50 protein-coding genes and 2 pseudogenes (2 of these 52 running past the window's edge) are annotated in these 57671 nt (G+C 59.6%); 30 read left to right on the top strand and 22 right to left on the bottom strand.

The genetic code is table 11. The features are described 5' to 3' along the window. Nucleotides 1–963, top strand: partial view of a glutamine-hydrolyzing GMP synthase gene (gene guaA, locus CAQUA_RS09385; protein WP_196825360.1) — the 3' portion only. The gene continues 645 nt to the left of window position 1, outside the view; only the last 963 of its 1608 coding nucleotides appear in the window; the start codon falls outside the window, past its left edge; its stop codon occupies nucleotides 961–963. A gap of 130 nt (nucleotides 964–1093) precedes the next feature. On the opposite strand, the gene CAQUA_RS09380 is transcribed toward guaA, so the two are convergent. After that, nucleotides 1094–2212 (bottom strand): PspC domain-containing protein, encoded by a 1119-nt coding sequence (locus CAQUA_RS09380; RefSeq protein ID WP_196825361.1) that lies wholly within the window; start codon nucleotides 2210–2212, stop codon nucleotides 1094–1096. A gap of 112 nt (nucleotides 2213–2324) precedes the next feature. Here CAQUA_RS09380 and CAQUA_RS09375 point away from each other — a divergent pair, with 112 nt between their 5' ends. The 6 genes from CAQUA_RS09375 to CAQUA_RS09350 all read left to right on the top strand — a co-directional run bounded on the left by CAQUA_RS09375 (nucleotide 2325) and on the right by CAQUA_RS09350 (nucleotide 9248). Then, nucleotides 2325–3545: an ATP-binding protein gene (locus tag CAQUA_RS09375; RefSeq protein ID WP_196825362.1), complete on the top strand. Its 1221-nt coding sequence runs from the start codon at nucleotides 2325–2327 to the stop codon at nucleotides 3543–3545. Then, nucleotides 3542–4246, top strand: coding sequence for a response regulator transcription factor (locus CAQUA_RS09370; RefSeq protein ID WP_196825363.1), 705 nt, complete (start codon nucleotides 3542–3544; stop codon nucleotides 4244–4246). The genes CAQUA_RS09375 and CAQUA_RS09370 overlap by 4 nt, the downstream gene beginning before the upstream one ends. Before the next feature lie 121 nt (nucleotides 4247–4367). Beyond that, nucleotides 4368–5759 carry an ATP-binding protein gene (locus tag CAQUA_RS09365; RefSeq protein WP_290178278.1) on the top strand — a complete coding sequence of 464 codons (1392 nt, stop codon included), beginning with the start codon at nucleotides 4368–4370 and terminating at the stop codon, nucleotides 5757–5759. Nucleotides 5760–5969: 210 nt separating this feature from the next. Then, nucleotides 5970–6704 (top strand): DnaE2-dependent mutagenesis accessory factor ImuA', encoded by a 735-nt coding sequence (gene imuA', locus CAQUA_RS09360; RefSeq protein ID WP_290178277.1) that lies wholly within the window; start codon nucleotides 5970–5972, stop codon nucleotides 6702–6704. Nucleotides 6705–6715: 11 nt separating this feature from the next. Next, the gene (locus CAQUA_RS09355) at nucleotides 6716–8287 is read left to right on the top strand and encodes a DNA polymerase Y family protein (RefSeq protein WP_196825724.1); all 1572 of its coding nucleotides are present in this window, start codon (nucleotides 6716–6718) and stop codon (nucleotides 8285–8287) included. Nucleotides 8288–8333: 46 nt separating this feature from the next. After that, nucleotides 8334–9248 (top strand): ferredoxin family protein, encoded by a 915-nt coding sequence (locus tag CAQUA_RS09350; protein ID WP_196825365.1) that lies wholly within the window; start codon nucleotides 8334–8336, stop codon nucleotides 9246–9248. Here the strand turns inward: CAQUA_RS09350 and CAQUA_RS09345 are convergent. The 3 genes from CAQUA_RS09345 to CAQUA_RS09335 are packed head-to-tail and all read right to left on the bottom strand — an operon-like array spanning nucleotide 9235 to nucleotide 11849. After that, the gene (locus CAQUA_RS09345) at nucleotides 9235–9918 is read right to left on the bottom strand and encodes a methionine ABC transporter permease (RefSeq protein WP_196825366.1); all 684 of its coding nucleotides are present in this window, start codon (nucleotides 9916–9918) and stop codon (nucleotides 9235–9237) included. The two genes, CAQUA_RS09350 and CAQUA_RS09345, sit on opposite strands and share 14 nt — an antisense overlap. Further along, nucleotides 9915–10967 carry a methionine ABC transporter ATP-binding protein gene (locus CAQUA_RS09340; protein WP_196825367.1) on the bottom strand — a complete coding sequence of 351 codons (1053 nt, stop codon included), beginning with the start codon at nucleotides 10965–10967 and terminating at the stop codon, nucleotides 9915–9917. Before CAQUA_RS09340 ends, CAQUA_RS09345 begins: the two co-directional genes overlap by 4 nt. Further along, the gene (locus CAQUA_RS09335) at nucleotides 10968–11849 is read right to left on the bottom strand and encodes a MetQ/NlpA family ABC transporter substrate-binding protein (RefSeq protein ID WP_196825368.1); all 882 of its coding nucleotides are present in this window, start codon (nucleotides 11847–11849) and stop codon (nucleotides 10968–10970) included. It abuts the gene before it with no gap. A 140-nt stretch (nucleotides 11850–11989) separates the two neighbouring features. On the opposite strand from CAQUA_RS09335, the gene CAQUA_RS09330 reads away from it, so the two are divergent. From CAQUA_RS09330 to CAQUA_RS09320, 3 genes are all read left to right on the top strand, one after another. Continuing rightward, the gene (locus CAQUA_RS09330) at nucleotides 11990–15139 is read left to right on the top strand and encodes an error-prone DNA polymerase (protein ID WP_196825369.1); all 3150 of its coding nucleotides are present in this window, start codon (nucleotides 11990–11992) and stop codon (nucleotides 15137–15139) included. 161 nt (nucleotides 15140–15300) lie between these two features. Then, nucleotides 15301–15750, top strand: coding sequence for a PH domain-containing protein (locus CAQUA_RS09325; RefSeq protein ID WP_196825725.1), 450 nt, complete (start codon nucleotides 15301–15303; stop codon nucleotides 15748–15750). After that, nucleotides 15747–17075 (top strand): PH domain-containing protein, encoded by a 1329-nt coding sequence (locus tag CAQUA_RS09320; RefSeq protein ID WP_196825370.1) that lies wholly within the window; start codon nucleotides 15747–15749, stop codon nucleotides 17073–17075. The genes CAQUA_RS09325 and CAQUA_RS09320 overlap by 4 nt, the downstream gene beginning before the upstream one ends. Here CAQUA_RS09320 and CAQUA_RS09315 read toward each other — a convergent pair. Next, on the bottom strand, nucleotides 17048–17509 hold the full coding sequence (locus CAQUA_RS09315) for a tRNA (cytidine(34)-2'-O)-methyltransferase (RefSeq protein WP_196825371.1): 462 nt from the start codon (nucleotides 17507–17509) through the stop codon (nucleotides 17048–17050). The two genes, CAQUA_RS09320 and CAQUA_RS09315, sit on opposite strands and share 28 nt — an antisense overlap. Nucleotides 17510–17553: 44 nt before the next feature. Between CAQUA_RS09315 and CAQUA_RS09310 the strand changes: the two genes are divergently transcribed. Beyond that, entirely contained in the window at nucleotides 17554–18420 is an 867-nt protein-coding gene (locus tag CAQUA_RS09310; RefSeq protein ID WP_196825372.1) for a bifunctional methylenetetrahydrofolate dehydrogenase/methenyltetrahydrofolate cyclohydrolase, read from the top strand. Continuing rightward, nucleotides 18410–18751: a DUF3017 domain-containing protein gene (locus CAQUA_RS09305; protein WP_196825373.1), complete on the top strand. Its 342-nt coding sequence runs from the start codon at nucleotides 18410–18412 to the stop codon at nucleotides 18749–18751. Before CAQUA_RS09310 ends, CAQUA_RS09305 begins: the two co-directional genes overlap by 11 nt. A gap of 7 nt (nucleotides 18752–18758) precedes the next feature. Here CAQUA_RS09305 and metX read toward each other — a convergent pair whose 3' ends face one another. Then, nucleotides 18759–19913: a homoserine O-acetyltransferase MetX gene (gene metX / locus CAQUA_RS09300; protein ID WP_196825374.1), complete on the bottom strand. Its 1155-nt coding sequence runs from the start codon at nucleotides 19911–19913 to the stop codon at nucleotides 18759–18761. Nucleotides 19914–19943: 30 nt separating this feature from the next. Continuing rightward, entirely contained in the window at nucleotides 19944–21269 is a 1326-nt protein-coding gene (locus tag CAQUA_RS09295) for an O-acetylhomoserine/O-acetylserine sulfhydrylase (RefSeq protein WP_196825375.1), read from the bottom strand. 85 nt (nucleotides 21270–21354) lie between these two features. Here CAQUA_RS09295 and CAQUA_RS09290 point away from each other — a divergent pair, with 85 nt between their 5' ends. Continuing rightward, nucleotides 21355–22254 (top strand): endonuclease domain-containing protein, encoded by a 900-nt coding sequence (locus tag CAQUA_RS09290; RefSeq protein ID WP_196825376.1) that lies wholly within the window; start codon nucleotides 21355–21357, stop codon nucleotides 22252–22254. A gap of 370 nt (nucleotides 22255–22624) precedes the next feature. Here CAQUA_RS09290 and CAQUA_RS09285 read toward each other — a convergent pair whose 3' ends face one another. Beyond that, nucleotides 22625–24838 carry an NADP-dependent isocitrate dehydrogenase gene (locus CAQUA_RS09285; protein WP_196825377.1) on the bottom strand — a complete coding sequence of 738 codons (2214 nt, stop codon included), beginning with the start codon at nucleotides 24836–24838 and terminating at the stop codon, nucleotides 22625–22627. Between the two features lie 70 nt (nucleotides 24839–24908). On the opposite strand from CAQUA_RS09285, the gene CAQUA_RS09280 reads away from it, so the two are divergent. After that, nucleotides 24909–25814, top strand: coding sequence for an exodeoxyribonuclease III (locus tag CAQUA_RS09280; protein WP_196825378.1), 906 nt, complete (start codon nucleotides 24909–24911; stop codon nucleotides 25812–25814). A gap of 113 nt (nucleotides 25815–25927) precedes the next feature. Here the strand turns inward: CAQUA_RS09280 and CAQUA_RS11235 are convergent, their stop codons facing one another. Then, complete coding sequence (locus CAQUA_RS11235; RefSeq protein ID WP_196825379.1) at nucleotides 25928–26221, bottom strand: type II toxin-antitoxin system Phd/YefM family antitoxin; 294 nt, start codon at nucleotides 26219–26221, stop codon at nucleotides 25928–25930. Between the two features lie 77 nt (nucleotides 26222–26298). Between CAQUA_RS11235 and trpS the strand changes: the two genes are divergently transcribed. Both trpS and CAQUA_RS09270 read left to right on the top strand, forming a co-directional pair. Further along, nucleotides 26299–27303: a tryptophan--tRNA ligase gene (gene trpS / locus CAQUA_RS09275; RefSeq protein WP_196825380.1), complete on the top strand. Its 1005-nt coding sequence runs from the start codon at nucleotides 26299–26301 to the stop codon at nucleotides 27301–27303. A gap of 43 nt (nucleotides 27304–27346) precedes the next feature. Continuing rightward, entirely contained in the window at nucleotides 27347–28441 is a 1095-nt protein-coding gene (locus CAQUA_RS09270; protein WP_196825381.1) for a YhjD/YihY/BrkB family envelope integrity protein, read from the top strand. Here CAQUA_RS09270 and CAQUA_RS09265 read toward each other — a convergent pair. From CAQUA_RS09265 to CAQUA_RS09250, 4 genes are read right to left on the bottom strand one after another with little or no spacing between them, the layout of a single operon-like run. Next, entirely contained in the window at nucleotides 28401–29690 is a 1290-nt protein-coding gene (locus CAQUA_RS09265; RefSeq protein WP_196825382.1) for a D-alanyl-D-alanine carboxypeptidase, read from the bottom strand. The genes CAQUA_RS09270 and CAQUA_RS09265 overlap by 41 nt on opposite strands. Continuing rightward, the gene (locus tag CAQUA_RS09260) at nucleotides 29690–30928 is read right to left on the bottom strand and encodes a SatS C-terminal domain-containing protein (protein WP_196825383.1); all 1239 of its coding nucleotides are present in this window, start codon (nucleotides 30926–30928) and stop codon (nucleotides 29690–29692) included. Before CAQUA_RS09260 ends, CAQUA_RS09265 begins: the two co-directional genes overlap by 1 nt. Before the next feature lie 39 nt (nucleotides 30929–30967). Further along, nucleotides 30968–31840: a C40 family peptidase gene (locus tag CAQUA_RS09255; RefSeq protein WP_231375598.1), complete on the bottom strand. Its 873-nt coding sequence runs from the start codon at nucleotides 31838–31840 to the stop codon at nucleotides 30968–30970. Further along, entirely contained in the window at nucleotides 31837–32142 is a 306-nt protein-coding gene (locus CAQUA_RS09250; protein ID WP_196825384.1) for a hypothetical protein, read from the bottom strand. The genes CAQUA_RS09255 and CAQUA_RS09250 overlap by 4 nt, the downstream gene beginning before the upstream one ends. Nucleotides 32143–32275: 133 nt before the next feature. Here CAQUA_RS09250 and CAQUA_RS09245 point away from each other — a divergent pair. The 6 genes and pseudogenes from CAQUA_RS09245 to CAQUA_RS09220 all read left to right on the top strand — a co-directional run. Continuing rightward, nucleotides 32276–32551: pseudogene (locus CAQUA_RS09245) on the top strand (helix-turn-helix domain-containing protein); the annotation flags it as partial. 44 nt (nucleotides 32552–32595) lie between these two features. Next, the gene (locus tag CAQUA_RS09240) at nucleotides 32596–33804 is read left to right on the top strand and encodes an amidohydrolase (RefSeq protein ID WP_290178263.1); all 1209 of its coding nucleotides are present in this window, start codon (nucleotides 32596–32598) and stop codon (nucleotides 33802–33804) included. A gap of 47 nt (nucleotides 33805–33851) precedes the next feature. Further along, entirely contained in the window at nucleotides 33852–35381 is a 1530-nt protein-coding gene (prpD, locus tag CAQUA_RS09235; RefSeq protein ID WP_196825386.1) for a 2-methylcitrate dehydratase PrpD, read from the top strand. After that, nucleotides 35381–36331, top strand: a complete 951-nt coding sequence (gene prpB, locus CAQUA_RS09230; protein WP_196825387.1) for a methylisocitrate lyase — start codon at nucleotides 35381–35383, stop codon at nucleotides 36329–36331. Before prpD ends, prpB begins: the two co-directional genes overlap by 1 nt. Beyond that, nucleotides 36324–37472: a bifunctional 2-methylcitrate synthase/citrate synthase gene (locus CAQUA_RS09225; RefSeq protein ID WP_196825388.1), complete on the top strand. Its 1149-nt coding sequence runs from the start codon at nucleotides 36324–36326 to the stop codon at nucleotides 37470–37472. The genes prpB and CAQUA_RS09225 overlap by 8 nt, the downstream gene beginning before the upstream one ends. A gap of 99 nt (nucleotides 37473–37571) precedes the next feature. Then, a complete protein-coding gene (locus CAQUA_RS09220) occupies nucleotides 37572–40976 on the top strand; it encodes a pyruvate carboxylase (protein ID WP_196825389.1) in 3405 nt (1134 codons plus the stop codon). Here CAQUA_RS09220 and CAQUA_RS09215 read toward each other — a convergent pair. Beyond that, nucleotides 40973–41572 (bottom strand): response regulator, encoded by a 600-nt coding sequence (locus CAQUA_RS09215; RefSeq protein ID WP_196825390.1) that lies wholly within the window; start codon nucleotides 41570–41572, stop codon nucleotides 40973–40975. The genes CAQUA_RS09220 and CAQUA_RS09215 overlap by 4 nt on opposite strands. Before the next feature lie 13 nt (nucleotides 41573–41585). Further along, entirely contained in the window at nucleotides 41586–42719 is a 1134-nt protein-coding gene (locus CAQUA_RS09210) for a sensor histidine kinase (protein ID WP_196825391.1), read from the bottom strand. A gap of 100 nt (nucleotides 42720–42819) precedes the next feature. On the opposite strand from CAQUA_RS09210, the gene CAQUA_RS09205 reads away from it, so the two are divergent. Together CAQUA_RS09205 and CAQUA_RS09200 are read left to right on the top strand one after the other, a co-directional pair. Then, nucleotides 42820–43806, top strand: a complete 987-nt coding sequence (locus CAQUA_RS09205) for an ABC transporter permease (RefSeq protein WP_196825392.1) — start codon at nucleotides 42820–42822, stop codon at nucleotides 43804–43806. Continuing rightward, nucleotides 43806–44462, top strand: a complete 657-nt coding sequence (locus tag CAQUA_RS09200; RefSeq protein ID WP_196825393.1) for an ABC transporter ATP-binding protein — start codon at nucleotides 43806–43808, stop codon at nucleotides 44460–44462. Before CAQUA_RS09205 ends, CAQUA_RS09200 begins: the two co-directional genes overlap by 1 nt. On the opposite strand, the gene CAQUA_RS09195 is transcribed toward CAQUA_RS09200, so the two are convergent. From CAQUA_RS09195 to CAQUA_RS09185, 3 genes are read right to left on the bottom strand one after another with little or no spacing between them, the layout of a single operon-like run. Beyond that, nucleotides 44459–44938, bottom strand: a complete 480-nt coding sequence (locus tag CAQUA_RS09195) for a GNAT family N-acetyltransferase (RefSeq protein ID WP_196825394.1) — start codon at nucleotides 44936–44938, stop codon at nucleotides 44459–44461. The two genes, CAQUA_RS09200 and CAQUA_RS09195, sit on opposite strands and share 4 nt — an antisense overlap. Nucleotide 44939: 1 nt before the next feature. Next, nucleotides 44940–46673, bottom strand: coding sequence for an acetyl/propionyl/methylcrotonyl-CoA carboxylase subunit alpha (locus CAQUA_RS09190; protein ID WP_196825728.1), 1734 nt, complete (start codon nucleotides 46671–46673; stop codon nucleotides 44940–44942). Nucleotides 46674–46690: 17 nt separating this feature from the next. Then, the gene (locus tag CAQUA_RS09185; RefSeq protein ID WP_196825395.1) at nucleotides 46691–47551 is read right to left on the bottom strand and encodes a sulfurtransferase; all 861 of its coding nucleotides are present in this window, start codon (nucleotides 47549–47551) and stop codon (nucleotides 46691–46693) included. 160 nt (nucleotides 47552–47711) lie between these two features. Between CAQUA_RS09185 and CAQUA_RS09180 the strand changes: the two genes are divergently transcribed. Together CAQUA_RS09180 and CAQUA_RS09175 are read left to right on the top strand one after the other, a co-directional pair. Continuing rightward, nucleotides 47712–48773, top strand: coding sequence for a Cj0069 family protein (locus tag CAQUA_RS09180; RefSeq protein WP_196825396.1), 1062 nt, complete (start codon nucleotides 47712–47714; stop codon nucleotides 48771–48773). Nucleotides 48774–48891: 118 nt separating this feature from the next. Next, nucleotides 48892–49821, top strand: coding sequence for a MamI family restriction endonuclease (locus CAQUA_RS09175; RefSeq protein ID WP_196825397.1), 930 nt, complete (start codon nucleotides 48892–48894; stop codon nucleotides 49819–49821). Here the strand turns inward: CAQUA_RS09175 and CAQUA_RS09170 are convergent. Continuing rightward, a complete protein-coding gene (locus tag CAQUA_RS09170) occupies nucleotides 49808–51799 on the bottom strand; it encodes an HsdM family class I SAM-dependent methyltransferase (protein WP_196825398.1) in 1992 nt (663 codons plus the stop codon). The two genes, CAQUA_RS09175 and CAQUA_RS09170, sit on opposite strands and share 14 nt — an antisense overlap. A gap of 283 nt (nucleotides 51800–52082) precedes the next feature. On the opposite strand from CAQUA_RS09170, the pseudogene CAQUA_RS11290 reads away from it, so the two are divergent. The 3 genes and pseudogenes from CAQUA_RS11290 to CAQUA_RS09160 form a co-directional block, all read left to right on the top strand. Then, nucleotides 52083–52224, top strand: a pseudogene (locus tag CAQUA_RS11290) (Cj0069 family protein); the annotation flags it as partial. 228 nt (nucleotides 52225–52452) lie between these two features. Then, nucleotides 52453–54117: an AAA family ATPase gene (locus CAQUA_RS09165; RefSeq protein ID WP_196825399.1), complete on the top strand. Its 1665-nt coding sequence runs from the start codon at nucleotides 52453–52455 to the stop codon at nucleotides 54115–54117. Between the two features lie 16 nt (nucleotides 54118–54133). Next, complete coding sequence (locus CAQUA_RS09160; protein WP_196825400.1) at nucleotides 54134–55009, top strand: DNA adenine methylase; 876 nt, start codon at nucleotides 54134–54136, stop codon at nucleotides 55007–55009. Between the two features lie 38 nt (nucleotides 55010–55047). On the opposite strand, the gene CAQUA_RS09155 is transcribed toward CAQUA_RS09160, so the two are convergent. From CAQUA_RS09155 to CAQUA_RS09145, 3 genes are read right to left on the bottom strand one after another with little or no spacing between them, the layout of a single operon-like run. After that, nucleotides 55048–55656 (bottom strand): Maf family protein, encoded by a 609-nt coding sequence (locus CAQUA_RS09155; protein WP_196825401.1) that lies wholly within the window; start codon nucleotides 55654–55656, stop codon nucleotides 55048–55050. Next, on the bottom strand, nucleotides 55657–55854 hold the full coding sequence (locus tag CAQUA_RS09150; RefSeq protein ID WP_196825402.1) for an acyl-CoA carboxylase subunit epsilon: 198 nt from the start codon (nucleotides 55852–55854) through the stop codon (nucleotides 55657–55659). Between the two features lie 30 nt (nucleotides 55855–55884). Then, nucleotides 55885–57375: an acyl-CoA carboxylase subunit beta gene (locus tag CAQUA_RS09145; RefSeq protein WP_196825403.1), complete on the bottom strand. Its 1491-nt coding sequence runs from the start codon at nucleotides 57373–57375 to the stop codon at nucleotides 55885–55887. Nucleotides 57376–57616: 241 nt separating this feature from the next. Between CAQUA_RS09145 and CAQUA_RS09140 the strand changes: the two genes are divergently transcribed. Further along, nucleotides 57617–57671, top strand: partial view of an HNH endonuclease signature motif containing protein gene (locus CAQUA_RS09140; protein WP_196825404.1) — the 5' end (the start) only. The gene runs 1385 nt beyond the window's last position; the window shows 55 of its 1440 coding nt (coding positions 1–55); the start codon lies at nucleotides 57617–57619; its stop codon lies beyond the right edge, outside the window.

Below are 57671 nucleotides of genomic sequence, written 5' to 3'. Positions count from 1 at the left end.
GCGGACCAGCTTATCGACGCGATTTCGGAGCAAATCGGCCCTGACGGCCATGCCATTTGTGGTTTGTCCGGTGGCGTCGATTCCGCTGTTGCCGCGGCTCTTGTTCAGCGCGCCATCGGCGACCGCCTCACCTGCGTTTTCGTCGACCACGGTCTCCTGCGCCAAGGCGAGCGGGAGCAGGTCGAAACCGACTTCGTTGCCGCGACCGGCGCCAAGCTGGTCACCGTCGATGAGCGCGAAGCCTTCCTGAACAAACTCGCTGGCGTCACGGAGCCCGAAGCAAAGCGCAAGGCCATCGGTGCGGAGTTCATCCGTTCCTTTGAGCGCGCGGTTGCCGGAGTTCTCGCCGAATCCGGCAACGAAGGCCAAAGCGTGGACTTCCTTGTGCAGGGCACGCTGTACCCGGACGTGGTTGAGTCCGGCGGGGGATCGGGCACCGCGAACATCAAGAGCCACCACAACGTGGGCGGCTTGCCGGACGACGTCGAGTTTGAGCTGGTTGAACCACTTCGCCTTCTGTTTAAGGACGAAGTCCGCGCAGTTGGCCGTGAGCTTGGCTTGCCCGATGTCATCGTGAACCGCCAGCCCTTCCCGGGCCCGGGCCTGGGCATCCGCATCATCGGTGAGGTCACCGAAGAGCGCCTGGAAACGCTGCGCAAGGCCGACGCCATCGCGCGTGAGGAGCTCACCCGCGCGGGCCTGGATGACACGATCTGGCAGTGCCCGGTGATCCTGCTCGCTGACGTCCGTTCCGTCGGCGTCCAGGGCGACGGCCGCACCTACGGCCACCCGATCGTGCTGCGTCCTGTGGCCAGCGAGGACGCCATGACCGCCGACTGGGTCCGCGTCCCCTACGAGGTCTTGGAGACGATCTCCACCCGCATCACTAATGAGGTCGAAGACGTCAACCGTGTCGTGCTGGATGTGACCTCCAAGCCGCCCGGGACCATCGAGTGGGAGTAAGGATTGGCGCCGTAGCGCCAGTCCTCATAAAACTATACTTCGATGCCACATAAGTCCTTGCGCATATAGTTTGCGCAGTTCACGGCGGTGGGGATTGTGGCTGAAATCATCGAAGTATACTGCCTCCGCGCTATTCGATGGTGATCTCGCCGAGGAACTGGCGGGCGTCGATGGTGATGGTTTCGCCTTTGGCGTCTTTGTTCATGGTGCCGGCGGGGCAGTTGTTTTCCCCGATGCTTGAGGCGCACGTCACATCAACTGGCACGTCCTTGGGCAGGGTGATGTTGATGCTGCCGATGTAGTTGCCAACTTCCAATTTCTGGGCTTTTTCTTGAGTACCAATGTCGCTCAAGTCCAGGGTCACGCTGCCCACCCAGGAGTTGACGCGTTCCAGGTCGTCGCCTTCGTGGTAGGTGATGGTGGTGTCGCCGATGCGGCCGATCACACCGGAGTCGAAGGTGTAGAACCGTGCGGAGTCAGTGAACAGCAGGCCAAGGAAGATGAAGCCGGAACACACTAGCGCCACGGGGATCCACAGCCACAGGCGGCGGCTCTTTTGGGGTTGGGTGTTGGAGCCGGCGCCTGCACCCAGCGTTTCATCCGGATCGGGCAGGTGCCACAGTGCAGGGGCGGTCCCCAACGGGTCCCAGGCAGGCGGGGTTGTGCGGCCCGCGCCGGGGTGTGGATACCCAGGTGCAGGGCTGAAACCCGCGGTCACCAGTGGGTCGGCAGGCGAAGACGTGTCCGTTCGTTCGCCGTTACGCGGGCGCGGCTGCGCGATGAGCCCCGCGGGCGGTTCAGGCAAGCGCTGGTGGAGTGCCCACCATGCAAGGCCAGCCAGGGCCACTCCGCCGAGGCTGGAGAACACCCCGAACCCGGCGGTGCCGATGGAGATTGAGGGGAAGAAGACAATGAGCAAGATGATCAGCAGCCACGCGAGGTCACGCTCTTTGCGCTCCATATCATCGAGCTGTTGCTTCGGAAGTCCGATGGCCTGCGCCGGCGAGGTGGACATCCCGAATCGCGGCATACACAGCCAGCACAAAACGTAGATGAAAAGGCCACTGCCGAACACCAGGGAAAGCGCCACGAATGCGAGCCGCACCAGCGTCACGTCGATTTGGTAGCGCACGGCGATGCCTTCGCAGACGCCCGCGCCCACCGCGTTGCCGCCCTGGTCCTTGGGGATGCGGGGCGGGCGGGTTGCCCACATCTGGTCGAAAGTGCTTTGGTTGTTGTTCGTTTCCATGCTTCAAGTATGGGTTCGTGCAGCTCATAGCGGTATCGGGATTTGCCCTGATTTTTAAAGTTCAGGGTTTCCCCTGATGTGGGTGCCGCACCCCCATGAAATGATGGGGGACATGGCTATCCATGCTGCTGAAGCCCCGCGCGCCTATCCGCGCCTTACGCGGTCCACAAATGGCCGTGTTGTCGCGGGTGTCGCTGCGGGTCTGTCGGCTCACCTGCGCGTCGATGTTTTGTGGGTGCGCCTGGCCTTCACAGGCTTGTGTCTCGCCGGGGGCCTGGGGTTGCTTCTTTACGGTCTGGCGTGGGCATTCGTTCCGCAGGGCACAGCGTCGCCTATCGACGAAAGGAAGTGGGGCGAATCCGCCAACTACCTGTTGGTTGCGCTAGCGATGTTGCTCTCCGCCCTGCCACATCTTGGTGGTGGTGAAAGTGGCTCAGGGGCAGTGGGGGTTCTCGCCATCGTTGCGTTGGGCACAGTGCTGGCCTGGCGCGCGTATGACCGCGACATTCACTCGATAGGGACGATCGCATTGCTGGCCGTTGGCGGGTTGTTGGTTCTGGGCGGTGTCATTGCACTGGCCACGATGACGGACCGCACGTCGAAAGCCGGGCCGGTTGGTGGGATCATCCTGGCCGTTCTGATCGCGGTGTTCGGCATCGCGTTGCTGGTTGTGCCACTTATTGCCCGGCTTGTTCGTGATCTCGTGGCGCAGAAGGAAGCGAAAGCAGCATCGGATCAGCGCGCTGACATTGCGTCGCATCTACATGATTCGGTTCTTCAGACCCTCGCGCTTATTCAAAAACGGTCGGATGATCCAGGGGAGGTCGCCCGCTTAGCCCGCCGTCAGGAGCGGGAGCTTCGCGCGTGGCTTTTCGACGACACCCCGCCGACTACTCCGGATGAAATTGAAAGCCCAGTAAGCCCAGTAAGTCCAGCTCCAGCGACGGTTTTTTCCGCTATCAACACTGCCGCCGGTGAGGTGGAAGATATGTTTAACGTGCGGATTAGTCCCGTCACCGTGGGTGAGGATACCGCCTACACCGGTGCGGTTGAGCCGATCGTGCTTGCTGCGCGGGAAGCTATGGTCAACGCCGCGAAGCATTCTGGATGCACCAGTGTGGACGTGTACGTGGAGCATTTTCCGGCTGAGGCGGTTTCCGTCTACGTTCGTGACCGGGGAGCAGGGTTCGATCTTGAGCACATTCCGGCTGATCGCCACGGTGTGCGCGAGTCCATTACTGGCCGTATGGAGCGCGCCGGGGGCACGGCTACCATCACCACCGCGCCCGGTTCCGGCACTGAAGTCGCACTCGAACTACCCTCGACACCATGACCGAGCCGGTAAGCGTGCCCCAGATCAGGGTCTTTTTGGTAGATGATCATTCTGTGTTCCGATCTGGCGTGAAAGCAGAGCTCGCGGCTGTCCCCGCAATCAACATCGTGGGGGATGCTGGGACCGTTTCCGATGCCGTGGCGGGAATCCGTGATGCCCGCCCTGACGTGGTGCTCTTGGATGTCCATATGCCGGACGGCGGTGGTTTGGCGGTTATCCAGGCAGTGCTGGGGCAGTCGCATCCAATTGAGGCTCCGAAATTCCTTGCCTTAAGCGTTTCCGATGCCGCAGAAGACGTGATTGCATTGATTCGTGCGGGTGCTCGTGGGTATGTGACCAAGAGCATTGACGGCGCTGAGCTGGCCGAAGCGATCGCCTGCATTCACGGTGGAGACGCGTACTTTTCCCCGCGGCTGGCTGGTTTTGTCCTTGACGCTTTCGCATCGGGTGGAGTCGCTGAGGACCCGGCGGGGGAGCCGGAGCCTGTGAGCGACGATGATCCTGCGATCGACGTTCTCACCCGCCGCGAGCTGGAAGTTCTACGACTCCTTGCGCGGGGATATACCTACAAAGAAATCGCCGAGCAGCTGTTCATCTCAGTGAAGACGGTAGAAACCCACGCGTCGAACATTTTGCGCAAAACACAGACCTCCAACCGCCACCAACTCACCCGCTGGGCAGCCGATCACTCACTGGATTAGCTACTCGAAACGTACTCGAAAGCTACTTGAAACCTACTCGAAACGCGTCATTTCTAGTTTGACCTGGGTAAACGCTGCTACTCGAAATCTACTCGAAACGGTTTCGAGTAGAATGTGTAGCGTGAATGAGCCTTTCCGATACCGCGAGGATCCGACTCTGCTTCTCAGTGTTCCTGAAGACCAATGGTTTGAACGAAAATCGTTCCGGATCAAACCGAAGGACTTGGCTAAAACAATTGTGGGGATGGCCAATGCTGAAGGTGGCGTGATTGCGGTTGGTATTAGTGACCGCCGGTTTGATGGTAGACCGACTGCTGGGCAGGAAAATGATCTTCGACAAGTGACACTGGACCATACGGATCCGACCGTTCGGGTCACGATTGAAGCGTTTTCAGTAAACGAAGATGACCAAGTATTGCTTTTTCACGTTCTTCCAAGTGAACGGGTTCACTACTTGAAATCCGGTGAGTGTTTTCTTCGCGTGGGTGATGAATCACGGAATTTGGGTGCCGATGACATTCTTGAACTCCGGTATACCAAGGGCGAGCAACAGTATGATGCTTCCGTTCCGGCCATGGCGGCAAGCGAAGATCTTGACTGGGAGGCTGTTTGTGCCTATGCGGATGTGATCGGCTCATCTTCTGCCGTGGATGCCCTGAAGGCTCGGAACCTCCTTGATCGGGAAGGCCGTCCGCGTACGGCCGCGCTTCTTTTGTTTGGTGAGAACCCGCAGGAGTATTTCCCGAGCGCGCATGTTCGAGTTTTGCAGTTTGGGGAAGATGATCGATTGCCTGGTTATCAGCAACAGCTTATTGCTGATCTACGATTTGATGGGACCCTGCCACAGCAAATTGCTCAAGCGCAGGAAGCTATTCGCGCGATGTTGCCCAGTGTTCGTAGGCTGACGGGAAGCGGGCTCTTTGAAGACGAGAATCTAATCCCGCATGATGTGTGGCTTGAGGGTCTGGTCAATGCAGTTATTCACAGGTCCTACAGCATGGCCGGTGACCACATTCGTTTTGAGATCTACCCAAACCGGATAGAAGTCTCGAGCCCCGGCCGCTTTCCGGGGCTGGTGGACCCCAGTAAGCCGGAGAAGATTTCGCGCTTTGCCAGGAACCCATTGATTGCGCGCGTCACTTCGGAGCTTCACATTGGCCAGGAACTTGGTGAGGGGATTCGGCGTATGTTCGCCGGTATGCGTCGAGTTGGCTTCGCCGATCCCGTGTACAAGCAAACGAGCGGGAGCGTCATCCTGACGTTGAACGCTCTCCAGCGTTTGGGCGTAGATGTTGCTAATGACCTTCCGGGCAGTGCTGCAGATGTGCTCGCTGCGCTCCAAGCGAGCGGTAGGCCGATGTCTACTGGAGAGGTGGCAGAGGCGTTGTCTTTGTCAACGCCTCCTGTGCGTCGCGCTCTCCAAGCAATGCGGGAAAAGGGAATCGTTGATTGGCGCGGCAACAGCCCCCGTGACCCCCGCGCAGTGTGGTCTGTTCGAGGGCCGCTGGGCTAATTTCGGGCTACTCGAAATGTACTCGAAAGCTACTTGAAACCTACTTGAAACGCGTCGTTTCTAGTTTGACCTGCGTAAACGGTGATACTTGAAATCTACTCGAAACGGTTTCGAGTAGATTGTTGAGCCTGTGTAGATTCGGGCTCTTCCCGTACTTGCGTTCGAATTAACGGATTGACCGTGTCGCGGGGCGGGTGCATAATTGATCGCGTGGGTGGAACATCTGTTCGTAAGATTGATCTGCAACCCGGAGGGGATATTTCCCGGGCGGAGCAGATCGCGCAGCTGCGCCTACAGATGGATCGGATGAGCGGCGGTGCGGCGAATAAGCTGGAGAAAATCTCTGAGCATGTAGACGTTCTTCCTGTGGGCGGGGAATTAAACATGCTGCTTCCTGGTGGCGGTCTTGCGCGTCGGGCGGTTACGCACGTGAGTGAGACACCTGCGTTGATGGTGGAGATTCTTAGTCGGGTAACCGCCGCTGGTGGTTTCGTTGGGGTAGTGGGCTGGCCAGAGTTGTCCTATGCGGGCGTGGCAGTTGAGGGGCTCGAACGTATCATCGCTGTCCCCGAGCCAGGGATGGATCCGCTGGGGATTGCGGGAGTGCTGGCTGAAGGGCTGGATATGGTGGTGTATCGCTCACCAGTGCGGTTAGAGCTCTCCCCGGTGCGTGCGCGACCACTACTGGGCAAATTGCGCAAAGGTAAAGCCGCGCTGGTGCTGGTTGGGGCGACCGTGGCTTCGCCGGCGCTTACCGTCACCGCAAAAGTGGAGGGCTATTCCGGCATCGGCCGGGGCAGCGGCCGTATTACTGGCGTGGACTTACGGGTCCGGTGTCAGGCGAAAGGGATGTCACCGGCATCCGGGACTGTCACGCTGGGCCAGGGGGCGCGTCAGGCGAAAGACCACTCTGTGCTCAAGCCTGTGCTTAAGGCGGTGCTGTGATGCGTGAGAGTATGCGCGTGGCGGCGGTGTGGTTCCCGGATTGGCCGATTCACGCGGCGGTGTTAGATGCGGATGATGCGCTGGTGGAACCACTGGCTATTGGCGTGCAGCATCGCATCAAGGTTGTGTCAGCGCACGCGCGTAAGCGGGGTGTGCGTAGGGGGATGAAGGTCCGCCATGCGCAGTCGGTGTGCCCGGGGCTGAGAGTGATTGAGGACAACCCGGATCGGGATGGCCGGATGTTCGCGGCGCTGGCGGAAAGTTTTGATGATGTTGCCTCCTCCGTGGAAGTGCTGCGTCCGGGGTTGGTGGTCGTTGACCTCGCGGCGCCGGCGCGTTTCCACGGCGGTGAAGACGTAGCTACGGAGATGCTGATTGATGCGGCGTCACGGCGGGGAATTGATGCGCTCGCCGGGGCCGCAGATGAGTTGGCCACCGCGATGATCGCCGCGCGTTGTGGGCATGTAGTTCCACCGGGGGAATCGGCGCAGTTCTTGGCATCGCAGCCGTTGAGCATGCTGACCGCTGAGGTATCGCTTGGCGCTGATCCGGAGACGGTGGGGAGTTTGCGGCAGCTGGGGATTTCCACGTTGGGGGAGCTCGCGGCGCTGCCTGTCACGGCGGTGTCAACGCGTTTTGGGGCCGCTGGGTTGCACTGCCACCGCATTGCGCGGGCTGCGCCCGACCGCAGGGTTGCGCCGGAACTGCCCGTGGAGGACTTGGCGGTGGCGATCACGCCGGATGATCCGATTCAGCGCGTTGATGAGGCGGCGTTCGGTGCCCGCATGTTGGCGGCCCGCCTGCATGAGAAGCTGCGGGATGCGGGATGCGTGTGCATGCGGCTGAAGGTGATCGCCCAGCTTGTTGATGGCACGAGGGTGGAGCGGATATGGCGGACCCGTGATGCGCTCACCGAAGCGGCGACGGCGGACCGGGTGCGCTGGCAGCTGGATAGCTGGCTCACCGGCGGGGGAGCAGGGGCGATCGAGTCACTGATCCTTGATCCGGTTGAAGTCGCGCTGCCGGAATCCGTCGGTGAGCTGTGGGGGAGCACAGCAGGGCGTGCAGCCAAAATGGAAGCACAGAAGGTGGCGGAGCGCGTCCAGTCATCTCTGGGAATTGACGCTGTGGTGCAGCCGCATCTCGTGGGCGGCCGCGGGGTGGCGGAACGTATTGCGCTCGTCCCGTTTGGGGAACAGCCGCCCGTGGTACCGGATGCTGCTTGGCCGGGCGCGATCCCAGAGCCGTTACCCACCGAACTAGTTTCGCCGCGCACGCTGATCCGTGGCGGTGGAATCGATCACCCGGCGTCACGCATTGTGCTGATCGATGATGCAGCGAACAAGGTCGGTGTGACCGCTGAAGTGTTGCTCACCTCAACCCCGTACGCGTTGGCGTGGGGCAAAGACCGGTATGTAGTCACTGGGTGGGCAGGACCATGGCCTGTGGATGAAGGGTGGTGGACAGACACCCCGTTGAAAGTAGCTCGCATGCAGGTAACAGGCACGGGGGAGGCTGGGCCGATGGCCTGGTTGCTGATGTGGGTGGGCCAGCAGTGGAAGGTAGAGGCTATCTACCGCTAAGGAGGGACATTAAGTGATGGCAGCGACTTAGGTTAGGCTAATACGCATGGCAGGCATTCCTAGGCAGTTGTGCTCCGACGTGGAGGTGGAACCACTGCCCGGCACTGCGAAGAAGGCTCGCTTTTATGTTTTGTTTGAGTGGCCGGGCCCGTGGAGCCGTGACGTGCTGGATGGGGGGACGTTCGGTGAGGAGCTCTCCGCGAAGCTGAAAGCACACATGGATGCCCATGGCGCAGCGTTCCAGCTGATCCGCCACCCCACGCGCGAGGGGCGCGCTATTACCCGCCACCGTGTGTACTTGGTGTTCCCGGAATTGGGGATCACCGAAGGTCTCTTCGTCGATAAGCCAGAGGCTCTTTTGGACCTTGACTTGACTGGGCCCGGCAAGAATCGCGCGCAGACGCGCATGGCGCCGCTGGTGCTGGTGTGTACGCACGCGAAGCGGGATCGCTGTTGTGCGATCAAAGGCCGCCCCCTGGTCAAAGAGTTGGATAAACGCTACCCCTTTGCGTCGACGGGGGAGGTCGTGTGGGAGTCCTCGCACGTCAAAGGCCACCGTTTCGCGGCTGCGATGCTGCTCATGCCGTGGGGCTATAGCTTCGGGCGGATGAATTTAGAGGCAACTGAGGCGATGATTGCCGCGGCCATGCGCGGGCAGATGTTCGTGCCAGGAAACCGCGGTAATGGGTTGTTACCCGCGCCCGCGCAGGTTGCGGAACTCGCCGTGGCGCAGCACCTCCAGCTGGCTGGGGAAGATGTCGCCTACGGGCAGCTGTCGCTAGTCAGCTGCGAGCAGGGCGACGGAAAGGCGACCGTCGTCATGCGGTGCGGTGCCACGGGCCGGAAGTTCGAGCTTTTCTTATCGACGAAGCCGGCGCACGGCGTCATTTCTTCGTGCGGTGGTGTGCCGAAAGAGGCAACCTACTGGCAGGTCGACGATCTGCAGATTACCGGCGCATGATCTTGCGCGACAGGAGGTTGCCTAAAAGCTGCGCCAACTGAACGATCAGGACGATCACGATGACGGCCGCATAGGTGACCAGTGGTTCGTAGGCGCGGTAACCGTTGACGATGGCGAAGTCACCCAAACCGCCGCCGCCGATGTAACCGGCCATGGCGGACATATCAATGACGGCGATGAAGATGAAGGTGAAGCCCAGGATAAGCGGGCCTAGAGCCTCCGGAATGATCACCGTGCGGATGATTCTTAAGGGGCTCGCGCCCATCGCGCGGGCTGCCTCAATGACGCCGGGGTCAATGGCCACGAGGTTTTGTTCCACGATGCGGGCGACTGTAAAGGATGCTGCCACGCACATCACGAACGTTGCTGCGCCGCGGCCAATCGTCGTGCCCACCACTTGAAGCGTGATGGGGTAGAGCATCGCGATCATGATGATGAACGGGATGGGGCGGAAGAAGTTCACCGCGATGTTGATCGCCCAGTAGACGAAGGAGTTTTGCAAAACGCCGCCGCGGCGGGTGGTGTAGAGCAAAATACCCATGATCAGGCCGAAGAACCCGGAGACCACCATCGTCACCGCGACCATGTACATCGTGTCAATGAAAGCCTCAATGAACGGTTCGCGTAGTGATGCCCAATCAGGGCCACTGGCTAGGATCACGTCGGTCATCGGGTGACCTCCTTAATGTCGGTGGTCTGTTGCAAAGTGCGGTAGAAATCCTCGATGGCGCGCTGCCCGTTCGGATCAGTGCTGCTGAGACGAACGGTGAGCTTGCCAAAGGACTGTTGTTGCAAGGTGGTCACCGCGCCGTGGACCACGCGTAGGCTTACGCCTTGGTCCGCAAGGCGTGACGCCGCGGCGAAAAAGCCCGAATCTTCGGTGAGTTCTACCGTGAACAGTCGGGCGCTCGCGTCAGCATCAGCGAACAGCTCATCCACCTCATGGTCCATCGGCGTATTGCGCAATGACGTTGCCACGAAGCGTTGGGCAACGTGAGTTTGGGGATGAGCAAACACATCAGAGATGCGCCCGTACTCCACCACGCGGCCAGCTTCCATCACCGCGACTTTGTCCGCGATAGAGCGGATCACGTCCATCTCGTGAGTAATCACCACGATGGTAATGCCCGTGCTCTCGTTGATCTCACGCAAAAGGTCAAGGACCTCTTTGGTGGTCTCCGGGTCCAGGGCGGACGTTGCTTCGTCGGCAAGCAAAAGCGAAGGATTGTTGGCCAGCGCGCGGGCGATGCCGACGCGCTGTTTCTGCCCGCCGGAGAGCTGCTCCGGGTAGTTCGTGCCGCGCTCAGACAGGCCGACGAACTCCAGCAGCTCGGCGACGCGGGCTTTGCGCTCCGCTTTGCTCATGTCGGTGAGCTTCAGCGGGTACTCGATGTTGCCCGCCGCATTAAGCGAGTTCAGCAGGTTGAACTGCTGGAAGATCATGCCAATGTTGCGGCGAACATCGCGCAGCTTGGACTCGCTCAGCCCCACGATGTTCTTACCGTCGAGCAGGATCTCGCCGCTGGTGGGCGTGTCTAGCCCGTTGATCATGCGAACGAGCGTGGATTTACCAGCACCCGAATATCCGATGACGCCAAGGATCTCCCCAGGTTCGACGGTGAGAGTGACGTTGTCTAGCGCAACAATGTCGGTTCCACTTTTAGAGCGGAACGTCTTGTTCACGTCCCGGAATTCAATCCGGGTGCCGGCGGTACTCAATTACTTGCTCTCGTTCTGAAGGCGCTCGAGGATCTTGTTCAGCTCGGTCTTGTCCTTCTTGACCTGAACTGCGGTGCCCTTGGTCTGCTTCTCCAGTGCCTCGGTCACAGCGTCGGACTGCCAGATCTCGACCAACTTCTCGTACGTCGGGTTGTCAATGTCTTCTGCGCGGACGGAGAAGACGTTGATGTAGGGCTCCGCCAACTCAGAGTTCGGGTCGTCTGCGTAGACAGCGGACTTCGCGTCGATGTTCGCGCGTTCCAGCCAGTTGTTGTTGATCACAGCCGGGCGGCCTTCGTTGTACGCAGCCGGCGTCTGGGATGCGTCCACTGCAACGACTTTCACCTTGGACTCGTCCTTGACAATGTCGTTCGGGGTCGGGGTGAGCTTGCTAGCGCCGTCCTTGACCTTCACCAGGCCAGCCTGAACCAGCACGTTGATGGCGCGGCCCTGGTTAGAGTCATCGTTAGGGATGGCGATTTCCTGGCCCTCAATGCCGTCGAGGCTGTCGTGGTCCTTCCAGAACAGGCCCAAGGTGTTGATCTCACCGGAGCCGATGATCTTCGTGTCCTTACCAGCCGAGACGTTGTACTTTGCCTGGTAGTCAATGGTCTGGAACTTGGAGATGTCAATCTGCTTCTCGCTCAGAGCAGGGTTCACCGGGGTGTACTCGGTGAACTTCTTCACCTCAAGGTCGATGCCTTCCTTCTTTACCTCTTCTTCAAACACCTTCCAGGCGTCCTGGTCCGCGTCCGTGGTGCCGATGACGACCTTGTTGTCGTCCGTGCCCTTGCCTGCCTCCGTGGAGTCGGAGCATGCGGCCAGGCCGGCGAGGGCCAGTGCAGATGCCGCGGTTGCGGCAACAATCTTCTTAATGCGCATTATCTATGCCTTTCTATCGGTTCAACTGCACAGAACTTAACACCTGCTGCACCGCTTAGTCTACTTCTTTGAAACAAGACGTTTCGCGATGTTAGTACGCAAGTTCGAATAATGTCGCGGATGCTATTACCATGAAACGCATGGAGTTCAATGGAGGCGCGCGGATGCCGTGGTCGCGGATCGAGCGGATTTTGTCCGGTCGGCCCGGCCCGATTCCCGTGCCCGTGAATCACCTTCCCGCGCCGCCGCCCGTTGACCATAAACGTGCGCCCGGCGGCATTCCGTTCGCGGAGCTCCACGCCGTGTCGACCTACAGTTTTCTCAGTGAAACCGGCGGCGCGTCAGAACCTGAAGAGCTTGTTTCGAGGGCGTGTGAGCTTGGGATTGAGGCCCTTGGCCTGCTTGATCGTGATGGATTCTATGGCGCTGTGAAATTCGCGGATGCTGCGAAAGCGGCGGGTGTGGCGACGGTGTATGGGGCGGAGCTGACTATTGCGGATGGGGGGTGGGGCGCACCCCTGCCGTTGATTGCGCGGGGTCCGGAAGGGTATCGGCGCCTGTCGCATCTGATCACGCAAGCGCACATGGTCACGGGACAGAAAGACAAAGTGGCGTATCCACCCATGGAGCTCATCGCTGACGCTTTGAGGGGAAACTGCGTGGTGCTTGCTGGATGGTCCTGGGCGGAAGATATCGATTACCTGATCGAATGTTTTGGTCGGGACAATGTAGTGCGGGAGTTCGCCATCACCATGACTCCAGAAGATGCGGATCACCACGCTGCACTTCAGGCACATCCGGAGCTGCCAGCCATTGTCACGGCCTTGCCCGGTGCCGCCACCCGTGACCGGGCCCGGTTGGCTGCTGCAAAGCGCGCACTGGCTCGTCGTCAAGCATTAGGCGATGCCTGGGGGGACTTGCACCCGATGGGCGCGAACTGGCTGCGCTCCGGCGAACAGATCCTTGCTGCTGCCCCTGACTGTGCGGGAATGATTGATACGGCACTGCAACTAGCGAAGGACTGTGCTTTTGACTTGGACTTGGTGGCACCGAACTTGCCACCGTTTCCCACGCCTGATGGATATGACGAGATGGGGTGGTTGCGCCACCTGGTGCATGTTCGCGGGCAAGAACGGTACGCCACGCGGTCGCAGGACACGCGGGATCGCGCAGTGGCGCAAATTCGGCATGAACTGGGGGTGATCTCCAAGCTGGGGTTTCCTGGGTATTTCCTCATTGTCAATGACCTGGTGGATTTCTGCCGCCGGGAGAACATTTTGTGCCAAGGTCGCGGCTCTGCGGCGAACTCCGCGGTGTGTTTTGCCCTAGGAATCACCAACGTTGAACCGATAGAAGCCGGCCTGCTTTTTGAGCGCTTCCTTTCCCCGGATCGGGATGGGCCGCCGGATATTGACATAGATATTGAATCTGGTCGGCGTGAAGAGGTAATCCAGTACGCGTACGCGACCTATGGGCGCGACAACGCGGCGCAGGTAGCCAACGTGATCACGTACCGCCGCAAAGGGGCGGTACGAGACGCAGCGCGTGCCTTGGGCTACCCGCAAGGTGCCGCGGACGGATGGTCCAAGGGGATTGCGGACCCGCCGGGGCGGGTGTCCTCCCTGGCGGAGCAACTGAAAGGTCAGCCGCGGCACCTTGGCATTCACTCCGGGGGCATGGTCATCTGCGATCGGCCGATTGCGGATGTTGTGCCCACTGAGTGGGCGCGGATGGAAAACCGCTCCGTAGTGCAGTGGGATAAAGACGACTGTGCGGCGGCGGGACTGGTGAAGTTTGACCTGCTGGGCCTGGGGATGCTGGAAGCGCTGCACCACATGATTGATCTGGTGAAAGAAACAGAAGGCCGCACGGTGAACTTGTGGGAACTCGACCTCAAAGACCCTGCCGTGTATGACATGCTGTGCCGTGCTGATTCTGTGGGAGTTTTCCAGGTGGAATCTCGCGCGCAGATGGGCACCTTGCCGCGGCTGAAACCACGCGTGTTCTTTGACCTGGTGGTGGAGGTTGCTTTAATCCGCCCGGGCCCAATCCAAGGCGGTTCGGTGCACCCCTACCTGCGGCGGCGCGACGGCGTGGAAGAAGTCACCTACGAACATCCTGTGCTGGAACATTCGCTGGGCAAGACCCTGGGTGTGCCGCTGTTCCAGGAACAACTCATGCAGGTCGCGGTCGATGCTGCTGGTTTTTCCGGGGCGGAGGCGGACTCATTGCGGCGCGCGATGGGCTCAAAGCGGTCACCAGCAAAGATGGAGGCGTTGCGCCAGCGCTTTTTCGACGGATGCTTTGAGGCGAACCAGATAGAGGAAGAAACCGCGGCGCGTCTGTGGGCGAAGATCGTGGCGTTCGCTGCCTACGGGTTCCCAGAATCCCATTCCCAATCGTTTGCCTCACTGGTGTATTTCTCCGCCTGGTTCAAGCACTATTATCCAGCGCAGTTTTGCGTGGGATTATTACGTGCGCAACCGATGGGTTTTTATTCCCCGCAGTCCTTGATCCAAGACGCCCGCCGCCACGGCATCACGGTGCTGCCGGTGAGCGTGAATGATTCCGGTCTGGAGGCCCGTTGCCTTGATCACGGCACGATCCGGGTGGGGTTGAACCTGATTAAGGGGCTTGGGGATAAAGCTGCTGAACGGATTGAAACAGCCCAGCCGTTTAGCGGCATCCCCGATCTTTCCCGTCGCGCGGACCTTAGCCTCGAACACGTGGAGGCCCTGGCGAAGGCAGGCGCCCTGGATTGCTTCGGGGTGAATCGCAGGCAAGCCCTGTGGCAGGCCGGTGTCGCCGCTACGGAACGCGAAGGAATGTTAGAAGGCCTCTCTGCAATTGAGGCGCCGGCGTTGCCGGGGATGAGCAGCTTTGAACTCATAGCCGCGGATGTCGCGTCCACCGGGGTCACGCATGACAAACAACCGATGGAAATGCTGCGCGGACATCTCCGTTCCTCCGGGGTGCTCACCGCCGCGGACCTGAAAACCGTTGAGGACGGCACGCGCGTTTATGTCGCCGGGGTGGTCACGCACCGCCAGCGCCCCCAGACTGCCTCCGGCCTTACGTTTTTGGGCCTTGAGGATGAAACCGGTTTGATCAACGTGGTTGTGTCACCCGGTTTGTGGAACCGGGATCGCGTTACTTCCCGCACGGCGAAAGCGATGATCGTACGCGGCATAGTCCGCAACGCCACTGGGGCAGTGAGTATCACTGCGGACAGGTTGGAAAACCTCCAGCTTGGCGGATACCTCACCCGGGGGAGCCGCGACTTTCAGTAGAAATAGGGCGTGAACTCGTCGATTCTGCACGACATTCATGGTCCGGTTGGTCGGGCAGAGCAGCTTCAGTCGGTGCAACGTACGCCGAAGAAGGGGTAGGCGCTAGCGTTACAGCTATGCCCACCCCAGAGCCGCTACGCATGCCCACGGACGTGAGCGGGATGAACCCGGTTTCGCCGAAGCTTACGGTTGCGCGCTACATTTCGCAGATCATGTGGGTGCTGATCCTCCTCGCCTGCTTCCTTATTCCCCAGTACGTTTCGGGCGGTTGGTGGTGGATTGGCGCCGCCGTCACCGGCGCGTGGGGTGTGTTCCAGGCGATCATGATTCCGCTGCGCGTGCGCAACATTGGGTGGTTGGAAACGGATGATGAGCTGTTAATAACCACGGGCAAGATCAACCAAACGTTCACCATCATCCCGTACGGCCGCATTCAGTTCGTGGATGTCAACACCGGCCCGTTCACCCGCCCGCTTGGCTTGAAGTCGATCACGCTCAACACCGCCAGCGCGTCCACTGATGCGACGGTGCCTGGCCTGCCCGCGCGCGAGGCAGACGCGTTGCGCGAACGCTTAGCCGCCCACGCCCGTGAACGGATGAGTGGTCTGTGAGCAAGCACGCTTATCGACGAGTCCATAGACTGACCCCGCTGTTACGCGTATGGGCAGTCATCATTGCCCTGGCCACGGTGGTGCTGTTCAATTTTGCTACCTACATCGCGGACGCGGTGGGTGATCAACGCATCACCCGCGCGGATGTGTGTAGTTACGCCGCCATCGGTGTGGGGGCGCTGCTCATCGTGTTTGCGGTCTCACAGGTGTGGTGGTCCCAGATGGGGTTTCGTGTGGGGCCTGAAGAAGTCATCTTGCGCCAAGGAGTGATTTCAACCAAGCTGCGCAGCGCCCGCTACGACCGAATTCAAGCCGTGGATGTGGTGGAACCGTTGGCCGCACGGATCTGTGGCCTCGCCGCAGTTCGCGTTGAGGCGGCCGGGGGCGCCAATTCCGCCATTGAGATCGGATTTTTGAAACGCGCGGATGTCGAGGACGTGCGGGAAGAACTGCTCCGCAGAATCGCGGTGACAACCGGTGACATGGGTCTGTCTAATGATCACCATCACTACGTTGTCCCACCAATCCCCATTGCACGTTCTTTGATCGGGGCGTTTCTGCGCCTTACTACTTTGTTCACCCTCGTCTGGTCCTTCGTCCCGGCGCTGACCAGCGTGACGTTTGCTGTGATCATGCCCATTCTCATCGGGTTCATTCCGCAGATCTGGCGCCAGATCGATCAGTCATGGCGTTACCAGGCATTCCTGATTGATGACGTGGTGCACCTCTCGTATGGCCTAGCCAACAGGCGCAAGCAATCAGTGCCGCTGGACCGAATCCACGCGGTTGGGCTGAGCCAGCCAATCTTTTGGCGGATCTTCGGCTGGTGGACTGTATCCGTTAACATCGCTGGTTACGGCCGTGAATCCAGTAAAGTCTCCGGGACCTCACGGCTTCTACCCGTCGGGTCCTACCAGCAAGCACTGGAGCTTCTCAGCGCCATTGGCCCTTTTACAGTCGAGGAGCTTCACCGCACCGCATCACCCGATTTCTGGCAGTTCCGCTCCCCGCGCCGGGCTGCACTCCCGTCGCCTATTGATGCCGGACGGCAGGCGGTGAGTCTTCTCCCCACGCCATCCGGAACCGTGGCACTCACGCGTCACGGCCGGTTTTCACGCAAGCTCGAATTCATTGAAACCTCCCACATTCAAGAGCTCACGTATCGCCGGGGCCCGATCCAAAAAGCATTGAAGCTCGCCCACGTGCGCTTTAATCTCGTTCCGGGGCCCGTGAAGATGAAGGCACGGGACTTAGACGATTGCGATGCATGGGCCCTCGTCGATAAGCTGCGTGCTCGTCAGACGCCCGATGCAAACCCCAGCTGACGCCATGCTTCATAGCTCGCCACGGCAGCTGAGTTGGCAAGGTTCATAGACCGCCGCCCGGGCAGCATGGGGATGCGCAATTGGTCCGTGACGCGTGGGTGGTGGCTGTGCTGAATCGGCAGCCCATCTGGTTCCGTTCCAAACAACAGCGCGTCGGTTTCGCGGTAATCCACATCGGTGTACCACCGCGTAGCCTGCGTCGTGAAGGCGAAGATCCGCGCGTCACCAAGTGCTGCAAAACAGGCATCCAGATTCGGGTGAATCTGCACGTCGGCCAAGTCATGGTAGTCCAGCCCGGAGCGCTTTAAATGCTTGTCGTCGAGAAGAAAGCCCAGCGGTTCCACGAGGTGAAGGACAAATCCCGTGCCCGCGCAAAGACGGATGGTGTTACCGGTATTGCCCGGGATAACTGGGTTATCAAAGATAACGTGCATCTTCATAAGTTTAGGCCTTAGACCAACGGGATAAGATGGGACCCGTGACTGCGATCAAACTTGACGGAAAGCTTTACAGCAGCGAAATTTTCGCCGATCTCAAACAGCGTGTTGCGGCCTTGAAGGAGCAGCACGGAATAACCCCAGGACTGGCCACGGTGCTCGTGGGGGATGATCCTGCAAGCCACAACTACGTGCGGATGAAGCACAAGGATTGTGAGCAGCTGGGCATCGCCTCCATTCAAAAGCAGCTGCCGGCCGACGCGACGCAGGAGGAGCTCGAAGAGCTCATCGCCGAGCTGAATAACGACGACTCGGTGACGGGCTACATCGTCCAGCTGCCGTTGCCGAAGCACTTGGATGAGAACCGGGTGCTCAGCCTGATTGACCCAGACAAGGACGCAGACGGCCTGCACCCGGTGAACCTGGGCAAGTTGGTGCTCAATGAGCCCGCGCCGTTGCCGTGCACCCCGAACGGTTCGATTGCTCTTCTAGAGCGTTTTGGTGTGGATATGAACGGCGCGATCGTGTGCGTCGTCGGCCGCGGCGTGACCGTGGGGCGCCCGATTTCGCTGATGCTGACCACAAAGAAAGTGAATGCGACCACGGTGCTCTGCCACACCGGCACGAAGGACTTGGCCGCTGAAACCTCCCGCGCGGACGTGGTGATCGCCGCCGTTGGACGCCCACACATGATCACCGCGGACATGGTCAAAGAAGGTGCTGCGGTGCTGGACGTGGGCGTGTCGCGCGTGGATGGAAAGACCGTGGGTGACGTTCACCCGGACGTGTGGGAGAAGGCCGGCTGGGTCTCCCCGAACCCCGGTGGCGTGGGGCCGATGACGCGCACCTTCTTAGTGCGTAACATCGTCGAGACTGCTGAGCGCCAGGCGGAGAAGCTTGCCGGCTAACCTTAATCCCGCTCCGCCGAGCCTGGATAACCCGCATGATCTAGGCAACGCGCCCTCGCGGCTACCGCTGTGGGCGCAGCGCGCCGCGCTCGCCGTATTCGTCCTCGGGTTCGTCGCCGCCACAGTATTCGCTGCGACGGAGCACTGGCGCCGCGCAACGTTCGCTCTTGGGTGCACGATGTTGTGGCTCGCTGGCTGCCGCGCCTTCTGTGACTCCCACGTGTTAGGGCTGGTGGCTGTGCGCTCGCAACGGTTCGACATCGCCTTCTGCATTGCCACGGGGGCGATGCTCGTGTGGCTCGCGGCCTCCGTCGACTCGCTGGGCAGCTAACCCCCCGCTAAATGTCGTAGTTGCCGCGGTGCGTGGCCAATTCAGTAATAGAGGGGGTCTGGTCCGCTAGGGCAATGAAATTGCTCAAGATGTGGTGCATCTGACGGGCCTCCACCAAGAACGCGTCGTGACCGACGGGGGAAACGATCTTGTTCATCGCCAGCAGGTTGCCCAGGTTCCGGGAGATGTGTTCTTGCTGGTGGAAGGGGTACAAGATGTCGGTGTCTACGCCGACCACCATCGTTGGAACCTGCGACGAGTGCAACGCGCGGTTGAGCCCGCCGCGTCCGCGGCCGATGTCGTAGCGGTTGAGAGCCTCCGTAATCGCCACGTAGGAGCCAGCGTCAAAGCGTTCGACGAGTCGTTTGCCCTGGTGGTCAAGGTAGCCTTGGACCGCAAAGCGCTGGTCATTGCTGCGGAAGGAGCCCAACGGGTTTTCGCCCGGCTGAGCCATGGTGCCAAAGCGTTCGTCGATCTCTAGCTCGCCACGGTAGGTCAGATGCGCGAGCCGGCGTGCAGCGGCCAGCCCTTCATCCGGCGAGCGCCCGGTGCCGTAGTAGTCCCCGCCCTGCCAGTTCGAGTCGCGCAAAATCGCGTGGATTTGGGAGGTCTGGATCCCGATCTGCCAGGCACTCGCGCGGGCGGACACCGCGATCACGCAGGCATAATTCGCCCAGTCCGGGTACATGAGCGTCCACTCGAGTGCCCGGGCGCCGCCCATCGACCCGCCGATCACGGCGTGCATGGAGGAGATCCCCAGGGTTTCTAAGAATTGTTGTTCGGCCCGAACTTGATCGCGCACGGACGTGGCGGGGAAGCGCGACCCCCACTTCCCGCCGTCCGGGTGGTCGCTGCTTGGCCCGGTTGAACCCTGGCAGCCACCAAGAACGTTGGTACACAGCACGCAAAACTTGTCGGTGTCCAGGGCCATCCCGGGGCCGATCAGCCCCTCCCACCACAGCACCGCGTTGGAGTCGCCCGTGAGCGCGTGCTCCACCAGGATCAGGTTGTTTTTGCCGTGGGGGTTGCCGTAGAAATCGCCCCATCGTCGATAAGCAATGTGCACGTCTTCGATGACGGCGCCTGCTTCCGTTTCCACATCGCCGATGGCGACGGTAGCCAGTTGACCCTCAGCGGCGAGTTTGACGGACGGAAAATTCACTTGCTTGACACTACTCTATGCGCAGGTCAACTAGCTAATCGCGTCGAATCCACGTTGCAGGTCAGCGAGAATATCCTCAATATCCTCGATGCCCACGCTCAGACGCACCGTCGCCTGCGTGATGCCAGCGCGCGCCAGGCCAGCCTCATTCGACTGCGAGTGCGTTGTCGATGCCGGGTGAACCACCAGCGAGCGCACATCGCCGATGTTGGCCAGGTTGGAGTGCAGCTTCAGCGCGTTAATGAAGTCCCACGCGTTCTTGCGGTCGTTCGGATCCCCCGCGACGTCAAAGGATAGCACCGACCCTGTGTAGGTGAAGCCCAACTTTTCCTTGAGCGCGTAGTACGGGCTCGACGGCAATCCCGCGAAGTTCACGCTGGCCACCTTGTCGCTTGCGTCGAGGAATTCCGCCACCTTGAGGGCATTTTCATTATGCTTATCGACGCGAAGCCCCAGCGTATCGATTCCCTGCAGCGTTACCCAGGCGTTGAACGGCGAAATCGCAGCGCCCGTATCGCGCAGAATGCCTGCGCGGGCTTTGAGCGCAAAGGCCGGTGCGCCCAAGTCAGCGTACACAAGGCCGTGGTAGGCGGGGTCCGGAACAACGAAGCCCGGGAAGACCGGCTCGCCATCGCGTTGAACCTTCCAGTCGAACGACCCGCCGTCGATAATCGCGCCGCCCAGCACTGAACCGTTACCGGAATAAAACTTCGTCGTGGAGATAACTACGATATCGGCGCCGAGCTCCAGCGGGCGCACCAGCGCCGCGGTGGCCATCGTGTTATCCACGATCAAGGGAACCTGATTGCGGTGCGCAACTTCGGCGACGGCCGGGATATCCAAAATGTCGGCGATGGGGTTGCCGAATGTCTCGCCGTAGAACGCCTTCGTGTTGGGGCGCACGGCATCTTGCCAGGACTGCGGATCATCAGGGTTGTCTACGAAGGTGAACTCAATGCCCAGGCGGGGCAGAGTGACCTCGAACAGCGTTTCCGTTCCGCCGTAGAGGCGCGGGGACGTCACGATGTGGTCCCCGGTGTTAGCCAAAGTAATGATCGCCGCGGTCTCAGCTGCTTGACCAGACGCAAACGCCGTTGTGGCTACGCCACCTTCCAGCGACGTGAGGCGATCTTCCAGCGCCTGCTGCGTCGGGTTTGTAATTCGGGTGTAGATCGGGCCCGGGTTAGACAATGAGAAACGGTCAGCCGCGTGCTGGGTGTCATCGAACACGTACGACGTGGTCATGTAAATCGGCTGGTTCCGCGCCCCCGTGTCGGAATCCACCGTCTGGCCCGCGTGAATCGCGCGGGTGTTGAAGGACCAGTCGTTGACATTGCTGTTGTCGTAATTAGGCATGAAGCCAGGCTAACCCCACCGTGGTTCGCTTCGCTGAATTTAATTCGGCAGGGAACCTCGGCGACCAAAAATGAGTCTAAAGAGCATGGACTACCCACGCTTTCAACAGCTCACCGACTTAATCATCAACTACCGCGCACTCAACCCCGGCGTATCACCCGCCACCCACCAGCGCCTTTCCGGATACTACGGCTACCCGCGCTCCAACTACCAGGCGCTGGCCTACCACGAAAAGAAGCTGCTTCTGGCCTACACCGCAGGCCTCGCTTCTCGACGATCGATCTTAATCTGCCGCTCCGCCGCCCGAATCTGGAATATCTGGGTAGTAGCAACAACCCCGGAAACGATCGAAATCTCATTACCCCGGGGCAACACTTCTCCTTCTCGGGCGGCCGACCCCGCCTACACATACCGGTTCTCGCGGCTGCCCGACAGAGTCATCACTCGTGTGCGCGGCGTAGCGGTCACCAGCGCGATCCGAACATTCATCGACATCGCCCGCTACCACGGCTTCGCCGAAGGCCTCGTCGCCCTCGACTGCCTATTGGCAAACGGCGTCAACCTAGAGGACATTGAAGCCGAAGTGGCTGCTCAAGGCCGGTTCAAAGGGGTCGCAACCGTTCGCCGCTGCCTTCACCATTGCGTTCCAAACTCCGAATCACCCTACGAAAGCTACGCGCGCGCTCTGCTCATCGAAGCGGGGGTTGACGACATCGTGGCGCAATTTGTCATCGACGGTTTCCGAGCCGACCTGTGCCTCGGCGGGTGGCTCCTCGTTGAAATCGATGGCCGATCCAAGTACGAAGGCGACGACGCCCAAGCTCAGATCTACCGCGACCTGCAGCGCGAACGCCTCATCGGCAATCAGGGCTACGTCTTCCTTCGATTCACACCCGAATTCCTGCTGAAACACCCCGACGAATTCGTTCGCCAAGTCCTCGAGCGCTTCGCCGCCGGCAACCGCGGCTCCACCGCCGCCAACTAACCCCTCCCACGCCCCTCCTCAGGACCGCAAATGCTCGTTCCAGCCTCCCCAAACCGCAAATGCTCGTTCCAGCCGAGTCCGGGCAGCCCCAATTACTCGTATAACGAGCATTTGGCCCCAATGCCCACTCGTACAACGAGCATTTAAAGACGAGCATTTGGAAAATCGAAAGCTGAAACGAGCATTTGCGGGCTCTGACTGGGGTCAGCCGGGACCAGCTGGGGCCAGGCCAGGGCGTGGCGGGCTGGAACGAGCATTTGCGGGCTCTGACTGGGGCTTGGCGGGCTGGAACGAGCATTTGCGGGCTCTGACTGGGGCCCGGCCAGGGCATGCCGGGGCAGAGCCGCGGCGCGGGGCCGGGGCGAAGGGCTTAGCGCAGGGAGTCGATGATCTCGTTGAATTTCGCGGAGGGGCGCATGACCGCGGTGGTTTTCTCCTCGTCAGGCCAGTAGTAGCCACCGAGGTCGGCGGGGGAGCCCTGGACTTCCATCAGTTCGTCGGAGATTTGCTGGACATTGTCGTGCAGTTGGTTGTACACGTCGGTGAAGTGCGCGGCTAGGTCCGCGTCTTCTTCCTGGTTTGCCAGTTCTTCGGCCCAGTACAGGGCGATGTAGGCGTGGGATCCGCGGTCGTCGATTTCGCCGACCTTACGGGACGGGGACCGGCCCTTTTCAAGGTAGGACTCGATTGCGCGGTCCAGCGTGTTGCCCAGTATTGCAGCCTTGGGGTTGTCGTGGCGGTCGGCCACATGGCGGAAGGATTCGGTCAAAGCGAGGTACTCACCTAGGGAATCCCAGCGCAGGTGGTTTTCCTCCAATACCTGTTCCACGTGTTTCGGTGCGGACCCGCCGGCGCCGGTTTCGAAAAGGCCACCGCCAGCCATGAGCGGAACCACGGACAGCATCTTTGCAGAGGTTCCTAGCTCAAGAATGGGGAAGAGGTCCGTGTTGTAGTCGCGCAAAACGTTGCCGGTCACGGAGATGGTGTCTTCGCCGCGGCGGATGCGGTCGATGGACACTTGCGTCGCTTCTTCCGGGGACAGGATGTCCAGGTCAAGCCCATCGGTGTCCATCTCGGCCAGTTGTTCGCGCACCAGCGTGGCGATGTTGCGGTCGTGGGCACGCTCTGGGTCCAGCCAGAAGATTGCCTTCATCTCCATGCGGCGGGCGCGGTCCACGGCCAGCGTGATCCAGTCGCGGATCGCCGCGTCGCGGGTGCAGCAGCAGCGCCAGATGTCGCCTTCCTCAATCTCGTGGCTGATCAGCACGTCGCCGGAAGAAGAGAGGATCTGCATTTCGCCAGCAAATGGCGCCTTAAAGGTCTTGTTGTGGGAGCCGTATTCCTCGGCCTTTTGCGCCATGAGACCAATGTTGGGCACCGTCCCCATCGTGGACGGGTCAAACGCACCGTTTTTGCGGCAGTCATCGATGACTACCTGGTACACCCCAGCGTAGGAAGAATCCGGGATGACAGCCAAGGTGTCCTGCTCCTCACCCTTGGCGTTCCACATGTGGCCGGAGGTTCGGATCATCGCGGGCATGGATGCGTCCACGATGACATCGGAGGGAACGTGCAGGTTGGTGATGCCCTTGTCGGAGTTCACCATGGCCAGGTTCGCGCGGCGGGCAAGGGTTGCCTCCAGTTCCGCGCGAATCTCGTCGCCTTCTTCGCCCATTCCATCCAAACCGGAGAAGATCGCAGCAAGACCGTTCTCCCCATCAAGGCCCGCGGCGAACAGTGCCTCGCCGTGCTTGTCGTACACGTTCTTGAAGTACGCGCGCACCACGTGGCCGAAGATGATCGGGTCGGAGACCTTCATCATCGTGGCCTTGAGGTGTACGGAGAACAAAACACCGAGCTCTTTGGCTTTCACGATGGACTCTTGCAAGAACTCATCGAGCGCACGCACGGACATGTAGGCGCCATCGATCACGTCGCCAGCGCCAACGACGAGGTCATCGCGGAAAACTTCTTCGCGGCCGTCCCCAACGAGCTTGATCGTCAACGTGTCGTCGCGGTCAAGGATCACGGATTTTTCGGTGTGGCGGAAGTCCCCGTGCGTCATGGTGGCAACGTTCGTCTTTGACTCCGGCGACCATTCACCCATGGAATGGGGGTGCTTCTTCGCGTAGTTCTTCACCGATTTCGGCGCACGACGATCGGAGTTGCCCTGACGCAGCACCGGGTTCACAGCGGAGCCCTTCACGGCGTCGTACTTCGCCTGGATTTCCTTCTCCTCGTCAGAAGAGGGGTTCGACGGGTACTCGGGGACGTCAAAGCCCGCGTCTTGGAGCTCCTTGATCGCCTTTTTCAGCTGCACTAGGGACGCCGAAATGTTGGGGAGCTTAATGATGTTCGCGTCCGGCGACTTCGTCAGTTCGCCCAGCTTGGCCAGATAATCTGGCACCCTCTGATCGTCGTCAAGCCGCTCGGGGAACTGCGCGAGAATGCGCGCCGCGAGGGAGATGTCCCACGTTTCCACGGCGACATCCGCGCTAGCAGCGAATGCTTCGACGATCGGTTTGAACGAGTACGTTGCGAGCAGCGGAGCCTCGTCCGTGCGCGTCCAGATGATTGTGGCCATGGTTCACCAGACTACTCCTCAACCCCCTCCGGCGCTCAGGCAGCGTTAAGGGATCAGTAGGGTAGGCCCCATGAGCCTTACCGTCGCCTCCGTCAATGTCAATGGCATTCGCGCTGCCACCAAGGTCCGCAACGAAAACAACCTGGGCATGCTCGAGTGGTTCAAGGCCACCCCCGCGGACGTCGTTCTCATGCAGGAGGTGCGCGCGGACGAGAAGCAGGCGGCCGCCGCGCTCGCGCCCATCATCGACGCCGGCTGGCACCTTTACACCGCGCCGGCCGCCGCTAAGGGTCGCGCCGGGGTCGCCATCGCATCGCGCACGCCGCTTGCCGACGTCACCATCGGCATCCCTGGCTTCGAAGATTCTGGGCGTTTCATCGCGGGCACGCTTGACGACGGAACCCGTGTGGCATCGTTGTACCTTCCCTCTGGTTCAACCGGGACGGACAAACAGGATGAGAAGTACGCCTTCCTAGATTCCTTCGAGGAGCTTCTCTGCAGCTGGCCCTATGAGTACCGCGACATGCTGATTTGCGGCGACTGGAATATTTGTCACCGCCGTGAGGATCTCAAGAACTGGAAGACGAACCACAAGTCTTCTGGCTTTTTGCCAGCGGAACGTGCCTTCATGGATTCGCTGCTTGGCTGCTACCCGGATGAGGAAGCCCAGGACCTTGAGATGAAAGCGGAAAAAGGCTACTTCGGAGCCGTCGAGTACGCCAATGAGACTCTGCGAGTCTCGTGCGATGAGCCGCGGTGGTTCGACGTTGCCCGGCGCCTTCAACCCACCGACGCCCCCTACACGTGGTGGACGTTCCGCGGACAGGCCTTTAATAATGACGCGGGTTGGCGCATCGATTACCAGATCGCCACCGCGAACATGCTCGAGCGCGCGCTAAAGACGTGGGTGGAGAAGGCCGATGCAGTTGAGCTGCGTTGGTCGGACCACGCCCCGCTGCTCGTCGAATACGCTTAAGGATCGCCCGGCGTTAGAACCTCCATTCCCATTTCGCGGGCGATGGCTGCCGACGTATGCAAATACCACCGTTGCGAAATCGATGGTCCTAAGTTCGACCGCTGCATGGTGATCTAGAACCTGTCGTCCCTGTAATCCCGGTAAAATTCGCGGACTGAATCATCAGCAACATCCAATCCTTCCGTGCTGAAGGTCTGCGGCCTCGATGGAGGGGAATACGTTAGTTGGCTGTACGCAGGTAGGCCGATAGGGCTGAGTCGAGCAACAGGCGTCCCTCTTGTTGTGATGATGAATTCGGCTCCGTCCGCGACTTCGCGCAGCACACGACTGCTGTCGTTGCGTAGTTCTCGCTGGGGAATGTGGCGGACAGCGTCGGGCTGGCCCTGCGGTACAGGTATCGCGGTCATGTCTTCAACCTACCAGCGGGTGTAGCAGGTCTGTAGCAGATGTGTAGCAGATCTTCGCCACCGCTACAATCACCACCATGACCACTCAACGCGTCCTTTCTGGCATCCAGCCCACGGCAGATAGCTACCACCTTGGCAATTACTTGGGTGCGTTGAAGCAGTGGATTGATCTGCAGGATTCGTATGAGGCCTTCTACTTCATTCCGGATCTGCATGCGATCACGGTGGATCAGAACCCGGAGGAGTTGCGCCACCGCACCGTTGCGGGCTGCGCCCAGCTCATCGCGCTAGGAATTGATCCGGAGAAGTCGACGTTGTTCGTGCAATCGCACGTTCCGGAGCACGCGGAGCTGACGTGGATTTTGCAGTGCCTCACCGGTTTCGGTGAAGCGTCACGTATGACGCAGTTCAAAGACAAGTCGGCGAAGCAGGGCCAGGACCGTACGTCGGTGGGCCTGTTCACGTACCCGATGCTCATGGCGGCAGACATTTTGCTGTACTCGCCGCACCTCGTGCCGGTGGGGGAGGACCAGCGTCAGCACTTGGAGTTGACGCGCACGTTGGCGGAGCGCTTCAACTCCCGTTATGGGGAAACGTTCGTGGTGCCGGAAGGGTTCATTCCGGAAGGCTCGGCGAAGATTTATGATCTGCAGGATCCCACCAGCAAGATGAGTAAGTCGGGGTCGAATCCGAAGGGAATCATCAACCTCCTCGACGAGCCGAAGACCTCGGCGAAGCGCATCCGCTCGGCGGTCACCGATACTGATGGCGTGATCACCTTCGATCGCGAAGCAAAGCCGGGCGTGTCCAACCTTCTGGCGATTCAGTCGGCGCTGACAGGCGAATCCATTGACGCGCTGGTTGAGAAGTATGAGGGCCAGGGGTACGGCCACCTCAAGGTCGACACCGCGGACGCGCTGGAGGCATTCACCACGCCGCTTCGCGCGCGTTACGACGAGTTGATGGCGGACCGCGCAGAACTGGAATCGATCTTGGCCAAGGGCGCGGCCCGAGCCCGCGAAGTTGCCCACCCGCTGCTTAAGGCCGTGTACGAGAAGACGGGTTTCTTAATGCCCCGGTAGGGTAGTAGCGAAACGAATGCTGGCTTAGATAGTAAGGACCCCAATGGCCACCGCTACTTCCCCGCGCAAGGATCGCGTGGACTACCAAGGAATTGAACGCGCGAACGCTGACCAAAAGAGCAACGACGCGATGGAGAAGGTCAACGAGAAGGCCCCAGCGGTCGGCCACCTGATGCGCATGCAGGATCGGTTCGCAACGGAAGGTGGTAACCAGTTCGCCGCTGGTATTACGTACTTCTCTGTTCTGGCCCTCTTCCCGCTGGCGATGTTGCTGTTCGCTGGCCTTGGTTTCTTCCTGGCCGCGCGCCCGGACCTGATGGAGCAGATCACTCAGCAACTGCGTGACCAACTCGGCGGTGACGCAGGCGAGGCAGTCACGAAGGTGATTGACTCGGCGATTGCGCAGCGCGGTGCTGTCGCCGGTGTTGGTTTGCTGACCACGCTGTGGTCGGGTCTCGGCTGGATGAACAACCTGCGCATTGGTATCGGTGCGATGTGGTCGCTCGATGCCAATGAGGGCGGCAACTTCGTGACCAAGAAGCTGTGGGATCTGGTCGCGCTTATCGGCCTTATCGTGCTGTTCATTCTCGCGTTCGCTGTTACAGCGGTGGGCTCATCAAGCTTAACGACGGAGCTCATGGCGCGGTTTGACCTAGACACGTTCCCGGGGGCGCGTGCAATCGTGTGGGTGGTTGCCTTAGCGATTGGTATCTTTGCCAACTTCCTCGTCATGGCGTGGTTGATCATCTTCATGCCCCGCACGAAGGTCCCGATCAAGTCCGGTTTGAAGGGTGCTTTGCTCGGCGCGGTCGCGTTCGAGTTGATCAAGCAGTTTGCCTCCGTGATCATCGGCTCTGCCACCGGCAACCCAGCCGGTGCGATCTTCGGCCCGATCATCGCCCTGATGGTGGTGCTCTACCTGGTGTGGCGCGTGGTGCTCTACATCTCGGCATGGACAGCGACGACGGAAGAGTCACTGGCTGCGGCGCCGTCGAAGACGCCGGAACCGGCGATCATCAACATCCGTGAGGGCGTCGCCGCCAACTCCGGTCAGCCGGATGCGGGTAAGGCCCTCGGCATTGGTGCCGCGGTGGGTGCTACGGCTGTTGCCGTGATTTCCTTGCTCGCCCGGAAGTAGCAAAACTAATCACCGTACCGGCGAGGGCTGACAGCAGCACTCCCGTTACGGCCCAAATGCCAGCCCAACTGGTTCCACTTTCCCCAGCGGCACGGCTCCGGTCCGACCGAGTCGTGCCGTCGGCGTTTGTATCCGCGCCGACCGACTTCTCGGTATCAGTCGACAACGTGGCAACATGGGTGCCCTTCGGCATCCGGTAGGCCTCATGAATGAGCTTTTGCCCTTGCTCCCATGCGCGGCCACGGTCCACGGTCGTGTCCAGCAGAATCGCCATGATGCGGTGCCCGTTACGGTCCAGGGCACCCACGAAGGTGTGTCCGGCATCATCGGTAAAGCCCGTCTTGCCACCGATTCCGTCAGGATCCTCGGCCAACAGCTTGTTGTCATTCGCCATCACGTAGGGCTCATACTGCCCCCAACCAGGGAGCTCGTACTCCCTAGTTCTAATGATTTTGGTGAACGTATCGTTACCGTAGGCCCGTCGATAAGCAAGTCCCATGTCCCACGCGGAGCTGGACATCCCCGCGGAATCCAAGCCAGAGTAGGTCGCCGCACGGGTGTCCTTCATCCCCAGCTTTGCTGCCATGTCGTTGATCTTGCGCAGCGCTGCTTCATCGCCGCCAAGAGCCTGGGCTAATGCGTGAGCACAGTCATTGCCAGACACCATGAGCAGGCCGTGCAAGAGATCATTTACGGTGTACACGCCACCGGGCCCGATGCCCGCGGCGGAGCCTTCTTGCATCGCTGATTCTTCGCTCACCGTGATCTTCTTATCCAAAGGAAGTTCGTCGATGGTCACGAGCGCGAGCAATACCTTGATGATGGAAGCGGGGCGGTAGCGCCCGTGGGGATCCTTCATCGCGATGACCTCGCCCGAGTCAATGTCAGCAACCAGCCAGGACGACGCCAAGACAGACTCGTCGACCTTGTAGTTGTCCGGCGCGGTCACGCCGCACGGCCCGCTGTACGTAACCGGCAGGGGAGAGGGCGTGGGAGAACCGGGTGCAACTGCCTCAGACTCATCGACCGGCGGCGGCGGGAACGTCGCGTTCGGACACGAATCCGTATTCGGAACTTCGGTGCGTGCCGGGGGCATGGACTCCGTCGTCGGCGCCGGGGTGAACACCGGCAGAGACGGATTGTTCAATTGGTTCCCCAGCTGCTGGGCGCTCGCTGGCGCCGGCGTGATGCACAGTGCTGTGAGCGACGTCAGGGCCGCTAGAGCGAAGGTTTGGATGCGCCGTGTCATTAGAACTTAGAGAATCGTTTGATCAGCATGTTTTCCAGCTCAGCCCAGGCGTCCGCCTTGTCATTGAACGGGGCCGAAGGCACGTAGCCGGCTGCCTCCGTGGAACCGAGCATGTACGCGAGGTAATCCTGGAAACGCGGGTTGGCAAGCAGGAACGAGTTCAAGGAGTCATCCCCAGCCCAGTCTGCGGCATCTGCGAGCAGCTCATAGGCCTTGCCCATTTGCTTCGTGTCCACCGCATCCACGCTCTTGCGAATGTCCTCAGTGATCCCGGCAAACGAGTAGGAGTTGTCGGGGTGGACTTCCACGTCGAGCTCACCGGCGTTCGCCAACACCATTAGATCTTCCCAGGTCGAAGCGCGTGCTAGGTCGTGGTCATCGTGCTCAAGCAGCCAACGGACCAAGTGCTTTCCGGTGGGGAAGGTGAAGATTTCTCCGTATTTGCCCAAGAAGACCGGTTTGCCGTCGAGGTAGGTGCGCAGTGTGTACGCGCTCTTGCCTTGCGCGGTGACCTTCACTGGGTCAATACCCGCCTTTGCCCACACGGAAAGATCGTAGGGATCAGCTTCTGCTTTTGCCTTCTCGGCTTTTTCTTTTTCTGCGGCCAAGCGTGCGTCGCGCGCCTCGGTGGCTTCCGCGATGCGTTTCTCCGTGGAGGCAAGCGCTTCCTTATCCGCCGCGTCAGTCTCAACGATGCGCACGGCCGAATCCAGGGATTCCACGACTGACTTCCAGTTGGTCAAAACAGCGCGGCCGACACCGGACCATTCTTCGAGCCCGTCCGGCCCCGCGTAGTGCTCGTGCCCACGCTGCACGTTCTTCAAGACGGAGTGGGAGGCGAAGAAGATCGTCGCTTCCTGCGCAGAAGAGACCTCAGCCAAGGAGCGGGTGATCTGGAAGATCCGCGAGATCGTTGACACATTCTCGTGGCTCGGCCGTCCCGCCAAGAACGCGGGTGCGCCAATGATGTCGTAGTACTGCTTCTCACTCGGCACGACTCGGTCAGCGCCGCCTGAGTTGAACGCCTCCCATTGCGGGTGGTCGCTCAAATCGTGCGTGCGGTTGTTCTCAATGTAGTGGAGGAGCTCCGCTGGGCTTTCGAACCCGAGCACGTTCTGGTCGTCTCCGAGGAAGGCTTGCCATTGCGTGCCCCGTTCCTTCCAGGTCGGTGCCCACAGGGTGTAGAAGTCCCCGTCAGTCAATGAAATCTTGACGGGCAAAATAGCGCGCGTTGTCATGACTGCTTACCCTATCAGCCACCGGAGACACCATCAGTATCATCCGGTCGGCCGCCAGAAACCTTTAAATCCCATGCCCATGTTGGTCGTGCGCACCGGGCTCATTTGAACTGGGCTTCCCGCCTCAATCATCATTCCGTCGCCCGCGTACATGGCCACGTGCCCCGTCCACACAACAAGATCGCCCGGCTGGAGGTCTTCGTAGCGCACCTGAGTGCCGGTCGCTTGGCTCGCCGCAATGCGGGGAATTTCCATGCCCGCTTGGCGGTAGGCCCACGACGTCAACCCGGAACAATCAAATCCGCTGGGCGAGTTTCCGCCCCACACGTACGGCTTGCCCAACTGCGTTTTCGCCGCCTCCACCGCGGCTTTGCCCGTTGTGTTACCCGGGGCGTTACTGGCCGGTTGCGGTGCGGGCGACGGCGTGGTTTTCGCAGTCGGGGTGAATTTAGCAACCTTGTCGTGCGGTCTCGCGCGGATCTCGCCGGCCAATTTGTGTGCTCGCGCAACCAGGGGCTGCAGCTCTTTTTCAAGCTGGAGCAATCGCTTTTCGACGAGGGCGAGCGCCGCCCCGGCTGCTCCCGCAATGCTGGCCACGGCACCGATAGCGGTGAATGGATTGAGTAACCCTGCCGATGCTTGCGCTGCCTGGGTGGCGAAATCGCGACCGATCCCCACTATGTCTGCTCCGGCACGCGCGATGATGGGGCGCGCCTCGTTGAAAAGCCCTTCAATTCCACCGCGGTCGCTGGCTATATTGCGCGCAGCCGTTGTCACGCGGTGTGGGTCGGCTCCGACCATCCGCGCAAGATGAGGAGCGGCGGCGAATGCCGGAGTAGCTGGGAGGCCCAGTGCTGGGACTGCTGAGGGCGCGGCCGCCATGATGCACCCCAGAATCGCTAGTGGGTTCATGCCATGTGCCCCTTGCGGTCGAAGCGGTCAAGTTCCGCACCAAGGTCTTCATCGATCGCTTGGGCTTCGTGTGTGAATGACTCCATGGAGTCAGCGATGTCCAATACGGTTTCGCAGCACTGCTTCGCGTAGTCGTTGGCCGCAGCTGCTGCGTCGTCAAGCGCGAGCGCGAAGGCACCCGTCGGTCCAGTTGGGGCCATGAGGTGCAGCGGCAGTGGGCTGATGCTCACAGCGTCGGTGCGAAGTTGGTTGATCTTGTCGAGGGCTTGTTGGATATCCAGATTCAAATGTTGAGTGTTCATATCCATTGGACTCAAAAACAGGTGTCTAGGTTCCCTCGAACACGAAAATTTTTTATCTCTGGACAAGAAGTTCGGGCGGGGCTATTCTTTCCCTAGGCTTAGAAAAGAATGAGAGTAGAATAAGGGGAATCTGATGGGTGCTTTGAAAACGAACTCCAGCTGGGCAAGTTACGGCTTCAGCCTGTCGGAGCGCCTTCGATCCATCCGTCAGATGCGTGGATTGAGCCAGATGCGTCTAGCTGAGCTCACCGGGCTTTCGCGAACGTTGATCTCCAACCTGGAGCGGAACCAATACAACAGCGACAAGTCGGCTGATCCAACGCTCTCTACGCTTTTTCGTCTCGCTGAAGGCCTGCGCGTGCCCCCGGCGCTGCTCCTGCCCATGTCCAAGGAGGACGTGGGTGATCTGAAGCCATTCGTGGATGCCTAAAGCCGTGGTTGTAGACTAACTGCGTGCACGTTTTACCAGGACTTTCCTCCCAGATTGACCAATGGTTTCATGCTCACCGCGATGAGGTCATTGGGTGGCGGCGGCACATCCATTCCCACCCTGAGGTCTCGCACGAAGAGGTGGAAACCACGAAGTTCATCGCTGATGTCCTTCGTGACCGTGGGCTTGAGCCGCATCTGTTCCCGGAGACTGGCCTATACGTGGACATTGGCAAAAGCGAAGCTGAGACTGCCAACGGCCTGCTGGCCTTCCGCGCGGACATTGACGCACTGCGTGTATCGGAAACGTCCGGCGTGGAATTCGCCTCACTCAACCCTGGGGTGTCCCACGCGTGCGGGCATGACGTTCACACCACGATCTGCCTAGCGTTAGCGTGCGCGCTCGCGGAACTCGATGCGAACGGGGCGCTGCCGTACGGGATTCGGGTAATCTTCCAGCCGGCTGAGGAAGTCATGGACGGCGGGGCCCCGGATGTCATTCGCTGGGGCGGACTCGAGGGGGTCGCGGCGATCTATACCGCTCACGTCGAGCCGAAACTGCGCGTGGGGCAGATCGGTGTGCGCGCTGGTGCGATCACGTCCGCGGCTGACGTTTTTCACATCAACGTCACTGGCCCTGGCGGCCACACCGCGCGCCCTCACTTAAGCGCCGATGTTGTGTACGCACTCTCCAGCCTGGTCACCACCATGCCGGGTCTTCTCTCGCGCCGCCTTGACCCCAGGACGGGAACGGTGCTCGTCTTCGGACAGATCGAGGCAGGCTACGCACCAAACGCCATTCCGAAAGAAGGCCACGTTTCCGGGACGATTCGCACCGCGGACATGGCCACGTGGCGTACTCTCGAGCCGCTGATCACCCAGCTCGTCGGCAACATCATTGAACCCACGGGCTGTGAGTATGAGGTCACGTATTTGCGTGGGGTGCCGCCCGTGCTTAACGACGACATTACGACGGCGGAGTTGGTCCAAGCTGGGCATTCCATTGACCCGCACGCGATTGTGCAAGCGCCGCAGTCGTCGGGCGGCGAAGACTTCTCCTGGTACCTCGAGCACGTGCCGGGGACCATGGCGCGCCTCGGCTGCTGGTCTGGGGCAGGGGAGAAGTTTGACTTGCACCAAGGGGAGATCGTTGTAGACGAGCGCGCAATCGACGTCGGCGTCAGGCTCTACGGCGCCATCGTTGAGCGTTTCGCCAGCGCAGCTGAAAACTAACCCCAATTTCGGGACCTAAGTGATTCGCTTTTGGCATACTAAGTCCCATGATTGAGCACCAAGTACGCACGCATAAGTCCGCTGAAGATTTCCCCATCGAGGAGCACCTGGCATATAAGGTCGCACAGGTTGCCGCTGACCCGGTTGAGGTCCCCGAAGACACCAAAGAAATGATCATCAACCGCATCATCGACAACGCCTCCGTGGCCGTTGCTTCCGTGGTGCGCCGCCCGGTGACCTCCGCCCGCGTAATGGCGCAGGCCCACCCGGTTTCCGCTGACGAGGCAGCAGGAACCAAGGGTTCGACCGTCTTCGGCGTCGACGGTAGGTACTCCGCTGAGTGGGCAGCCCTTGCTAACGGCACCGCGGTGCGTGAGCTGGACTACCACGACACGTTCCTCGCCGCCGAGTACTCCCACCCGGGCGACAACATCCCGCCGATGATCGCGGTCGCTCAGCACAAGGGCCTCGACGGCAAGACCCTGATCCGCGGTATCGCCACCGGCTACGAGATCCAGGTGAACCTGGTCAAGGGCATCTCCCTGCACGAGTTCAAGATCGACCACGTTGCACACCTCGGCCCATCCGTCGCCGCAGGTATCGGCACCATGCTGAACCTGGACGTGGACACGATCTACCAGGCCGTTGGCCAGGCACTGCACACCACCACGGCGACGCGTCAGTCCCGCAAGGGCCTAATCTCCTCCTGGAAGGCCTACGCACCGGCGTTCGCGGGCAAGATGGCCATCGAGGCAGTGGACCGCGCGATGCGTGGTGAAGGCGCGCCGGCTCCGATCTGGGAAGGTGAAGACGGCGTTATCGCCTGGATGCTCCACTCCCCGGACCGCACGTACACCGTCCCGCTGCCCGAGCCGGGCGAGGGCAAGCGTGCGATCTTGGACACCTACACCAAGGAGCACTCCGCGGAGTACCAGTCCCAGGCGCCGATCGACCTGGCTCGCCGCATGCGCCAGACCATCGCAGATTCCGGCAAGTCCCTGGCCGACATCGAGTCCATCGTCCTGCACACCTCGCACCACACCCACTACGTGATCGGTACCGGCGCGAACGACCCGCAGAAGATGGACCCGACCGCGTCGCGTGAGACGCTCGACCACTCCATCATGTACATCTTCGCCGTCGCTCTCGAGGACGGCAGCTGGCACTACGTGGATTCCTACGCTCCGGAGCGCGCATCCCGCCCGGAGACCGTTGAGCTGTGGCACAAGATCTCCACCACCGAGGACCCGGAGTGGACCCGCCGCTACCACTCGACCGACCCGAACGAGAAGGCATTCGGCGCCAAGGCCGTCATCACCTTCAACGACGGCACGACTCTCGAGGACGAGCTGGCCATCGCGGACGCTCACCCGCTCGGTGCTCGCCCGTTCAAGCGCGAGGACTACATCAACAAGTTCCGCATGCTTGCCGACGGCCTGGTGAGCCCGGAAGAGCAGGACCGCTTCATCGCTGCGGCAGAGAACCTGGAGAACCTCACGGACCTCACCGAGCTCAACGTTCGCCTTACCGACGAAGCTCTGGCCACCGCCCCGGCAACGCCAGAGGGCATTTTCTAGTGTTCACCCCGGAAAAGACCCCAACCCAGCGTCGTCAGGCCCTGCGCGACGGCCTCACCAGCGGGAAAATCGTCACCCTGCCGGGTGCGTTTTCGCCACTGGTCGCGCGGTTGATTGAAACAATCAACATCGAGGACAATGCGAGCTTCGGCGGCGTGTACGTCTCCGGTGCGGTTGTGGCCAACGACCTTGGCTTGCCGGACATCGGTATGACCACGCTGACGGAGGTGGCGCACCGCGCCGGGCAGATCGCGCGCGTGACCAACCTGCCCGTTCTAGTCGACGCCGACACTGGCTTCGGCGAGCCGATGAGCGCGGCGCGTACGGTCGCGGAATTCGAGGCCGCAGGAGTCGCGGCTTTGCACCTGGAGGACCAAGTTAACCCGAAGCGCTGCGGTCACTTGGACGGTAAAGACGTCGTGCCCACCGAAGTCATGCTGCGTCGCATCCAGGCCGCGGTCAAAGAGCGTTACGACGACGCGTTTGTGATCTGCGCGCGCACCGATGCAGCCGGGATCGAAGGCATCGATGCTGCTATCGAGCGTGCGAAGGCGTATGCCGACGCTGGTGCTGACTTGATCTTCACCGAAGCCCTGCACACGCGGGAGGACTTTGAGAAGTTTAGGGCGGCCGTCGATACGCCACTGCTCGCAAACATGACTGAGTTTGGAAAGACCGAGCTGATCAGCGCCCACGAACTCGAGGAGATTGGCTTCAATGCCGTGATCTGGCCGGTGACCACGTTCCGTCTTGCGATGGGGCAGACCGAAACGATGCTGCGCGACATGGCGACATCGGGCACCCAGGCCGACTGGGTGGACAAAATGCAGCACCGCTCCCGCCTTTACGAGCTGGTGAAGTATGACGAATACAACCAGTTCGACTCTGACGTGTTCACCTACTCCGCGAATACGTATAAGCAAACGTTTGAAAGGACAACGAATGACTGAGCAGGATGTGAAAAAGGGCCTCGCCGGCGTCTACGCTGACTACACTGCGATCTCCAAGGTCAATCCGGAGACGAACTCGCTGCTGTACTGCGGCTACCCGGTTCACGAGCTGGCCGAGCACTGCAGCTTCGAGGAAGTCGCGATGCTGCTGTGGAACGGCGAACTGCCGACCGAAGAGGAACTCACGGAGTTTCAGGAATCCTCCAAGGCCCGCCGCGGCCTGGATGAGGACCTGATCAAGGTCATCGAGGCACTTCCGAAGGACTGCCACCCGATGGACGTCCTGCGCACCGCGGTGTCCTTCCTGGGCGCGAATGATCCGGAGAAGTTCACCCCGAACACCGATCACATCCGCGAGATCGCCCACGATCTGCTGGCCAAGCTGCCGACGATCGTGGCGCTGGACATCCGTCGCCGCCGCGGCGAGGGTTACATCGAGCCGGACGCAGACCGCGGCTACTCGGAGAACTTCCTCTGGATGGTCTTCGGTGATGGCGAGGGCAGCCCGGCGACGATCCCGAGTGACATCGAGGCGTTTGAGAAGTCCATGATTCTCTACGCTGAGCACTCTTTCAACGCGTCGACTTTCGCCGCTCGCGTGATCACCTCAACGCAGTCGGACGCGTGGTCCGCTATCGCCGGTGCCATCGGCGCACTCAAGGGCCCGCTGCACGGCGGCGCCAACGAGTTTGTCATGCACAACTTCGTCGAGGTTGGTGAACCCGAGAAGACCGAGGAATGGACCCTGAACAAGCTCAAGAACAAAGAGCTCGTCATGGGATTCGGTCACCGCGTGTACAAGAAGGGCGACTCCCGCGTGCCGACGATGGAGAAGGCCTTTAAGAAACTCGCTAGCGAGCACCCGGAAAAGGATGCGCAGAAGTGGGTTGAGATGTACGACATCATGGCGAAGACCATGTATGAGAACACCTCGATCAACATCATGCCGAACCTGGACTTCCCGGCAGGTCCGTCCTACTACATCCTGGGATTCGAGATTCCTTTCTTCACCCCGATCTTCGTGATGTCCCGCATCACTGGCTGGACCGCTCACATCATCGAGCAGTACGAAAACAACTCGATCATCCGCCCGCTGGCTGCCTACAACGGCCCAGCAGAGCGTCACGTTCCTGGCGCATAAGGCAGTAACCACGAAGAGGCTTGGGTTCGCCCAAGCCTCTTTTTCTTCTCCTGGATAAAACTCGGGACACGGGCTGAGATTGGAAATACAATCGCGAACATGAGCCTGCCTACATTCAGCAAAATCCTTGTGTGCAACCGCGGTGAGATCGCGGTGCGCGCTTTCCGTGCCGCGTACGAAACCGGCGCTTCCACAGTCGCCGTTTACCCCCGTGAAGACCGTAACTCCTTCCACCGTCCGTTCGCGGACGAAGCCGTGCAAATTGGTGTGGAGGGCCAGCCGGTCAAAGCATACCTCGACGTTGATGAGGTAATTCGCGCCGCGAAGCAAACCGGTGCGGACGCAATCTACCCCGGATATGGCTTCCTGTCTGAGCGCGCTGATCTGGCGCGCGCGTGCCGTGAAAATGGCATTACATTCATCGGCCCGTCCGCCGAAACTCTTGACCTCACGGGTGACAAGAACGCCGCCGTGCACGCGGCCAAGGAAGCTGGGTTGCCAATCCTTCAGGACTCGGAGGCAACGAAGGACATCGCGGAACTTGCTCAGTGGGCAGACGATTTCGAGTTCCCGGTCTTCGTCAAAGCTGTCTCCGGTGGTGGCGGTAGGGGAATGCGCTTCGTCGAGAAGCGAGAAGACTTGGAGGCGCTGGCCGCTGAAGCCTCCCGCGAAGCTGAGGCAGCGTTCGGCGATGCGAGCGTTTACCTCGAGCGTGCGGTGATCAAGCCGCAGCACATCGAGGTTCAGATCCTGGCTGACACGCACGGCAACGTCATGCACCTCTTCGAGCGCGACTGCTCAGTGCAGCGCCGTCACCAAAAGGTCGTGGAGATCGCGCCGGCGCAGCACATCACGGAAGAGCAGCGCCAGCGCATTTGCGACGACGCCGTCAACTTTGCCAAGCACATCAACTACTCCGGTGCGGGCACCGTGGAGTTCTTGGTTGATGAGCAGGGCAACCACGTGTTCATTGAAATGAACCCGCGCGTTCAGGTGGAGCACACGGTGACTGAGGAGGTCACCGGGGTGGACATTGTGAAATCCCAGATGCACATCGCCGCTGGTGCGAGCCTTGACCAGCTGGGTCTGCACCAAGAAGACATCCACATCAACGGCGCTGCGCTGCAATGCCGTATCACTACCGAAGACCCGGCGAACGGATTCCGCCCGGACTCCGGCGTGATCACCGGCTACCGTTCCCCGGGTGGTGCGGGTGTGCGCTTGGACGGCTCGATGTCCGTTGGTACGGAGATCACCCCGAACTTCGACTCTTTGCTGGTCAAGATGACCTGTCGCGGCAAAGACTTCCACAACGCCGTCGCGCGCGCGTTGCGTGCGCTCAATGAGTTCACGGTCAATGGCGTATCGACGAATATTGGGTTCCTGCGGGCATTGCTGGCCGAGCCTGAGTTCCAGAACGACCGCATTGACACGGGTTTCATCGCGGATCACCCGCACCTGCTTGAAGCACCCGCTGCCGCCGATGAGGCCGGTCGTATCCTGGATTACGTCGCGTCCGTCACGGTGAACAAGCCGAACGGGGCACGCCCAACGCAGATCAGCCCGAGTGAGAAGCTGCCGAAGTTCGACTACGGTGATCTGCCGCGCGGTTCCCGCGATGACCTCCTGGAGCTGGGGCCCGTCAAGTGGGCGGAGAAGATCCGTAACCAGACGGCACTCGGTGTCACGGAGACGACGTTCCGCGATGCCCACCAGTCGCTTCTGGCAACCCGCATTCGCACGAACACGCTCGTCGCAGCGGCACGCCACGTGGCGCACCTCACCCCGCAGCTCGCATCGGTGGAGGCCTGGGGTGGAGCTACCTACGACGTGGCGATGCGCTTCCTGCACGAGTCTCCGTGGATGCGCCTAGACGCAATCCGTGAGGCCATGCCGAACGTCAACATCCAAATGCTGCTGCGTGGACGCAACACCGTTGGCTACACCCCGTACCCCGACAACGTGACAAAGGCGTTCGTCAACGAGGCGGCACGATCCGGCATTGACATCTTCCGCATCTTCGACGCGCTTAACGACGTCTCCCAGATGCGCCCCGCAATCGATGCCGTGCTGGAAACCGGCACCACCGTCGCCGAGGTAGCGATGGCGTACTCGGGCAACCTGCTTGACCCGAATGAAGATCTCTACACCTTGGACTACTACCTCAACCTGGCAGAAGAGATCGTGAACACGGGTGCCCACGTCCTAGCTGTCAAGGACATGGCTGGCCTGCTGCGCCCGCAAGCCGCGATGAAGCTGGTCACGGCTCTGCGTGAGCGCTTTGATCTGCCCGTCCACGTGCACACGCACGACACGGCTGGTGGTCAGTTGGCCACCTACATGGCCGCTGCGTACGCGGGCGCGGACATCGTCGACGTTGCCTCCGCGCCGCTGGCCGGCACGACGTCGCAGCCGTCCATGTCGGCACTGGTCGCAGCCTATGCCAACACGGAACGCGACACGGGAATCTCGCTGCAGGCAGTATCCGATCTTGAGCCGTACTGGGAGGCCGTGCGCCAGGTCTACGCCCCGTTCGAGTCCGGTATTCCTGGCCCAACCGGCCGCGTGTACAAGCACGAGATCCCTGGTGGACAGCTGTCTAACCTGCGCACGCAGGCGAAGGCCCTGGGCCTCGAAGACCGCTTCGAGCTGGTGGAAGACTACTACGCCGGCGTGAACGAGATTCTGGGCCGCCCGACCAAGGTGACTCCGTCCTCGAAGGTTGTGGGTGACCTCGCGCTCCAGCTCGTCGGCCAGGGCGTGAGCCCGCAGGAGTTCGCCGAGAACCCGCGCAAGTACGACATCCCGGAGTCCGTGATCGGCTTCCTCCAAGGCGAGCTGGGCACCCCGCCGGGAGGCTGGCCTTTGCTGCGCGACAAGGCGCTGGAGAACCGCGGGGAGGTTGACCACACCGTCGAAGTCCCGGCCGATCTTGCCGCCGATCTCGCTGGCGATGACCCGCAGGCACGCCGCATTGCCCTGGACAAGCTGTTGTTCCCGAAGCAGTACGCAGAGTTCCAGGAGCACCGCCGCACCTACGGTGTCACCGATCAGCTGTCGGACAAGACCTTCTTCTACGGCCTCAAAGAGGGCGAGGAGACGGAGGTCTGGTACGGCGAGCACGATGAGGAAAAGACCCCGCTGGTGGTTCGCCTCGATGCGGTCGGCGAGCCCGACGAGAAGGGCCTGCGCCGCGTCATCGTCAACGTCAACGGCCAGATCCGCCCGATCACGGTCCGCGACGAGAACGCTGAATCCACGGTCGCTGAGGTAGAAAAGGCTGATTCCTCCAACCCGAACCACGTCGCCGCGCCGTTCGCCGGCGTAGTCACCCCGGTGGTACAGGCCGGGGACACGGTAAAGGAAGGCGATCAGATTGCCTCCATCGAGGCCATGAAGATGGAAGCGTCAATCTCCGCGCCGAAGGACGGCACCGTCGAGCGCGTCGCGTTCGCCCAGCCAACGAAGGTGGAAGGCGGCGACCTCGTCGCGGTTATCAGCTAAATAATCCGCCGCTCGCGGGCCTTCTCCACCGCGGCGGTGCGGTTATCCACCCCGAGCTTCGAATAGATATGAATCAGGTGGGTCTTCACCGTCGCCTGAGAGATGAAGAGTTTCTGCGCAATCTCCCTGTTAGACGCGCCGGTCTGTAGCGCCTGTAGCAGCTCAATCTCGCGGGCTGACAGCGCTACCTCTGGGCGCAACACGCGGTCCGCCAGAACGTTCGCCACTCTGGCGGAGAGCGCCCGCTCGCGTTGCGCCGCCCGCAGCACGGCCTCGTGCAGTTCTTCTTCCGGCGCGTCTTTCAGCAGGTAGCCCATCGCGCCGGCTTCCATCGCGGCGACCACGTCCGCCTGCGTGTCATACGTCGTCAGAATCAGAACGGGCGGCCCACCTGCAGCGACCAACCGCGCGGTCAGTTCAATCCCGTCCGCGCCGGGCATCTGAATGTCGCTGACCACCAGGTCCACGCCCTCAGGCACGTCCACGGTTCCATCGGCACCTTCGGCCACCACCTCGATATCGCCAAAAGAATCAAGGACAGCGCGCAGGCCTGCGCGGACCACCTGGTGGTCGTCGATAAGCATGATGCGCCACATGAGCTCTCCTCTTTTAATGTTCTTCCTTCGGGACGACGAGCGGCAGCGACGCAGCAAGGACGTTACCTTCCACAGTCAATTCCCCGCCGATTTCTTCGACTCGCGCACGCAGGCCCTTGAGCCCATAGCCCTCCGGCCCGCTGATTCCGCGCCCGTTGTCGTAGACATCAACGGTCGCTTCGAGCTCAAGCTTATCGACGGTCACCACCGCCAGCGTCGCCCCCGCGTGACGCACGACGTTACTAAGGCCTTCCCGGACGACGCGTTCTGCCACGGACGCGGCTGGTTCCTGCAGGTCAACCGCATTCACCCGCACCTCAAGGCCGACACCGAGCGCCTTTTGCCGGGACTGCGCAGCGCGCGCGAGCCGATCAATTCGCGCGGTCAGTGGCTCCTTGGACACGCCCGCAGCTACAAAGCGACGCGCTTCCGCCAGGTTATCGGATGCGGTCTGAGCGATCGTGGTGAGAATCTCACGCGCGCGCGGCGATTCCAGCTCTTTATCCAGCTCTTTATCTAGAGCCCGGCTGAGCAAGACAATTGAACTCAAACCTTGGGCCATAGTGTCATGGACCTCCCGGGACAACCTCTCCCGTTCTTCCGCGCGGCCAGCCGCGTGCTCTACCGCAGCGAGCTCCAACTGCGCCGCTTCCAAATCTGCGGCCACTTGCCGGTAGTGCTCCGCCTCACCGCGAAGCGCTTGGTAGGCGTGAACGATGCCGATAGCCAACACCGTGCCAATCACCGGCCCGATGAGCCCCCCGATACCGCTGTCGGGCACCGTGACCGACAGTGTGTACGCCAAGAGCCCGGCCGTCACCATCAGCCCTGACCAGGTGGGCAAGAGAAAACACGCGAGGATCACCAACGGGAACTCAAGCCACACGAAGGAAGCCGACAGCGCGCTGAGTGCCACCCACAGCGCGATAATGACTGCCAGCCAGCCCGCCGACACGCGGGGAGAATGCACTAGGCCGCGGTGGTGGCGTAACGTGCCAAACAGATACGCCCCCGCGAAAACTCCCGCTAACGCTACCGCGAGCCAATCGCGTTGCGCTACCACACCGGCGAGACCAATGGCCAGCAGCAGCGCCACGAGCACGTGAACACTCACGCGCAGGGTGGTCAGGATCCGGTGTGACGTCATGCGCGCCAGACTATCAACCCGCCAATCAACCGATCGGTCGATTCCAAATTCAACCGGTGGCCCGATGAATAGACCCGCAGGTCAGGGCGACAATAGACCCATGTTCGTAGGAATTAGGGAAATTTTCAAAGCCAAGGGGCGCTTCGGGCTCATCGTGGGCACCGTCGCGCTCATCACCCTCCTCGTTGTGGTTCTCACCGGGCTGACCTCCGGTTTAGGTAAGCAGAACACCTCGGCTTTAGAAGCGCTTGAACCTCAGTCAGTGATCTTTGATGACCAGGCCAAGCCGAGCTTTACCACCTCACGCATGAGCGTCTCCGATGCCAACGGAGCCGACGTGACCCCGCTGGGGACCGGCCAAACCCTGGTGCAGCGCACCGGCGGCGCGGATGAGTCCGTCGCCGTGCTGTCGCTGCCGCGCGGCACGCAGCTCCCCGGGGGCCACACGCTTGGCGACGGCGCGGTCGCGTCCGCATCGTTGAACTTGAGCCCCGACGAGGAAATTCGACTTGGCGGCGCCTCCACCAGGGTCGACGCCGTCACCGATGACCTTTATTTCGCCCACACCCCAGTCGTCTGGGTGCCCACTGAAACCTGGCAGCATGCATTCCACACCGAAGCGGATGGAACTGTCCTGCTCTCCAAAGATCCGAACGCAGGGATGAATCTGAAGGACTCCTTCAACGGCCTGCCGGCATACTCCTCGGAGCAGGGCTCGCTGCAGCTCATCCAGGGTTCTCTCTACGCCATCGCGGCCCTGGTCATCATCGCCTTCCTCACCGTGTGGACCATGCAGCGCACCCGCGACCTGGCGATTCTGAAAGCCATCGGCGCCTCTAACCGTTATCTGCTCAAAGACGCGCTCGGCCAGTCCGCGCTGCTCCTCGCAATCGGGGTCATCCTCGGTGGCCTCGCCGCCCTTGCCGCGGGCATGGCCATGGCTGGTGTCGCTCCGTTCACTCTCTCCGCCCGCGTCATCGCCGTACCACCCGCTGCGGTCTGGGCTCTCGGCATGATCGGCGCAGTACTGGCCACCCGCTCTATCACCAAAGTCAACCCGCAAAGCGCACTCGGAGGTGTCGCATAATGCACTCTGTACTTCAACTACGCAACGTCACCGTGTCCTTCCAGGACGGCCAAGAGCGCCGCACGGTGTTAGACAACATCAACTTCACCGCCAAACCCGGGCGACTCACTTTCATCGTCGGTGAATCCGGCTCCGGTAAGTCCACCCTGCTTTCCGTCGCCGCTGGCTTGATCACCCCGGACTCTGGCACCGCGACGCTGGGTGGAAAGACCATCACCAATGCCGTGCGCCGCGACCACATCGGCATGATCTTCCAGCAGCCGAACCTCATCTCCGCGCTCAACGTGCGCGATCAACTTTTGGTCACCGACCACATTCGCGGAATCAAGCCGCGCAAGGACAGGGCGGACGAACTCTTAGCAGCCGTCGGCCTCGACGGCCTCGGCGACCGCACCATGAACGCACTCTCCGGCGGTCAACGCCAGCGCGTTGGAATCGCCCGTGCCCTCATGGGGGAGCCAGAGCTCGTGCTTGCCGACGAACCTACGGCCGCCCTCGATTCCGCCCGCTCTCGCGACATCGTCGAACTACTGCGCACTCTCGTTGACCAACGCGGCATCGCCTGCGGATTCGTTACCCACGAACAGTCATTGATTGGGGATAATGACGACGTCTTTGCGATGGATAAATACGCAGCCGCGCCCGCCGTGGTTTAGCGCAGATCCATCTCCATCACCTCGGGGTGATGGTCGGATTGAATGAAACCGAACTGCTCATACACGTAGCGCGCGCGGTCGTTGCCGGGCTCGACGTGGAGCGCGATGGTGGTCGCGCCCTGCTCCCGAGCCAGGTCGCAGCCAGCTTTAAGCAGCGTTCTGCCCAACCGATGTCCGTGTGACCGGTTTTCCACTGCGATGCACAGCTCGGGGATCTGCGGGCCAAGGTTCGCTTTGGTGTAGGTATCGTGCGGCTCCCAGTAACGCAACCACACCCCGCCAGCGGGAACCAGCTCGTCGTCGTACGCAATGAACCCGCCATCGCGCCGCGGATCCCAACGAAGAACGTAAGCCTCCACGCTGTCTAGTTGCCCGATGCGCCGCCGGGACTCATCCCCAAAAACGTCCGCGAGGTAGTCCAGCCGGCGAAGGTACGTCCTGTCGGATTCCGTAGCTGGCACCAGGGTGAACTGCACGCTACTTCAGCTCCAGCAGTACCGCGCCCTTGTTCACCTGTTCACCCTCGACGGCGGCTAAGTCAGTAACGGTTCCGGACTTGTGGGCCTTGACCGGGTTTTCCATCTTCATTGCTTCGAGCACCAACAAAACGTCGCCTTCTTCGACGGCGTCCCCGTTGGACACGTTGACCTTGACCACGGTGCCTTGCATGGGGGAGGGCACTGCGTCACCCGATACCGCACCGCCGCCGCCACGGCGCTTCTTCGACTTGCGCTTGGAGCCGTTGCCGATCACCAAGGACGCCGGCAGGGCAACTTCAATGCGGCGACCATCAATTTCTACCGCGTAGGTGCGGTTTGCCAGGGGTTCCTCGGCATCATCAACGTCGTTGTACGGCTCGATCTGGTTATCAAACTCTTCCTCGATCCAGCGTGTGTAGACGTCAAACCCGTTCTCATCACCGATGAAGGCCGGGTCGTTGATGACCACCTTGTGGAATGGAATGACCGTCGGCAACCCACGCACAACAAATTCGTCGAGGGCGCGTCGCGCGCGCTGCAAAGCCTCGTTGCGGTCTTCGCCGGTGACAATCAACTTGGCCAGCATCGAATCGAACTGACCACCGATGACGTTGCCGGAGCGCACGCCGGAATCCACGCGGACACCCGTGCCCGATGGCTCAACGTATTCGCTGATCGTACCGGGCGCGGGCATGAAATTCGAACCGGGATCTTCACCGTTGATGCGGAACTCAATCGAGTGGCCCCGCGGTGCCGGATCCTCAGTCAAGCGCAGGGTCTCGCCGTTCGCGATGCGGAACTGCTCGCGCACAAGGTCGATTCCCGCGGTTTCCTCGCTCACGGGGTGCTCCACCTGAAGGCGGGTGTTGACCTCAAGGAAGGACACCAAACCATCCGAGCCCACGAGGTACTCCACCGTGCCGGCGCCGTAGTAGCCAGCTTCTTTGACGATGGCCTTCGCAGATTCATGGATGGACGCGCGTTGCTCATCGCTCAAGAAGGGAGCTGGGGCTTCTTCTACGAGCTTCTGGAAGCGGCGCTGCAGGGTGCAGTCGCGCGTGCCCACGACCACGACGTTGCCGTGCTGGTCCGCCAACACCTGGGCCTCGACGTGGCGGGCTCGGTCCAAGTAGCGCTCCACGAAGCATTCACCGCGGCCGAAAGCCGCCACGGCCTCGCGGGTCGCGGATTCAAACAGTTCCGGGATCTCCTCGCGCGTGTGTGCAACTTTCATACCGCGCCCGCCACCGCCGTACGCAGCCTTAATCGCAATCGGCAGGCCGTGCTCATCCGCAAACGCCACGACGTCGTCCGCGTTGTCCACCGGATCCGTGGTGCCCGGCGCCATCGGTGCGCCAACCTTGAGTGCAATCGCGCGGGCTTCCACCTTGTCACCCAGCTTCGCAATAGCCTCCGGGGGAGGGCCAATCCAGGTCAATCCCTCGTCGATAACGCGTTGCGCGAAGTCGGCGTTCTCACTCAAAAATCCGTAACCAGGGTGAATGGCATCAGCCTTGGAGGCCCTGGCAGCGCCGATAATCTTGTCGAAGTCGAGATAGCTCTCCGCCGCCGTCGTCCCGCCCAGGGCGAAAGCCTCGTCGGCAAGTTCCACGAAAGGCGAGTCACAATCCGGTTCTGCGTATACAGCTACGGACTTGTATCCGGCGTCTTTGGCCGCGCGGATGACGCGGACGGCAATTTCGCCGCGGTTTGCAATAAGGACTTTGGTGATCACAAGTCCCTACGTTATCAATTAGGACTCTTTTCAATGGGGACACGCACCATGTTTCCCCACTCGCACCAGGACCCGTCATACAACGCTGGCTGCTTAGCGCCCAACACGTAGCGCAGGGTGAACCACGTGTGCGCCGCAGATTGGCCAGCCCCGCAGTAAGTGATCAACCGGTTGTCCAGATCGATCCCTTCAAAAGCGGCCGCGATCGCGGCACGGTCCTTGAACCTGCCGTTTGGGTGAACCGCAGCTCCCCAGGGATAATTCACCGCCCCCGGGATGTGCCCAGACCGCAGCCCTCCGGAACTCTCGCCTAAGTCCCCCTCATGCCCGCTGAAAAACTCAGGGCCACGCACATCAATCAGCGTCGCCCCTCCCGCACGGACATCATCAACGTACGCGCGCAGCGGAGCCTCCGCACGCTTAACGACGGGGTACCCCTCCGTCACCTTCTCCGGCACCGCGTAGGACGTATCCCGCTCTTCCGCCATCCACGCGTCCCTACCGCCGTCTAACAGTCGGACATCGGGGTGGCCAAAGAGCTCAAAGACCCACGCCGTGTACGCAGCCCACCAGTTGTTTTGATCCCCGTAAAGAACCACGGTGTCGTCCCGGGTGATCCCCTTGGAATCCATCAGAGCGGCAAAGCCCTCACCGTCGATGAAATCCCTCACCGTGTCATCGTTGAGGTCCTTGTGCCAGTTGATCCGCACCGCCCCGGGGATGTGGCCGATGTCGTACAAAAACGAGTCCGCGTCAGACTCCACGACCGATAGGCCCGGTGTGCCCAGGCGTGCTGAAAGCCACGACGCGGAGACGAATTTCTCCGGGTGCGCGTACTCCTGAAACTGCGGGTAGGGGTCCAGCTCAATGCCCATGCTTTCAACGTTACCTGCGGTGATAGCACCCAAGGACAGTTATCTATTTGTGACCTTTATTACTAATGGTCATTTGGGCCTGCGCGGTCCTTTGAATCGCCTTAATCTCGGGAGTGCATAACTGAATTTTTCTTCATTTCTCTATCTGAAAGGGATACTCGTGCACAAGGCAATCGTCGTCTTCGAGGTCGAGGGCGGATCTGACAAGTACATCGACGGCCACCGCAAGGACACCATGCCGATCGTCAACGCGATCAAGGACAAGGGCTGGCACTCCGAGGTCGTCTACTTCCGCCCCGAGTGGACCGAGGACCTGTTCGAGTACGTGTCCAACAACTTCGATGCGTACATCTCCCGTGTGAACCCAGGCAACATCCCTGGCGGCGAGAAGGGCTACTTCGACCTGCTCACCCGCCTGTCCGAGGCTGGCCTGGTCGGCATGTCCACCCCGGAGGAGATGGTCTCCTACGGCGCAAAGGACGCCCTGGTGAAGCTGAACAAGACCGACCTGGTTCCGGAAGACACCGCCGCGTACTACGACGTCGAGTCCTTCCACGAGACCTTCCCGACCTCGCTGTCCTACGGCGAGCGCGTTCTGAAGCAGAACCGCGGCTCCACCGGTTCCGGCATCTGGCGCGTGCGCCTCGCTGACGAGGAGCTGGCCGCTTCCGTCGAGCCGGGCACCGCTCTGCCGCTGGACACCAAGCTCAAGTGCACCGAGGCCGTGGACAACCACACCGAGGACCGCGAGCTCGGCGAGTTCATGGACTTCTGTGACCAGTACATCATCGGCGACAACGGCATGCTCGTTGACATGCGCTTCATGCCGCGCATCGTCGAGGGTGAGATCCGCATCCTCCTGGTCGGCCCGCACCCGGTCTTCGTTGTTCACAAGAAGCCGGCCGCTGGCGGCGACGCATTCTCCGCAACCCTGTTCTCCGGTGCTCAGTACACCTACCAGAAGCCGGAAGAGTGGCAGGAGCTCGTCGACATGTTCGCCGAGGCACGCCCGGTTATCGCCGAGAACCTCGGTGGCGACAACATTCCGCTGATCTGGACCGCGGACTTCATGCTCGCTGACGACGACGAGACCGGCGAGGACACCTACGTCCTCGGCGAGATCAACTGCTCCTGCGTGGGCTTCACCTCCGAGCTCGACATGGGTATCCAGGAGCTCGTCGCTGAGGAAGCAACCAAGCGCGTCGAGGAGAAGAACGCGTAAGGAAGCTTTTCGTTCGCGTTTTACCGCCTCGGCAGCTGGAAATCGGCAGCCGAGGCGGTTTTGTTATAGCAACTTACTTGCAGTGAAGTGCGTTATTCGCTCCTGATACGATGTGGTGGTGAAAAAGGAAGTTGAAAAGGCGATTGCTGAGGGTAACGAATCAAGAGCGAAGGTTCTTGGCGACTTAACTACCGAGCAGCGTATTAAGCTATTGGAAGAGCTGTTTGACGATTTCTTTGTAGGCCAACATCGGCTTCTCCAAAAGTGGGCTTCATTAACGGGCCAAACGGCGCAAATTGACACTGGCTACATTGCCCAGTTTGTCGCTTCAATAATTACTGGCATCCCCGGCCAGGGGTTCAGGGGCAAAGGTGACGATCTAATTGACGGCAGTGAAGTTAAGTCGGCGGCGAATATTTCTGGTGTAGATACCCCACGGTGGAACCATAATATGGGCACCGCCGATGCGGACGCTAAAAACCGGAAACGCGGTGTGAAGACTAGCTCGGAGAAATATTTAGAGGCTCCGTATCTGATCTACCTATTGGCAGACCGTACCGCCTCAGCTGAAGCAGGGGCTCCACCAGAGATGCGAGTGCGTACCTGGTGCGTCGATGTTCAAAACGATCTGGCATGGCGTGACCTGGTATTCAAGTACAACAGGAACAAGAAAGGGGGAACTTATAACCTGCAGCTTCATCCACCGGTTGGTTATGATGATAATTTCGTTACGAACAAGACCGGTAATCTCGACTTCACCGACATTCTGGTATTCGATTACCGCATTGTGGTCGGAGTTGATGGTTCTCATTCACGTTACTGGAATGTGGGTTTGCCAGAGCGGCTCTTCCCCGTTCAAGGGCGTACGAAACCGGTGGCCTTCGTGAATCGGGGAAAAGGTACGAGAACTTACACGGCGGTCGGTGATCTCGTTGTTGATGTAGCAGTCCTGCCCGACAGGTTTCCTCTAGTTCTCAAGAAAGAAGCTGAAGACAAACTCGACCAGGTAACTCAGCGTGAAATTCTATCGGTAGCTAAAGCAGACTGATTTGGGCTAGATCGTGGAGCGCGAGTCTGGACTGCTCAACGTTGGTGATGTGTTCCCGCACCTCACCGTCAAGTTTTTCCATTTGATCTCGAGATTGCTTCGGCACCATGAGGTCAAGAACATCTTGTGGTGATATTCGGCGACGCGAGCTCGAGGTTCCGGCGCCCAGTGGTCGCAGCTGGATGGCGACTGCTGGGTCGTGAAGTAAAGCGAGAATTGCGTATGGAAACTCGAATCCTCGAAAAACGCCAAACTCAGAAGAGCACTCAATAGTCGCAATATGCGAAGGGACAACGGCGGCTCGAAGCTTGGAGGGGTTCAGGAGCGAGACTAGCAAATCGTTAGATTCAGCTAGTTGACCTGAAGTAACTGGATGGTAAGAATTGACCTGCGCCCAATCGACTGTGCCGTAGGTATCGACGTGTAGCACTGATACGAAAGGAAACTTGCCTGTGTCCTTTCTCGCGGAACGCTTTTTCACAGTGTTGCCAAAACTTCCTAAAGGTACTCCACCCTCTCGTACGATTATGTTGCGTGCCTCCAGCGCTGCTGAATCAAACCGGTTTGGGTCGATGGTCGATAGTCCGTTGCGGGGCACGGATGCCACAAGAGGTTGCTTGGAATACACGCGCAATGAATCCTTGGGATGAGTTTCGCGTAATATGCTTTTGATCTGCGACGTTAGAGCTGGAATATCGTTACCGTCTGGATCTGCAATGGCTTTTCCGGATTTCCTGATAAAGCCTATGTGTTCGGCGCGCGCCAATACAACGAACGGGTTCTGAGCAGACTTTCGAATAAATACGGCGCTGGTTTTCGCTACCGTGCCTGACAAAGAAAAGGTCGATGTGGGCAGCGAAACGGAAGCGACCACCTCAAACCGGTTGTCGCGCAAGGAGCTCTGAAAATGCTTACCGTTTACTACCCCGTCAGGGAGAACGATGGCCATTACGCCGTTTTCAGTTAAAAGTTCAAGACCTCTCGCAATTCCACCGATGGCTGGGTCGATTCTGGAGCTTGAAATCGTGGGAAAGTACTTCTGTGTGAGTTTAATTCCCTTGGAGGAGTCGTATTTCCCTCCTCCAAAAGGTGGGTTGGTCAGAACCAGCGAAAACTTTCCGGCGAAAGAATCGAGGGTGTCGCCTCCGATGGAATCATCTATAACAAAAGTTTGGGGCGACGATGCGCCGTAGAGTATTAGGTTGAGTGCGCTCTTTGAAATTGCGGAGCTGGATTGATCGGCTCCTACGATCCTTTCCAATGTTGCTTTTGGTCGCAGATTGGCGCATTCGCGATCAGTCAAAGCTTGGTATCCAGCGATGAGAAATCGACCAGTTCCACAAAATGGGTCAATAAGCAAGTGTTCATTGTCAGCTAGAATGCTTCGGTCCGACAGTGAAATAGCGATTTCTGCCATGAACCGAGCGATTGAACTGGGGGTTAAATATGTCCCTAGGCCTCCGGAATGATCGTATCGACCACTCAGAAATGCATCGAAAGCTGTACCAATGGGATCGGCTATCTCATCTTTGTGGCTGACTATGTCATTCACTAGTTGAATTGCTTCTGTGGTGATCGCTTCGTTAGCTAATCGGAATGGCTCGTCAGTAGGCCATAAACTCTCCTCCGTACCGTCTGGTCGAAGCATTCTGAGTTTCGAGTTGCTTTGGGCAATCGAAAACATATTTTTAAGCTTCGGTATAAGGGGCCATTGATCTTGAGGGGTGGAGAAAACTGCACTGGCTTCTAGCTGTTGCTGAGCATAGATATCAGGTTCAATGAGGGATGAGTAACGCAGGTAAATGAGCTTCTCTACCTCTTCAATGGCGGCATTAGTCGAGTTCAGTCCGCCCCGAGCATAGATAAGCTGGTGTAGAGCGTCGATTTGTGCTGCTAGGTGTAACTCGTCTATTGATACATCTGCACTCGTTCCCAGCGGAGGCGGTGTGAGATCCTTACAGTCGTCCTTGCTGTTCATTACTATCCTTACTTTGTTTTGCTCGACGCGGCGCGTTTGCTTAAGGGAATGCTCAATGGCAAAGGGTCACTCAGAATAATAGCGAGCAGTCAGCTAAGACTTGCAAATAGATCGAATCTATGTTTGATCTTCGGGTAGGTGGAAATAGTGGCTGTTCTGTAGGATCCTGTTCAGTGGGACGAAAGTTAATACTTGACAGCTCGTGCCGATGCAAACGAGCACATGATCGCGCTCGGTTAAAGTCTGATCCCAAGGGTTGATGGGATGAATCCCTTGAGGAGCTGGCTACAACATCCCTTTGATCCGGGACCGCCGATTTGATGCTCGCCGATGACGATGAGGCCGGCGAGCATCCTAACGTACTTGGCGGGATCAATTGCTCCTGCGTCGGCTTCACCTCCGAGCCGGCCATGAGCATCCAGTAGCTCGACGCTGAGGGAATTACCAAGCGCGTCGAGGGAAAAGCCGTTTAGACTTTCCCCTTTCTCGAATGTTGCCGCTCTTGGGGGTTTGTGGCTGCCAAGAGCAGCGCTTGCTTCTGCAATTCAGCATTAGCGGTGGGTTGACTATATTCCATAGTCTCATGGGGTCTACTATTTCGGATTAGAGTTTACATTCACGTGGAAGTTCCGTGTGCGTGAAAGGTTCTAGGAATGTACATTAGCGAGATTGAGATAAGTAAGCTTCGAGCTTTTACAGAACCCGCAACGAAGCTTTATCTAGGTCGAGGGGTAACCGCCATTGCCGGGCACAATGGGGTCGGAAAATCGACAATCTTGGCTGCCCTCGGGAATTGCGGTCATCTCCCTAAACAGCTAGGCGTTCATTTGAACGGTGACGGTTTTTCTACGGAGTTGTCAGAAGTATTGACCTACGATCCGGGTTTTGATGCTACAGGGGGGATCGTCAATATTGCTTTTAAAGAGGATGATAGTTTAGCGATCAAGAACATTCCTCCCACTGGCATTCTAAGTTTTCGAACCGCTCTTCAAAAGCCCAACAAGCCATCGAATGTCGGTGATACATCCACTTTGACGAGAACCGAAGATCCGCGTACTCGGTTCAGACTGATTCCCAAGAAAGCCGGGCGGCCGGATCGGAATGAAAGAAAACTACAGTGGCCAACTTACTATTTAGGTCTCTCTAGATTGTTTCCTGTAGGCGAAACTGACGAGTATCTCGCGACAAAGAAGAAGCTAACTGAGGACATCTTGGCTGAGTACTCATCGGTTTACAAAAGAATTCTCGGTCTCCAAGATTCCATAGAAAGCCTGGCTCAATTAACCATTGCGGAAGCCCCAAGAAAGAAAGGCGTTCCAATCGAGACAGAAAATTACGGTTTCACCGCGAATTCGGCAGGTCAAGATAACGTAGGGCAGATCGTTCTAAGCGCGTTGAGTTTCAAACGGCTTAAGCAACAAATGGGTGACGCTTGGTCAGGCGGACTTCTTCTTATTGACGAACTTGATGCAACCCTGCATCCGGTTGCTCAAGAAAAACTATACAAATTTCTAACTGAAGTATCGAGAGATTGCGGTTTTCAAATAGTTTTCACGACCCACTCGTTGTATTTGATTCAGCAAGTTCTAAAGGTCTGTTCTCCGCAAAACGATTTCACAAGACTGTGCTATTTGCGAAGAAAGGATGGGTGCATAGACGTTCTCGATAATCCGTCGTTTCGGCGCGTGGAAGCTGACCTAAATAATGAAATAGTCAATGGCGTTTCTCGAGAGAATCCAAGAGTATTCCTAGAAGACGGTGTAGCAGGGTTGGTTTTTAGACTTATCCATGAGCACCACATTGCAGATTGTCCTGTAGAAGTGTGCGATAGTAGTTTAGGGTGGACTCAAATTCTGGCCATGTTCAATGCTTACCCGAATCTACTTGGTTCGGCACTGGTTGTTCTCGATCCTGATGTTGCGGTAAAAGATCCTGCCGAGATACAAAAACAGATTCCTCAGGCAAACCTCTGTCTAAACGCCGATGATCGCTTCCGTTTGGGAGAAAGGAGCATAATGTTCCTACCTGGCGAAAAGCCAATCGAAGAACAGATGTTTACTTTCTATGAACAAGAGGGCCCTGAGTGTGTTCTTTATTCGAACTCCGAACTCGACGAAATGAACGTCAGTTACTCCACAATGATGGATATGGATGATTTCCAGGGTTGTACTGGCGGGGAGGTCTATAAACAGTGGTACAACCGAATCCCAGTTAGTCTCAGGGAAACAGTCGTAAAGTTCTGGCTCGATTCTAATTCGACCGCGATACAGCAGTTCGCAGAGGAGTTTCGAGAAAATTACGCAATCGCAGTAAAGTGAAAGTAGGTAGGCGCGGATGCCCAAGATGCGTTCACCTTTGCGATACCCGGGCAGCAAAGGTCAGATTAGTGGCAATATTCAAGCGCTCATCGAAGAATATCCTGAGACTATAGAGACCTATTTCGAACCCTTTTGCGGCGGTGCTGCCGTGGCGTTGGAGCTATTACTTGAGGGGATAGTGGGGCGTGTCTGGCTGAACGACGCCGATCCGGGAATATACTCGTTTTGGAAAGCAATCGTAACGGAAACTGAGCGGTTCTGTGCGAAGCTGCAAACGGTTCCTTTGAATGTTGAAGAGTGGAATCACTGGAAAAGCATATCGGATCAGGCCATTGACGATGAGTACGATTTCGACCTAGGATTCGCGAACTTTTATCTCAATCGAACCAATCATTCTGGTGTGATAAGGGGCGGTCTCATCGGTGGGCGAAGTCAGACGGGCAAGTATAAGATGGACTGCAGATTCAACCGCGAGGCACTTACGGATCTTATAGAACGTATCGCGGATCAGAAGGACAGAATTATTATCACCGGATTCGACGGCGTTAAGTTGCTGGGCTCTGCTTCAGAAGAATTCGGAATCGAAAATGACTCTACGTTTGTCTTCGTGGATCCGCCCTATGTTAAGAAAGCGGACCGTCTCTATATGAACCATTTTAAGCTAACCGATCACTACAAACTCGGGGAAGTGCTATACGAGAGTAGTTTTACCAATTGGCTTCTTACCTACGACGATGATGCGCTTGTGCGTGAGATATATGCCGGACACACCAATTGGGATCTAAAAATTGGTTACTCGGCGCATAAGAAGAGGAACGCCACTGAAGTGTTAGTTTCAGCTCCGGCCTTGGCACCATACTGCCCGAAAGCATTCGGTACCAGAATAAAATAGTCGCGGCTAAGAGTCTTTCCGGACCTATTCTCTTGGGCCTATTGTTGTTGCCACACCGATGAGGCGTCGAGCCCATAGGAGTACAAAGCCCTCCTCAGCAGCGGCAAGGACAGCCCGATCACGGAGGTTTGGTCGCCGTCGATCGCGTCGATGAACCACCCGCCTAGGGCCTCGAGCGTGAAGGCCCCGGCGCACTCGAGCGGTTCGCCGGAGCGGGCGTAGGCCTCGATGTCTTTATCGGAAACATCGCCAAAATGAATTGCAGTGGCCACCGCGTCCTCGTACCACGTCACCGTCTCGCCGACGTGGGCTACCGCGTGGCCAGTGATGAGCTCCGCCGTGCGCCCCCGCTGCGCCTTCCATCGGCGAACCGTCTCCTCGACCGTGTGCGGTTTGCCTTGAAGCTCGCCGTCGAGCAAGAGCATCGAGTCGCAGCCGACGACGATCGCCTCTCCTTCAACGCCGGGCAGTATCGCCTCGGCTTTGGCGCGTGCGAGTGCCGTCACAACGTCGGCCGGTGGTGCTTCCTGCAGGTCGTCGATAAGCGATTGCTCATCAATGTGCGCAGGTTTCACCACGGGCTCCACCCCAGCGTTACGGAGAATCATCAGACGCGACGGGGATTGTGAAGCTAGTACGAGCTGCATTTAAAACAGAGTTTGTGAGCTGAACGCCGACGGATTGAACACGACCGGGCCGTGATTCGGATTGCCCGGGCGCCCCCACAGGTTCCGGTAACCGCGTGACGTGCGAGCCTTTGCTTCTTGCTGAAGATCGGTGAGGACCTGCACCAAGGCCTTGAGCTCGTCCTCGGTCGGGTTACCCTTGATTACCTTGATATCCACAATTTTTTCTCCATTGGTCCCGAGCAGAGTTTACAAAGGAATGTTCCCGTGCTTGCGCGGGTGACGGTAGACCACCTTGCGCTCCAGCAAGCGGAGCGCCTCGGTGACCTGGGTGCGGGTCGACGACGGCTCGATCACCGCGTCGACGAGTCCACGCTCCGTTGCTACGTAGGGGGTGAGGTTGTTAGCTGCGTACTCGGTCGAATCGACGCCAAGCAGCTCGCCCGCCGTCGTCGCGTCGGTAAGCGCGATCTGCGCGGTCGGCCAGGCGAAAACCATGTCCGCGCCAAGCTCCTTCGACCCCATGACCACGTAGGATGGGCCGATCGCCTTACGCGTGATCACCGTAATTTTGCCCACCTGGGCTTCCGCGAACGCGTAGGCAAGCGTCGCGCCGTCGGCCACAGAACCCAAGTGTTCCTCTTCTTCCGAAGGGAAGAAACCGGGGGAGTCGACGAACTCTACGATGGGCAAGTTGAAGGAATCACACGTCCGAATAAATCGCGCGGCCTTAGTCGCGGCCGCATGGTCCAAGCACCCGGCGAGCACGCTCGGCTGGTTAGCCACGACACCCACTGCGCGCCCAGCAACGTGTGCAAATCCGGTCACGACGTTGTCTGCGTAGCCGCGCTGCAGCTCGACGAAATCACCGTCCGTGACGCGGTTGATGATGTCTCGAACGTCATAGGTGGACCAGTCGTGGTCCGGCATGAATGAGTCCAGCTCAGCAGCCACGGTGTCCGCACTCTCGCGGATCGGAGATGCCGCGCGGTTGTTCTCCGGAAGGAACCCCACGAGGTCACGTACGGCCGCGATAGCCTCAAGATCTGTGCCGGCGGTGAGGTGCGCCGTTCCCGTAATCCGCGAGTGGACTTTCCAGCCGCCAATGCTTTCCGACGTCGCTACCTTACGCGTCACCTTCGTCACCGCCGCCGGCGACGTTAAGTGCATCGAAGAGCCCTTCACCATGACCGTGATGTCGCTCAGCGGCACTAGCAGCGACGCTAGTGAGTGAGCCTGGCCAACAACAATGGAGATTTGCGGCACAACACCCGATGCGTCGGTGGCTGCGCGCAAAATACGGGCGGTTTTCGACGCCGTCACGACGCCTTCTTCCAGGCGCGCGCCGGAAGAATCATGGATCGCGATGACCGGCACACCGGTCTTCGTGGCCAGCTCGTAAATTTTCAGGACCTTTTCCGCCGAGACCTCACCGAGCGCGCCCTCGAACATTGTGTTGTCGTGGGCGAAGACGCACACCCTCCGGCCGTCGATAAGCCCATAGCCCGTGACCACGCCGTCAGTCGGAGGTTTCATGCGGTCGAGGCCGTACTCCTCCACGCGGTGACGCGCGAGCGCATCGGTTTCTGTGAAGGAATCTGGGTCGAGCAGCGCCTCCACGCGCTGGCGCACGCGGCCTTGCTCCTTGCCGCCGTGAGGCTCACGGGCCTCCGTTAAACGGTTGTTGAGGTCCGCGATCTTACCGGCGGTCGTGGAAAGGTCAGGCTTCGCGTTGGTCATAACGCCCTAGTTTAGGTCGTTGGTCAAATGTTTCTACGAAACGCCGCCGTCCTTTTGGAATCTCCGTGCCCGGATCTTAGTGTCCGGCTCGGGTTATACAATGATGGTTTGCCCAAAAATAAAATAGAACGCAATAGCGAAATTAGTTTAAAGAAGTTTGGAAAAACTGTTGCCTGTAGAACAGGTGTGCGTATACAGTGGAAGCAACGGAGGGCACATAACTAAAAGGAGAGGGGGCCCAATGAGCACAAGTAACGACGGTGGCGGGGACGGCACCAAAACCGGCATCAAAGACG

Origin of the sequence: Corynebacterium aquatimens, assembly GCF_030408395.1 — a bacterium.
Taxonomy (GTDB): Bacteria; Actinomycetota; Actinomycetes; order Mycobacteriales; family Mycobacteriaceae; genus Corynebacterium; species Corynebacterium aquatimens.
Note: the sequence above shows the minus strand (reverse complement) of the source record. Positions and strands in the feature narration are given on the sequence as shown.

Excerpts from the sequence above, each read along its gene's own strand:
- CAQUA_RS09380 (WP_196825361.1), bottom strand. The coding sequence starts at position 2,212 with ATGGAAACGAACAACAACCAAAGCACTTTCGACCAGATGTGGGCAACC.
- CAQUA_RS09375 (WP_196825362.1), top strand. The coding sequence starts at position 2,325 with ATGGCTATCCATGCTGCTGAAGCCCCGCGCGCCTATCCGCGCCTTACG.
- CAQUA_RS09370 (WP_196825363.1), top strand. The coding sequence starts at position 3,542 with ATGACCGAGCCGGTAAGCGTGCCCCAGATCAGGGTCTTTTTGGTAGAT.
- CAQUA_RS09355 (WP_196825724.1), top strand. The coding sequence starts at position 6,716 with ATGCGCGTGGCGGCGGTGTGGTTCCCGGATTGGCCGATTCACGCGGCG.
- CAQUA_RS09350 (WP_196825365.1), top strand. The coding sequence starts at position 8,334 with ATGGCAGGCATTCCTAGGCAGTTGTGCTCCGACGTGGAGGTGGAACCA.
- CAQUA_RS09345 (WP_196825366.1), bottom strand. The coding sequence starts at position 9,918 with ATGACCGACGTGATCCTAGCCAGTGGCCCTGATTGGGCATCACTACGC.
- CAQUA_RS09335 (WP_196825368.1), bottom strand. The coding sequence starts at position 11,849 with ATGCGCATTAAGAAGATTGTTGCCGCAACCGCGGCATCTGCACTGGCC.
- CAQUA_RS09330 (WP_196825369.1), top strand. The coding sequence starts at position 11,990 with ATGGAGTTCAATGGAGGCGCGCGGATGCCGTGGTCGCGGATCGAGCGG.
- CAQUA_RS09325 (WP_196825725.1), top strand. The coding sequence starts at position 15,301 with ATGAACCCGGTTTCGCCGAAGCTTACGGTTGCGCGCTACATTTCGCAG.
- CAQUA_RS09315 (WP_196825371.1), bottom strand. The coding sequence starts at position 17,509 with ATGCACGTTATCTTTGATAACCCAGTTATCCCGGGCAATACCGGTAAC.
- CAQUA_RS09295 (WP_196825375.1), bottom strand. The coding sequence starts at position 21,269 with ATGCCTAATTACGACAACAGCAATGTCAACGACTGGTCCTTCAACACC.
- CAQUA_RS09290 (WP_196825376.1), top strand. The coding sequence starts at position 21,355 with ATGGACTACCCACGCTTTCAACAGCTCACCGACTTAATCATCAACTAC.
- CAQUA_RS09285 (WP_196825377.1), bottom strand. The coding sequence starts at position 24,838 with ATGGCCACAATCATCTGGACGCGCACGGACGAGGCTCCGCTGCTCGCA.
- CAQUA_RS09280 (WP_196825378.1), top strand. The coding sequence starts at position 24,909 with ATGAGCCTTACCGTCGCCTCCGTCAATGTCAATGGCATTCGCGCTGCC.
- CAQUA_RS11235 (WP_196825379.1), bottom strand. The coding sequence starts at position 26,221 with ATGACCGCGATACCTGTACCGCAGGGCCAGCCCGACGCTGTCCGCCAC.
- trpS (WP_196825380.1), top strand. The coding sequence starts at position 26,299 with ATGACCACTCAACGCGTCCTTTCTGGCATCCAGCCCACGGCAGATAGC.
- CAQUA_RS09270 (WP_196825381.1), top strand. The coding sequence starts at position 27,347 with ATGGCCACCGCTACTTCCCCGCGCAAGGATCGCGTGGACTACCAAGGA.
- CAQUA_RS09265 (WP_196825382.1), bottom strand. The coding sequence starts at position 29,690 with ATGACACGGCGCATCCAAACCTTCGCTCTAGCGGCCCTGACGTCGCTC.
- CAQUA_RS09260 (WP_196825383.1), bottom strand. The coding sequence starts at position 30,928 with ATGACAACGCGCGCTATTTTGCCCGTCAAGATTTCATTGACTGACGGG.
- CAQUA_RS09255 (WP_231375598.1), bottom strand. The coding sequence starts at position 31,840 with ATGAACCCACTAGCGATTCTGGGGTGCATCATGGCGGCCGCGCCCTCA.
- CAQUA_RS09250 (WP_196825384.1), bottom strand. The coding sequence starts at position 32,142 with ATGAACACTCAACATTTGAATCTGGATATCCAACAAGCCCTCGACAAG.
- prpD (WP_196825386.1), top strand. The coding sequence starts at position 33,852 with ATGATTGAGCACCAAGTACGCACGCATAAGTCCGCTGAAGATTTCCCC.
- CAQUA_RS09225 (WP_196825388.1), top strand. The coding sequence starts at position 36,324 with ATGACTGAGCAGGATGTGAAAAAGGGCCTCGCCGGCGTCTACGCTGAC.
- CAQUA_RS09220 (WP_196825389.1), top strand. The coding sequence starts at position 37,572 with ATGAGCCTGCCTACATTCAGCAAAATCCTTGTGTGCAACCGCGGTGAG.
- CAQUA_RS09215 (WP_196825390.1), bottom strand. The coding sequence starts at position 41,572 with ATGTGGCGCATCATGCTTATCGACGACCACCAGGTGGTCCGCGCAGGC.
- CAQUA_RS09210 (WP_196825391.1), bottom strand. The coding sequence starts at position 42,719 with ATGACGTCACACCGGATCCTGACCACCCTGCGCGTGAGTGTTCACGTG.
- CAQUA_RS09205 (WP_196825392.1), top strand. The coding sequence starts at position 42,820 with ATGTTCGTAGGAATTAGGGAAATTTTCAAAGCCAAGGGGCGCTTCGGG.
- CAQUA_RS09200 (WP_196825393.1), top strand. The coding sequence starts at position 43,806 with ATGCACTCTGTACTTCAACTACGCAACGTCACCGTGTCCTTCCAGGAC.
- CAQUA_RS09185 (WP_196825395.1), bottom strand. The coding sequence starts at position 47,551 with ATGGGCATTGAGCTGGACCCCTACCCGCAGTTTCAGGAGTACGCGCAC.
- CAQUA_RS09170 (WP_196825398.1), bottom strand. The coding sequence starts at position 51,799 with ATGAACAGCAAGGACGACTGTAAGGATCTCACACCGCCTCCGCTGGGA.
- CAQUA_RS09165 (WP_196825399.1), top strand. The coding sequence starts at position 52,453 with ATGTACATTAGCGAGATTGAGATAAGTAAGCTTCGAGCTTTTACAGAA.
- CAQUA_RS09160 (WP_196825400.1), top strand. The coding sequence starts at position 54,134 with ATGCCCAAGATGCGTTCACCTTTGCGATACCCGGGCAGCAAAGGTCAG.
- CAQUA_RS09155 (WP_196825401.1), bottom strand. The coding sequence starts at position 55,656 with ATGCAGCTCGTACTAGCTTCACAATCCCCGTCGCGTCTGATGATTCTC.
- CAQUA_RS09145 (WP_196825403.1), bottom strand. The coding sequence starts at position 57,375 with ATGACCAACGCGAAGCCTGACCTTTCCACGACCGCCGGTAAGATCGCG.